At 58.3% G+C, this 56,184-nt stretch carries 55 protein-coding genes (2 of these 55 running past the window's edge); 27 read left to right on the top strand and 28 right to left on the bottom strand.

The window, feature by feature from the left end; translation table 11 throughout:
• The 5 genes from E2L05_RS03035 to E2L05_RS03015 form a co-directional block, all read left to right on the top strand.
• Positions 1-3,116, top strand: partial view of an AsmA-like C-terminal region-containing protein gene (locus E2L05_RS03035; RefSeq protein ID WP_165971672.1) — the 3' portion only. It extends 286 nt beyond the left edge of the window; the window shows 3,116 of its 3,402 coding nt (coding positions 287-3,402); its start codon lies off the left edge, out of view; the stop codon is at positions 3,114-3,116.
• Complete coding sequence (gene queA, locus E2L05_RS03030) at positions 3,113-4,177, top strand: tRNA preQ1(34) S-adenosylmethionine ribosyltransferase-isomerase QueA (protein ID WP_133341414.1); 1,065 nt, start codon at positions 3,113-3,115, stop codon at positions 4,175-4,177. The genes E2L05_RS03035 and queA overlap by 4 nt, the downstream gene beginning before the upstream one ends.
• A gap of 112 nt (positions 4,178-4,289) precedes the next feature.
• Positions 4,290-5,600 (top strand): MFS transporter, encoded by a 1,311-nt coding sequence (locus tag E2L05_RS03025; protein ID WP_133341413.1) that lies wholly within the window; start codon positions 4,290-4,292, stop codon positions 5,598-5,600.
• A 61-nt stretch (positions 5,601-5,661) separates the two neighbouring features.
• Entirely contained in the window at positions 5,662-6,273 is a 612-nt protein-coding gene (locus E2L05_RS03020) for a DUF924 family protein (protein ID WP_133341412.1), read from the top strand.
• Positions 6,274-6,395: 122 nt separating this feature from the next.
• Positions 6,396-6,926, top strand: coding sequence for a GNAT family N-acetyltransferase (locus tag E2L05_RS03015; RefSeq protein WP_133341411.1), 531 nt, complete (start codon positions 6,396-6,398; stop codon positions 6,924-6,926).
• A gap of 10 nt (positions 6,927-6,936) precedes the next feature.
• Here the strand turns inward: E2L05_RS03015 and trmFO are convergent, their stop codons facing one another.
• The 4 genes from trmFO to E2L05_RS21240 form a co-directional block, all read right to left on the bottom strand.
• Positions 6,937-8,295: a methylenetetrahydrofolate--tRNA-(uracil(54)-C(5))-methyltransferase (FADH(2)-oxidizing) TrmFO gene (gene trmFO / locus E2L05_RS03010; RefSeq protein ID WP_133341410.1), complete on the bottom strand. Its 1,359-nt coding sequence runs from the start codon at positions 8,293-8,295 to the stop codon at positions 6,937-6,939.
• A gap of 61 nt (positions 8,296-8,356) precedes the next feature.
• Positions 8,357-9,289 (bottom strand): site-specific tyrosine recombinase XerD, encoded by a 933-nt coding sequence (locus E2L05_RS03005; protein ID WP_133341409.1) that lies wholly within the window; start codon positions 9,287-9,289, stop codon positions 8,357-8,359.
• Entirely contained in the window at positions 9,286-10,821 is a 1,536-nt protein-coding gene (locus E2L05_RS03000; protein ID WP_133341408.1) for a hypothetical protein, read from the bottom strand. Before E2L05_RS03000 ends, E2L05_RS03005 begins: the two co-directional genes overlap by 4 nt.
• Complete coding sequence (locus tag E2L05_RS21240; protein WP_279512624.1) at positions 10,811-10,942, bottom strand: hypothetical protein; 132 nt, start codon at positions 10,940-10,942, stop codon at positions 10,811-10,813. Before E2L05_RS21240 ends, E2L05_RS03000 begins: the two co-directional genes overlap by 11 nt.
• Positions 10,943-11,069: 127 nt before the next feature.
• Here E2L05_RS21240 and E2L05_RS02995 point away from each other — a divergent pair, with 127 nt between their 5' ends.
• Complete coding sequence (locus E2L05_RS02995; protein ID WP_133341407.1) at positions 11,070-11,642, top strand: shikimate kinase; 573 nt, start codon at positions 11,070-11,072, stop codon at positions 11,640-11,642.
• Positions 11,629-12,759, top strand: coding sequence for a 3-dehydroquinate synthase (aroB, locus tag E2L05_RS02990; protein WP_133341406.1), 1,131 nt, complete (start codon positions 11,629-11,631; stop codon positions 12,757-12,759). Before E2L05_RS02995 ends, aroB begins: the two co-directional genes overlap by 14 nt.
• A gap of 11 nt (positions 12,760-12,770) precedes the next feature.
• Here the strand turns inward: aroB and E2L05_RS02985 are convergent, their stop codons facing one another.
• The 7 genes from E2L05_RS02985 to E2L05_RS02955 all read right to left on the bottom strand — a co-directional run bounded on the left by E2L05_RS02985 (position 12,771) and on the right by E2L05_RS02955 (position 18,682).
• Positions 12,771-13,463 carry a M48 family metallopeptidase gene (locus tag E2L05_RS02985; protein ID WP_133341405.1) on the bottom strand — a complete coding sequence of 231 codons (693 nt, stop codon included), beginning with the start codon at positions 13,461-13,463 and terminating at the stop codon, positions 12,771-12,773.
• A gap of 130 nt (positions 13,464-13,593) precedes the next feature.
• On the bottom strand, positions 13,594-14,232 hold the full coding sequence (locus E2L05_RS02980) for a VPLPA-CTERM sorting domain-containing protein (protein WP_133341404.1): 639 nt from the start codon (positions 14,230-14,232) through the stop codon (positions 13,594-13,596).
• A gap of 373 nt (positions 14,233-14,605) precedes the next feature.
• A complete protein-coding gene (locus E2L05_RS02975) occupies positions 14,606-15,790 on the bottom strand; it encodes a vWA domain-containing protein (RefSeq protein WP_133341403.1) in 1,185 nt (394 codons plus the stop codon).
• Positions 15,791-15,880: 90 nt separating this feature from the next.
• Positions 15,881-16,042, bottom strand: a complete 162-nt coding sequence (locus tag E2L05_RS02970; protein WP_133341402.1) for an apolipoprotein acyltransferase — start codon at positions 16,040-16,042, stop codon at positions 15,881-15,883.
• The gene (locus E2L05_RS02965; RefSeq protein ID WP_243721843.1) at positions 16,039-17,397 is read right to left on the bottom strand and encodes a DUF2927 domain-containing protein; all 1,359 of its coding nucleotides are present in this window, start codon (positions 17,395-17,397) and stop codon (positions 16,039-16,041) included. Before E2L05_RS02965 ends, E2L05_RS02970 begins: the two co-directional genes overlap by 4 nt.
• A 2-nt stretch (positions 17,398-17,399) precedes the next feature.
• Positions 17,400-17,843, bottom strand: a complete 444-nt coding sequence (locus E2L05_RS02960) for a GNAT family N-acetyltransferase (protein WP_133341401.1) — start codon at positions 17,841-17,843, stop codon at positions 17,400-17,402.
• The gene (locus tag E2L05_RS02955) at positions 17,840-18,682 is read right to left on the bottom strand and encodes an AAA family ATPase (protein ID WP_133341400.1); all 843 of its coding nucleotides are present in this window, start codon (positions 18,680-18,682) and stop codon (positions 17,840-17,842) included. Before E2L05_RS02955 ends, E2L05_RS02960 begins: the two co-directional genes overlap by 4 nt.
• 213 nt (positions 18,683-18,895) lie before the next feature.
• Here E2L05_RS02955 and dksA point away from each other — a divergent pair, with 213 nt between their 5' ends.
• The gene (gene dksA, locus E2L05_RS02950) at positions 18,896-19,321 is read left to right on the top strand and encodes an RNA polymerase-binding protein DksA (protein WP_133341443.1); all 426 of its coding nucleotides are present in this window, start codon (positions 18,896-18,898) and stop codon (positions 19,319-19,321) included.
• A gap of 24 nt (positions 19,322-19,345) precedes the next feature.
• Complete coding sequence (locus tag E2L05_RS02945) at positions 19,346-20,575, top strand: FAD-dependent monooxygenase (protein ID WP_279512623.1); 1,230 nt, start codon at positions 19,346-19,348, stop codon at positions 20,573-20,575.
• Positions 20,576-20,583: 8 nt separating this feature from the next.
• Here E2L05_RS02945 and xth read toward each other — a convergent pair whose 3' ends face one another.
• Complete coding sequence (xth, locus tag E2L05_RS02940; protein WP_133341399.1) at positions 20,584-21,381, bottom strand: exodeoxyribonuclease III; 798 nt, start codon at positions 21,379-21,381, stop codon at positions 20,584-20,586.
• 172 nt (positions 21,382-21,553) lie between these two features.
• Between xth and E2L05_RS02935 the strand changes: the two genes are divergently transcribed.
• The 3 genes from E2L05_RS02935 (at position 21,554) to E2L05_RS02925 (ending at position 23,613) form a co-directional block, all read left to right on the top strand.
• Positions 21,554-22,141 (top strand): hypothetical protein, encoded by a 588-nt coding sequence (locus E2L05_RS02935; protein WP_133341398.1) that lies wholly within the window; start codon positions 21,554-21,556, stop codon positions 22,139-22,141.
• Positions 22,135-23,064, top strand: a complete 930-nt coding sequence (locus tag E2L05_RS02930; protein ID WP_165971671.1) for a hypothetical protein — start codon at positions 22,135-22,137, stop codon at positions 23,062-23,064. Before E2L05_RS02935 ends, E2L05_RS02930 begins: the two co-directional genes overlap by 7 nt.
• A gap of 120 nt (positions 23,065-23,184) precedes the next feature.
• On the top strand, positions 23,185-23,613 hold the full coding sequence (locus E2L05_RS02925; protein ID WP_133341396.1) for an FKBP-type peptidyl-prolyl cis-trans isomerase: 429 nt from the start codon (positions 23,185-23,187) through the stop codon (positions 23,611-23,613).
• A gap of 90 nt (positions 23,614-23,703) precedes the next feature.
• Here E2L05_RS02925 and E2L05_RS02920 read toward each other — a convergent pair whose 3' ends face one another.
• Positions 23,704-24,030, bottom strand: coding sequence for a HesB/IscA family protein (locus tag E2L05_RS02920; protein ID WP_133341441.1), 327 nt, complete (start codon positions 24,028-24,030; stop codon positions 23,704-23,706).
• Positions 24,031-24,116: 86 nt separating this feature from the next.
• Between E2L05_RS02920 and E2L05_RS02915 the strand changes: the two genes are divergently transcribed.
• The 6 genes from E2L05_RS02915 to scpB all read left to right on the top strand — a co-directional run bounded on the left by E2L05_RS02915 (position 24,117) and on the right by scpB (position 30,551).
• Positions 24,117-25,307, top strand: coding sequence for a deoxyguanosinetriphosphate triphosphohydrolase (locus E2L05_RS02915; RefSeq protein WP_133341395.1), 1,191 nt, complete (start codon positions 24,117-24,119; stop codon positions 25,305-25,307).
• Between the two features lie 56 nt (positions 25,308-25,363).
• Complete coding sequence (argS, locus tag E2L05_RS02910; protein ID WP_133341394.1) at positions 25,364-27,106, top strand: arginine--tRNA ligase; 1,743 nt, start codon at positions 25,364-25,366, stop codon at positions 27,104-27,106.
• A 79-nt stretch (positions 27,107-27,185) separates the two neighbouring features.
• Entirely contained in the window at positions 27,186-28,034 is an 849-nt protein-coding gene (locus E2L05_RS02905) for an SPOR domain-containing protein (RefSeq protein WP_133341393.1), read from the top strand.
• A 72-nt stretch (positions 28,035-28,106) separates the two neighbouring features.
• Positions 28,107-29,105: a glycoside hydrolase family 3 N-terminal domain-containing protein gene (locus tag E2L05_RS02900; RefSeq protein ID WP_133341392.1), complete on the top strand. Its 999-nt coding sequence runs from the start codon at positions 28,107-28,109 to the stop codon at positions 29,103-29,105.
• Positions 29,098-29,895 (top strand): segregation and condensation protein A, encoded by a 798-nt coding sequence (locus tag E2L05_RS02895; RefSeq protein ID WP_133341391.1) that lies wholly within the window; start codon positions 29,098-29,100, stop codon positions 29,893-29,895. Before E2L05_RS02900 ends, E2L05_RS02895 begins: the two co-directional genes overlap by 8 nt.
• On the top strand, positions 29,892-30,551 hold the full coding sequence (gene scpB, locus E2L05_RS02890) for an SMC-Scp complex subunit ScpB (RefSeq protein ID WP_133341390.1): 660 nt from the start codon (positions 29,892-29,894) through the stop codon (positions 30,549-30,551). Before E2L05_RS02895 ends, scpB begins: the two co-directional genes overlap by 4 nt.
• Before the next feature lie 18 nt (positions 30,552-30,569).
• Here scpB and bluB read toward each other — a convergent pair whose 3' ends face one another.
• From bluB to E2L05_RS02870, 4 genes are read right to left on the bottom strand one after another with little or no spacing between them, the layout of a single operon-like run.
• Complete coding sequence (gene bluB, locus E2L05_RS02885; protein WP_133341389.1) at positions 30,570-31,205, bottom strand: 5,6-dimethylbenzimidazole synthase; 636 nt, start codon at positions 31,203-31,205, stop codon at positions 30,570-30,572.
• A 7-nt stretch (positions 31,206-31,212) separates the two neighbouring features.
• Complete coding sequence (locus E2L05_RS02880; RefSeq protein WP_133341388.1) at positions 31,213-32,148, bottom strand: glucokinase; 936 nt, start codon at positions 32,146-32,148, stop codon at positions 31,213-31,215.
• A gap of 43 nt (positions 32,149-32,191) precedes the next feature.
• Entirely contained in the window at positions 32,192-33,517 is a 1,326-nt protein-coding gene (locus tag E2L05_RS02875; protein ID WP_133341387.1) for a GH1 family beta-glucosidase, read from the bottom strand.
• A 21-nt stretch (positions 33,518-33,538) separates the two neighbouring features.
• Positions 33,539-34,579, bottom strand: a complete 1,041-nt coding sequence (locus E2L05_RS02870; protein ID WP_133341386.1) for a LacI family DNA-binding transcriptional regulator — start codon at positions 34,577-34,579, stop codon at positions 33,539-33,541.
• Between the two features lie 266 nt (positions 34,580-34,845).
• Between E2L05_RS02870 and E2L05_RS02865 the strand changes: the two genes are divergently transcribed.
• From E2L05_RS02865 to E2L05_RS02845, 5 genes are all read left to right on the top strand, one after another.
• Positions 34,846-36,198 (top strand): ABC transporter substrate-binding protein, encoded by a 1,353-nt coding sequence (locus E2L05_RS02865; RefSeq protein WP_133341385.1) that lies wholly within the window; start codon positions 34,846-34,848, stop codon positions 36,196-36,198.
• Positions 36,199-36,282: 84 nt separating this feature from the next.
• A complete protein-coding gene (locus E2L05_RS02860; RefSeq protein ID WP_133341384.1) occupies positions 36,283-37,263 on the top strand; it encodes a carbohydrate ABC transporter permease in 981 nt (326 codons plus the stop codon).
• 12 nt (positions 37,264-37,275) lie between these two features.
• Positions 37,276-38,427, top strand: a complete 1,152-nt coding sequence (locus E2L05_RS02855) for a carbohydrate ABC transporter permease (protein WP_133341383.1) — start codon at positions 37,276-37,278, stop codon at positions 38,425-38,427.
• Between the two features lie 21 nt (positions 38,428-38,448).
• Positions 38,449-40,119 carry an alpha-amylase family glycosyl hydrolase gene (locus tag E2L05_RS02850; RefSeq protein WP_133341382.1) on the top strand — a complete coding sequence of 557 codons (1,671 nt, stop codon included), beginning with the start codon at positions 38,449-38,451 and terminating at the stop codon, positions 40,117-40,119.
• A 14-nt stretch (positions 40,120-40,133) separates the two neighbouring features.
• Positions 40,134-41,222 (top strand): ABC transporter ATP-binding protein, encoded by a 1,089-nt coding sequence (locus tag E2L05_RS02845; protein ID WP_133341381.1) that lies wholly within the window; start codon positions 40,134-40,136, stop codon positions 41,220-41,222.
• A 12-nt stretch (positions 41,223-41,234) separates the two neighbouring features.
• On the opposite strand, the gene speB is transcribed toward E2L05_RS02845, so the two are convergent.
• A complete protein-coding gene (gene speB / locus E2L05_RS02840) occupies positions 41,235-42,200 on the bottom strand; it encodes an agmatinase (protein ID WP_133341380.1) in 966 nt (321 codons plus the stop codon).
• Positions 42,201-42,319: 119 nt separating this feature from the next.
• Here speB and guaB point away from each other — a divergent pair, with 119 nt between their 5' ends.
• A complete protein-coding gene (gene guaB / locus E2L05_RS02835; RefSeq protein WP_133341379.1) occupies positions 42,320-43,771 on the top strand; it encodes an IMP dehydrogenase in 1,452 nt (483 codons plus the stop codon).
• A gap of 97 nt (positions 43,772-43,868) precedes the next feature.
• Here the strand turns inward: guaB and E2L05_RS02830 are convergent, their stop codons facing one another.
• The 5 genes from E2L05_RS02830 to E2L05_RS02810 all read right to left on the bottom strand — a co-directional run bounded on the left by E2L05_RS02830 (position 43,869) and on the right by E2L05_RS02810 (position 47,078).
• Positions 43,869-44,480 (bottom strand): ferric reductase-like transmembrane domain-containing protein, encoded by a 612-nt coding sequence (locus E2L05_RS02830; protein WP_133341378.1) that lies wholly within the window; start codon positions 44,478-44,480, stop codon positions 43,869-43,871.
• A gap of 5 nt (positions 44,481-44,485) precedes the next feature.
• Complete coding sequence (locus E2L05_RS02825) at positions 44,486-44,974, bottom strand: twin-arginine translocation pathway signal (protein ID WP_133341377.1); 489 nt, start codon at positions 44,972-44,974, stop codon at positions 44,486-44,488.
• Positions 44,975-45,197: 223 nt separating this feature from the next.
• The gene (locus tag E2L05_RS02820; RefSeq protein WP_133341376.1) at positions 45,198-46,187 is read right to left on the bottom strand and encodes a YHYH protein; all 990 of its coding nucleotides are present in this window, start codon (positions 46,185-46,187) and stop codon (positions 45,198-45,200) included.
• 135 nt (positions 46,188-46,322) lie between these two features.
• Positions 46,323-46,517 (bottom strand): hypothetical protein, encoded by a 195-nt coding sequence (locus E2L05_RS02815; protein WP_133341375.1) that lies wholly within the window; start codon positions 46,515-46,517, stop codon positions 46,323-46,325.
• Between the two features lie 9 nt (positions 46,518-46,526).
• Positions 46,527-47,078, bottom strand: coding sequence for a hypothetical protein (locus tag E2L05_RS02810; RefSeq protein WP_133341374.1), 552 nt, complete (start codon positions 47,076-47,078; stop codon positions 46,527-46,529).
• Positions 47,079-47,344: 266 nt separating this feature from the next.
• Between E2L05_RS02810 and ade the strand changes: the two genes are divergently transcribed.
• Complete coding sequence (gene ade, locus E2L05_RS02805) at positions 47,345-49,033, top strand: adenine deaminase (protein WP_133341373.1); 1,689 nt, start codon at positions 47,345-47,347, stop codon at positions 49,031-49,033.
• A 4-nt stretch (positions 49,034-49,037) separates the two neighbouring features.
• Here ade and E2L05_RS02800 read toward each other — a convergent pair whose 3' ends face one another.
• Both E2L05_RS02800 and tkt read right to left on the bottom strand, forming a co-directional pair.
• Positions 49,038-51,578, bottom strand: coding sequence for a cation:proton antiporter (locus tag E2L05_RS02800; RefSeq protein WP_133341372.1), 2,541 nt, complete (start codon positions 51,576-51,578; stop codon positions 49,038-49,040).
• Between the two features lie 83 nt (positions 51,579-51,661).
• A complete protein-coding gene (gene tkt, locus E2L05_RS02795) occupies positions 51,662-53,683 on the bottom strand; it encodes a transketolase (protein ID WP_133341371.1) in 2,022 nt (673 codons plus the stop codon).
• Positions 53,684-53,916: 233 nt separating this feature from the next.
• Between tkt and E2L05_RS02790 the strand changes: the two genes are divergently transcribed.
• Both E2L05_RS02790 and E2L05_RS02785 read left to right on the top strand, forming a co-directional pair.
• A complete protein-coding gene (locus tag E2L05_RS02790) occupies positions 53,917-54,513 on the top strand; it encodes a hypothetical protein (RefSeq protein WP_133341370.1) in 597 nt (198 codons plus the stop codon).
• Complete coding sequence (locus tag E2L05_RS02785; protein WP_133341369.1) at positions 54,506-54,892, top strand: cell division protein ZapA; 387 nt, start codon at positions 54,506-54,508, stop codon at positions 54,890-54,892. Before E2L05_RS02790 ends, E2L05_RS02785 begins: the two co-directional genes overlap by 8 nt.
• A 56-nt stretch (positions 54,893-54,948) precedes the next feature.
• Here the strand turns inward: E2L05_RS02785 and grxD are convergent, their stop codons facing one another.
• From grxD to purL, 3 genes are all read right to left on the bottom strand, one after another.
• A complete protein-coding gene (gene grxD / locus E2L05_RS02780) occupies positions 54,949-55,308 on the bottom strand; it encodes a Grx4 family monothiol glutaredoxin (protein WP_133341368.1) in 360 nt (119 codons plus the stop codon).
• Between the two features lie 210 nt (positions 55,309-55,518).
• Positions 55,519-55,761: a BolA/IbaG family iron-sulfur metabolism protein gene (locus E2L05_RS02775; protein ID WP_133341367.1), complete on the bottom strand. Its 243-nt coding sequence runs from the start codon at positions 55,759-55,761 to the stop codon at positions 55,519-55,521.
• A gap of 199 nt (positions 55,762-55,960) precedes the next feature.
• A protein-coding gene (purL, locus tag E2L05_RS02770; protein WP_133341366.1) for a phosphoribosylformylglycinamidine synthase subunit PurL crosses the window boundary here: on the bottom strand, positions 55,961-56,184 show its 3' portion. 1,936 nt of this gene lie beyond the right edge of the window; 224 of the gene's 2,160 nt are visible here — the last part of the coding sequence; its start codon lies beyond the right edge, outside the window — the gene reads right to left on this strand; it ends in the stop codon at positions 55,961-55,963.

The raw sequence follows: 56,184 nt of genomic DNA, 5'->3' as shown, positions 1-56,184 counted from the left end.
TGGCGGCGCGGGTGGTGCCAAAGGCCGTTCTCGCCAGCGGTGTCGCAATTTCACTGTCGCGCGATGCGCAAGGTCGGCTGACACTTCAACTGGGCGATGCGACAGTCGTTCAGGATGCAGCAAGCCCTGCGCAGGCACTGGAACGATTACAGGTGCTGTTGGCGTCGCCATGGCTTGCGGGGCTGACGACGCTTGGGGTGGACGAGCTTGGCATCACGCTGGATGACGGGCGTGATGGCCGCCGCATATCCAGCCGTAACGGGGCCCTTCGCATCCTTCGGGACAAATTCGGTGCACTGACCCTTGATGCGGATATGGGTGAATTCGATGACGGTGCCACGCTGAATTCGGGCAGGATCGCGGTGCATCTGAGCAGTCCCACACATAGCGCACCGGGTGAGCTAAGGTTGACTTTGCGCGGTCTCAGTCCGGCGCGCGTGCGCGGCGTCGTGGGGGCGGGCCCGCTGAGCGAGTTGCTGTCGCGGCTGGATGCGCCGGTGTCTCTCGATCTCAATGGGGCCATTGACGCCGACGGGACACCGCATCCCTTGATCGGCAATCTGAATGTCGGGGCTGGGCAGATCGTTTCGCCGGGGGCGGCTGAGTCTATTGATCTGGATGGTCTGCGCGCGCATTTGGCGCTGTCGGCAGACCGGTCATATCTTTCGATCACGGACATGAGCCTGCGCAGTGGCTTGGTCACCATGAGCGGTCGAGCCGATTTAAGGCGCGCCACCGCTGCGACGCTGACCGGGCAGGTGGCATTCACGGATGTGCGCACAAAACTGAAAAAGCGTGACGGCGGGGATTTGGAGCTGGCCGCAGACCGGCTGTGGTCTGATATGCGCTTCAACCGATCGACGGGCTTTCTGGAAATAGGGGCTGTGACACTAGAACTGGGCGGTGTCCGTCTGGTCGGCAGCGGGGTCGTGGATCGCAAAGGGCAGGGTGGTGCCCCGCGTCTCGCGCTTGATCTGGCCGCGGCGGAGCTGGACCGGGAAAGTCTGCTTGCTATCTGGCCCGCGGCAATTGCAACCGGCACGCGTGCTTGGCTCGAGCGGGAATTGATCGAAGCCGACGTGCAGGGCGTTCATCTGGCAATGCGTCATGACTTTGGGGCACCGCGCAAGGACGGACGCGGCGGTTTGCAGCATCTTGCGCTGGATTTCGGGTTTGATGGAACGCAGATTTCGTTGGTCAAAGGGCTGCCACAGCTCGAGCAGGCGCGCGGCTTTGGCAGTTTGGCACGCCATCAATTCGGGCTGCGAGCATCTTCGGGCAAGATGCCCGTATCGGCAACCGGCCATGTGACCCTTGTTGGTGCAACTGCGGGCATCGAATGGCTTGGTCCAAAAGGGGCGCGCAGCGATGGTGTCCACGCCCCTTTGCTCGTCAGCCTGTCGGCCGAAGGCACGCTGCCCAATGCGATTGCGCTTTTGGGACAGCCACTGTTTCAGCCAAAAGACCGCGCCATAGACGCCGAAGCAGCGCCCAGTCCATTAATGGCAGAAGGCGCAGTTGATGGGCGGGTTCGCACAGATGTTGACCTGTCGATACCGGTCGGCCCGGATCGGAAGGGCAAAAAGCCGGTCTTTCAAGTTGGCGGGGAAGTGTATGACGCCCGCAGCGAGACGCTCGTGGCCGGGCACGTTCTGGCGTCAGACCGGCTTGAGTTTACGGCAACGTGCAAAGAGGTGACGGTTGACGGCCCCGCCGAGTTTGATGGTCTGCCCATTCATATCGGTTATTCTCGCCGTCTCGAACAGCCATCCAGCCCGACTATTGGTGATCCGTGGCGACCGGTTCAGCGGCCCGCCCCCACACGCGCGCCCGGATATGGCACGCTGGTTGCTGATTTGCCGGTCACTGCTGAGCTGTTTGAAAAATTCGGGGCAAGGCTGCCAAAGGGGGCGTTGCGCGGCGAAACACTGGCGCGGATGACTTTGGATCTGGCGCAGTCCGGGCCGCATAAAGTTCAAGTCAACGCTGATTTGAAGGGTCTTGCGGTCTCTGTTCCTGCCCTTGGCGTGTACAAGTCGCAAGCCGCGGATGGTCAGTTTGATCTGGTTGGCCAAATCGGTCCGCAGCCGGCCATCGACAGTGTCAACCTGCGCATGCCCGGACTTAGGCTCGATGCATCCGCACGCATGCGCGATCCCAGCGGCGGCAGCACTGGCGGTACGGGGCTTGCCGAGCTGACCGTGAACCGGCTGGCGCTGGGAAAATGGCTTGACGCAAGGGGACGCTATGCGCCCGGTGGCCGTTTGTCGCTGACGGGGGGCACGCTGGACCTGAGGTTTTTGCCGCCGCAGAACGGAAGCGGCCGTGGCCGCACTGGGCCTGGGATGGATGTTGCTCTTGATACAGTTCGGTTGGCGGAAAAACTGGCCCTTACGGATGTGCGCGGAACACTGTCGTCACGGATGCACGGTGTGTTGGAAGGCCGGGTAAATGGCGATGCCCCCATCCGTGCGCGTCTTGCGGCGGGCAAGGATAGTGGCGGTCTTTCCCTTCATCTTACCGGCGACGACGCGGGGAGCGTGCTGCGCTCTGCCGGGCTCATTCCGTTCCTCAAGGGAGGCGCACTTGATGTGCGTCTGGTACCACGCGGGGCGCCGGGAACCTATCGCGGGCAGATGCGCATTGCTGATATTGCGATCCATGGCGGCCCCAAGGCTGCAGCATTTCTATCGGCGATCAGCGTCGTGGGGGCGTTAGAGCAGGCGGCTGGCAAAGGGATCACCTTTGATGATGTCCGGGCGGAATTTACATTGTCGCCCGGTCAAATCACCTTGATGGCCAGCAGCGCCACAGGCCCCTCCATTGGTATGTCGCTGGATGGAACCGTTGATCTGGCCAGACGCACCCTCAATCTTCAAGGCGTCGTTTCCCCGATCTATTTCTTGAACCGCATTGGAAGCTTCATGACCCGGCGCGGGGAAGGGCTTTTTGGTCTACATTATACTGTGCGTGGCGACATGAGCGCACCAAGGCTTGCAGCCAATCCATTGTCGGTGCTAACGCCCGGTTTCCTGCGGGAAGTGTTCCGCGGCCAGAATGAACAGGTCGGAACACAAGGTGCGCAAGGCACAGCAACAAAAGGCTCGAACCAGTGACGCTTGACGATTTTGATTTTGATTTGCCCGAAGATCTGATCGCGACACGCCCGGCGCAACCGCGCAGTTCTGCCCGGCTGTTGGTCGCGCATGGCGAAGATGTCATCGATGCGAACGTTGGCGACCTTCCCGGCTTTTTGCGTCCCGGCGATCGCTTGGTGCTGAACGACACGCGCGTTTTACCGGTCCGTTTGACGGGGATACGCAGCCGCGAAACCGTCAGCGGCAGCGGTGAAGCGCGAATTGAAGTCACGCTGCTAGAACCTCAGGCAGACAGCAGTTGGACAGCGCTGGTCAAGCCGCTTCGCAAGTTGCGTGATGGCGAACGGATCGTGTTCACGGATGACCTGAGCGCGGTCATGCTGGGCCGAACCGAGGATGGCGCGGCCCGGCTGGATCTCACTTTGACCGGTGACGCGCTGGAGGCCGAATTGGCCGAGGCCGGCGCGATGCCGCTTCCGCCTTACATCGCCGCGAAACGGCCCGCAGACGCGCAAGATTTAGTGGATTATCAGTCGGTCTTTGCTCGGCGCACCGGTGCCGTGGCCGCGCCAACAGCGTCCCTGCATTTTGACGAAGCGCTCTTGTCGAGCATTGAAGCGGCCGGCGTGGATTTTACCCATGTTACGCTGCATGTGGGCGCAGGCACGTTTCTGCCGGTCAAGGTTGACGACCCGGCCGAGCACAAGATGCATGCCGAGTGGGGCGAGATTACACCGGCCGCCGCCGCAGAGATTGAAGCCACACGTGCTGCCGGGGGCAGGATTATTCCTGTTGGGACAACGGCCTTGCGGCTTTTGGAAACCGCTGCACGCAAAACTGGCCGGGTTGAGCCCATGGCGGAACCGACAGACATTTTCATCTACCCCGGTTTTGAATTTCGGGCCGCAGACGGGCTGATGACAAACTTTCATCTGCCGAAATCAACCTTGATGATGCTCGTATCCGCGCTGATGGGAACAGACCGGATGCGCAATGTCTATGCCCATGCCATTGCGCAACGGTATCGGTTTTTCAGTTACGGCGATGCATCTTTGTTGTTACCGCGAGGACCAGTTTAAGGCGTTCCACTTTATAGTGGGGCATTACAATTCGCCGGTCTCATTGGGGCGTATTTTTCCCTCGGTGCGGCGCAACCGACCAAACAGACGTTCAGTCAGATAGGCTATTGCAATGATCGAAACTCTTTCCCGTTCTTGGGCTCTGTTGCTCGGCGTTATGCTGTTGATGGTCGGAAACGGAATTCAGGGCACGCTTCTGGGTATTCGCGGCACGATCGAAAATTTTTCGACCTTCGATATGTCGTTGGTAATGTCCGCCTATTTCCTTGGGTTTTTGGGTGGCTCCTATTTTGCGCCCAAGCTGATCCAGCGCGTCGGACACGTTCGGGTATTTGCCGCGCTTGGCTCTTTCATTTCGGCCATTTTGATCATGTTTCCGACCATGACAGAGCCGTGGGTCTGGATTGTCTTGCGCGTGGCCATGGGGTTTTGTTTCTCGGGCGTCTACGTGACGGCTGAAAGCTGGCTGAATAACGCTGCCAGTAACGAAAACCGGGGCAAGGCACTGTCTTTGTACATGATCGTGCAGATGCTTGGCGTTGTGTCGGCACAGGGGCTGCTCAACTTGGGCGATCCGTCCGGGTTTGTATTGTTCATCGTGCCATCGGTTTTGGTTTCCATCGCCTTTGCGCCCATTCTGCTTAGTGTCGTTCCGACTCCGGCTTATGAAACGGCCAAGGCGATGAGCACGCTTGAATTGTTCCGCCTTGCACCGCTGAGTTGCGTGAGCAGCTTCCTTCTGGGTGGCGTCTATTCCGCACTGTTCGGGATGGCGTCGGTATTTGGGGGGCAAGCGGGGCTGACCGTTCCACAAATCTCAGCGTTCGTTGCAGCCATCTATGTGGGTGGACTGATCCTTCAATTTCCCATCGGATACTTGTCGGATCGGATGGACAGGCGGCGCTTGATCCTGATGGTTGTCGGGATCGGCATCATTGGCGGTATGCTTGGGATATTGCAGGGCGGGTTTTATCCGCTGCTCGTCTCTGCCTTTATCATCGGCGGGGCTGCCAACCCGCTTTACGGTTTGGTGATTGCGTATGCCAATGACTACCTTGACCATGATGATATGGCGTCTGCCTCTGGGCGATTGATCTTTCTGAATGGTGTCGGTGCAATCGGTGGCCCGCTTTTGACAGGTTGGATGATGGGCGTATTCGGGCCGCGTGGGTTCTTTATTTTCATTGTCGCAATCATGGCCACATTGCTTGTCTATGGCATCTATCGGTCGTTCCGCCGCGCTGCGCCCGCTGTGCAGGACACAGCTGCCTTCGCACCCATCACGCTGTCGTCCACATCCATCGCCGTCAATGCGGCGGTGGAATACAACCCCGAGTATGAAGATGTGGCTGACCCTGACGACGAGGGCGAGGATGAAGACATAGAGGAATACCAGCCCTTGCCAGACGTGGGGCGAAGCTAAGCTTGCGGACTTGCAACCGATTTGTAACAGTCGCTTAAATTGATGGCATCGGATGAACACCATGGGACAGACGACCCCACACAAAGATCGAGCGAACGGAATAACCCCGCGGGATGTTTTGACGTTCTGGGTGGACGACACCGGACCAAAAGGCTGGTACGCGACCGACGATGCCCTAGATGCGGAAATCCGCGCGCGGTTCCTTCCGCTTTGGGAAGCGAGCAAGGAAGACGGCTGCATAGGCTGGGCCCCATCGCCCGAAACAGCGCTTGCGACGATCATTGTGTTCGACCAGTTCCCACGCAATATGTTTCGCCGTGACGGACGTGCGTTTTCAAGCGATGCCGTGGCCCGTGCCAAAGCCAAGCACGCTTTGGATCTGGATTGGGATTTGCGCATTCAGGGGCCGTCCCGGCAGTTTTTCTATCTGCCCTTGATGCACTCTGAATGCCTTGCGGATCAGGAACGCTGTGTCCGGCTGTTCATGGAGCGTATGCCAGAGGCGCGTGATAATCTGACCCACGCCAAAGCCCACCGTGAGGTGATCCGCAAGTTTGGGCGTTTTCCGACCCGCAATGGGGACTTGGCGCGCGTCTCAACGTCTGCGGAACGCGGGTACCTGGAAAACGGCGGCTATGGCGCAATTGTAAACGCGGTTCGCGCAGCGGCTTGACCTTCCCAACCACTGCAAGAATTCGGAAAACTGGTTCACACGCGCCTGCATAGCAGGTAGGGGCTGTCGCGCGAACGGCCATTTTTCGGGCCGCAGTCAACGGGGCGCGAAGGACGGCAGACGTGTTTCATCTAAGCCGGGAAACCGACAACGATTATTGGGAGGTCGAGGGCCTTTACGATTTGTGTTTCGCGCCCGGCCGCGAAGCGTTGTCGTCGTATCGTTTGCGCGATGGTGTGTCCCCAGTCGCCGATTTGTCGATCATCGCACGTGATGCTGAAGGTATTCTGGCCGGAGCAATCCGTCACTGGCCTGTTGATATTGGCGGAGCGGCGGCGCTTTTGTTGGGGCCTGTGGCTGTGCACCCGACGCGTCAGGGCGAGGGTCTTGGCGCGCTTTTGATCCAAGACAGTTTGGAACGGGCGGCCGCATTGGGCTGGTCACGCGTCATGCTTGTTGGTGATGCGCCATATTACAAACGGTTCGGCTTCGTGCGTTTGGACGGGGTGCAGATGCCGCCCCCCACCAACCCTGATCGTGTGCTTGGAAACGCATTATTGCCCGGCGCTTGGGATGGCGTGAAGGGCAATGTCACGCGCCCGGACTTTTCTGATCCAGACGCGCTGAGCCAAACAGCGGCGCGCGGCGCATGACCTTTTCGGGCTACTGCGCGGCTTCAACTGTTTCGAATTGTTCCAGCCAACTTTGCCACCCTAATTTCGCCCGGTCGGTATAAGCTTTGTATCGTGCGGGGCGATTGCGGCGACCACCTTTCAGGTCCACGGGTGGGAATAGGCCAAAGTTCACGTTCATCGGCTGAAAGGTTTTTGCCTCGGCGCCGCCCGTGATGTGCGTCACAAGTGCGCCAGTCGCTGTTTCAGGCGGCGGTGCGGCCACGGTGCGGCCCAAAATCTCGCTCGCGGCCAAACGCCCTGCCAGTAGTCCCATCGCGGCACTTTCGACATAGCCTTCGACGCCAGTAATCTGACCCGCGAAGCGAATATTCGGACGGCTGCGCAGACGCATTTCGCCGTCAAGAAGCGTGGGCGAATTGATAAACGTATTGCGATGAATGCCGCCAAGGCGGGCAAACCGGGCCTGTTCCAAGCCGGGGATCATGCGCAGAACTTCGGTTTGGGCACCGTATTTCATCTTTGTCTGAAAGCCGACAATGTTGAACAGCGTGCCAAGCGCGTTGTCGCGTCGCAATTGCACAATGGCATGGGCTTTGACGTCCGGTTGGTGCGGGTTGGTCAGCCCGACGGGCTTCATCGGGCCGTGACGAAGCGTTTCGCGGCCCCGCTCTGCCATCACTTCGATGGGTAAACACCCGTCAAAATAGCCGGCGGTTTCGCCCGGCTTGAATTCAGCTTTGTCGGCGCTGAGCAGCGCATCAATGAACGCGTCATACGTCTCTTTGTCCATTGGACAGTTCAGATACGCGGTGCGCTGTTCTTCAGTGTCGCCTTTGTCATAGCGGGACTGGAACCAGGCTTTGCTCAGATCGATACTGTCGAAATGGATGATCGGTGCGATGGCGTCGAAAAAGGCGAGGGCCTCTTTGCCTGTCTCAGCAGCAATCGCGTCTGCCAGTGCCCCGGACGTTAGCGGGCCAGTTGCGATGATCCAATGACCTTCGCCGGGAAGGGCGGTGATTTCTTCGTCTTCCACGGTCACCAACGGGTGCGCGCGCAAACGTGCCGTCACAGTTTCTGCAAACGGATCGCGATCCACGGCCAACGCACCGCCCGCTGGAAGGGAATGCTTGTCAGCAGTTTGCATGATCAGGCCATTGGCGGCGCGCATTTCCCAATGCAAAAGCCCGACGGCGTTCTGTTCGTCATCGTCCGACCGGAACGAATTGGAACACACCATTTCTGCCAGGCTGCCGGTGCGATGGGCAAATGTTCCAACCTTGGGGCGCATTTCATGGATGACAACGGGTACGCCCATATTGGCGGCTTGCCATGCGGCCTCTGCGCCGGCCATGCCGCCGCCGATGATATGAAGTTTATCTGTCATGGGAGTGACATAGACCTGCATGGGGCGGTTGAAAAGCCCGGTGTTGCGCGGCGGCGCAGGGTTAGTCCAATGGCTCTTCGGCCAAGGGGTGGTGGGTCAGAACCAACTCCTTGAGGCGCGTTTCTACGACATGGGTGTAGATTTCTGTCGTGGACAGATCGGCATGACCCAACAGCAATTGGATGGCGCGCAGGTCTGCGCCGTGTTCCAACAGGTGGGTGGCAAACGCGTGGCGCAGCGTGTGCGGTGTCACGCGGCCCGGATCAATCCCTGCCTCACGTGCCAATGCCTTTATGGTCAAAAAGAACGACTGGCGCGTGATGTGCCCAGCTTTCGCCCGGCTGGGAAACAAGAACGCAGAAGCGCGATGCCCGCTATCGACTTTGGCAATGTCCGCTGCGTCGCGGTGGACCAACCAAGCAGTCAATGCCGTTCGAGCCGGTCCTGAAAGAGGCACGAGCCGCTCCTTGCGACCTTTTCCCCGGACCAAAAGCACCTCTGGTTTGCCGCGTGCCGCCGAAATGGGCAATGTAACCAATTCGCTGACGCGCAGCCCTGTTGCATAAAGGATTTCTATCATTGCCGTAGTTCGGGCACGATCTGCTTCGGTTCGGCCATGTTCTTGGGCGCAGGTCAGCATTGCACTGACTTCGTCTTCTGTAAGGGTGCCGGGCAAGCTGCGTTGTCGGCCAGGCCCGCGAATGCGCAGCGCGGGATTGTCCCCGCGCAGGCCTTCTTCGAATGCAAAGCGATAGAGTTGCCGGATCGATGCAAGCCGCCGCGCCCGAGTGGCTCGTGCCAACCCCTGTTCGTCGCAATGCACGAGATAGGCTTCGATGGTTTCGCGTTCGGCGGTGTCAAACCCGAAACCTTGCGCAGTGATCCAGTCGTGAAAGTCCTTCAGATCGCGACCATAGGCGAGTTGCGTGTTTTGCGCCGCATCTAATTCGGCGGCCTGCGCCTCAAGGAACCGGGCGATCCATTGGCGGCTCATGGGGTCGGGTCCAGAAGCAAGATTTGGACGGCGGCTTGGCGCGCCAGATCATCCAGCCCCACTTGCGCCATCAACGCGATGGCATCACCGGCGTCTTGCGGGTCGGTCAGCGCCCCCGTCGACAGAGTGTCAAGCGCGCGCAACAAGGCTTCGCCCCACCGCTTTCGGGCCACCAACGGGGCATAACGCTCTGGTACATCGTCGCGCATCAACCCGTCACGAAGTGCCGCGCCAAGAACACCACCACCCGCGCCTTGAGGGTTTTCACCTCGGGCAAGGGCGGTCGCAAAAGCCAGGCGCGTGGGCAGGGCGTTGATCGGCAGGCGGGTTGGTGCTTGGGCAATCAATGCCATCGCATGGGCAATCTGCGCGCTTTGAGGCGGCAGGTCGAGACGTGCCAGTCTAGCGCCAAAGAGGTCATCCAGAACCGCCTCAAGCCCGGCTGCGCGCATTGCTTCGATTGCAGCGGGAAGACGGGCGGCGACCACATCGGGGTGCCCTGCCGTGATGGCGATATCCAGCGCTTGAACAGCGGCGACCCGGTCCCAGACACCGCCTGACGCCGCAGGCTGGCGTGCAGTATAGATGCCAAGCAGCCGGTTTGTGGCCAATGCGCCGGACCGGGTCAAACGCTCTGCCGCTTCGATTTGCGATTTCCAACCGATGATGTGTCGCAGATCAGTTTGGGCAAAAGCCAATGGCAACCGCGATGTGGGAACCGGTTCACCCACGGCTTCGAGTAACCTGAAATCAAGCGGGGTGATTGGGTCGGGCAAGGGCGGCATCGGCTCGCCTTCGAAAATGTCCGGATCGAGAAAACGCGCCAGACGGTCGCGCATGTCAGGGGTCACACGTCCCAGCGCCGTGGCGGTTTCCAGCGTAAGGGCCGCTGTGTGCCACCGCCCGCTACGCGCGAGGCAAAACACCCGCGTCTCATAATTCGGGGAAAGTTCCGGCTTGGCAGCCAGTGTCGCGCAAGCGCGGTCTTCGGTGCCTGACAGCAAAAGTATGTCAAACCACCGTCGAAACAGATCCGGGGTATCTGGCCCCGCGCGTTCCAGCAGTGCCTGCGCCGGTTCCAGAGCGCCGCGAATCAAAAGCGCATCGATCCGCGCCAGCAAAAGGGCGTCGCGCGCGCCCTTGGGCGGGGCAGCCTCTGTCAAAATCAACCGAGAAAAGGCTTCTTGAAGGGCGGGCTGGCTGTGCACCGGCATCGACCTGAGCAGATTTGCGAGGTCGGTTGGGTCTGTCCCTTGCCAAAGATCACTGGGTAGACCCGCGCGCTGTGCCGAGATCAGCCCGGTTGCAGCCCTGTCGGGTGCGCCAAGGGGGACAACAGTGATTCCATCTCGATCAGGCAGCGGCGTGACCGCCACCGGTGCAGATGGTGCCGCCGCAACCGGGTCGGTCCGATCAAGCGTTTCGGAAAGCCAGGGAATCACCGATAAGGGGGCAGTCCCGTCTTGAGCCCAAGCGCTGCCTGCGCAGAGCGCGCCTGCCAAGAACAGACCCCAACTTGCCTTATGACCCATCCAAATCAACCGGAATGCGGATTTCGGTTCGCTGCGGTGACAAATCGCCGAGATAGGCAAAGCCCACCATCCCTGCGCCCGCGATCAGCAGCAGAAACACCACTAGTTTCAACATACGCACGCTGTTTCGCCTCTCTGCTCGTTTGCTCGAAGGCCATTTTGACCCTGTTTGCGATATCCTATATGGGATCGCAGAAGAATTCACGTCATAGAGACATAATAATTCGAAACTTGGGAGCCATCTTGCAGTGCCACACGAATTGAAGAAGACAGTGGTGCTTGTTGGAATGATGGGCGCGGGAAAAACGGCCGTTGGAACGGTTCTTGCACGAAAACTGGGCGTGGATTTTGTCGACCAGGATGACGAAATTCAAAAGGCTGCAAACCGCAGCATTGCCGAAATTTTCAAAGAAAATGGCGAGGCGTTCTTCCGTGAAAAGGAAACGCGCGTTCTTGAAAGGCTTCTGGCGGGACCGCCATGCATTTTGTCGACGGGCGGCGGCGCGTTCTTGTCGGAACGCAATCGCGATCTGATTGCAGCGCAGGGCGTTGCTGTGTGGCTCAAGGCCGAACTGAACCTTCTATGGGCGCGCGTTCGCTACCGTGGGACGCGCCCACTTTTGATGACGGATAACCCGTTCGAGACCCTTAAATCGCTCTACGACGCGCGCGGTCCGGTCTATGCTTTGGCCCCGATTCATGTGCAGGTATTCTCTAATTACAGCATCGACGATACCGCGCAGGCGGTGCTGGAAACGTTGGGGACTCACCCCGGCATTCTTGCGGATGATACGGAGATTACGTCCCATGCTCGCAGTTGAAACTGTTCACGTTCCTCTTGGCGAGCGGGCCTATGATGTGCGCGTTGGCGATGGGCTGATCGCGGGTGCGGGTGCCCAAATCGCCCCATTTTTGACCCGGCCGCGTGTTGCGGTTGTCAGCGATGAAACTGTGGGGGCGCTGCATCTTGAAGCTTTGCGTGCGGGACTGGCCGACGCGGGGATCGACATGACGGCGCTTTGCTTGCCAGCCGGCGAATCGACAAAGGGATGGCCGCAATTCACCCGCACGGTTGAATGGTTGTTGGAGCAAAAGATTGAACGGCGCGATGTAGTCATCGCACTTGGCGGCGGCGTCATTGGCGATTTGGTTGGCTTTGCGGCGGCAGTTTTGCGGCGCGGCGTCCGGTTTGTGCAGATCCCGACAAGCCTGCTCGCTCAAGTTGACAGCTCGGTTGGCGGCAAGACAGGCATTAACGCACCTCAAGGTAAAAACCTGATTGGTGCGTTTCATCAACCCACGCTCGTGTTGGCAGATATCGGCGCGCTGGACACGCTCGCACCGCGCGATGTTCTGGCCGGGTATGGCGAAGTTGTGAAATACGGTCTTTTGGGGGATGCGGCATTCTTTGATTGGCTAGAGTCGAAAGGTCCCGCCCTGGCGGCTGGTGACCGCGAAGCGCGTGCCGCCGCGGTAAAACGCTCGGTCGAAATGAAGGCGGACATCGTGGTCCGTGATGAGACAGAGCAGGGCGACCGTGCGCTTTTGAACCTTGGCCACACGTTTTGCCATGCATTGGAAGCGGCAACCGGCTATTCTAACCGGCTTTTGCACGGGGAAGGCGTGGCCATCGGCTGTGCCATGGCGTTTGATCTGTCCGCGCGTTTGGGGCTGTGCCCGCAAGAAGACCCGTCGCGCGTGGCGGCGCATCTTCATGCCATGGGGATGAAACGCGGGCTTGCTGACATTCCCGGTGATCTGCCAGATGCCGATGCTCTGATCACGCTGATGGGGCAGGATAAAAAGGTCATGGATGGCAAATTGCGGTTCATCCTTGCGCGCGGTATTGGCGACGCTTTTGTGACGGACGATGTTCCTGCGGACACGTTGCGGGCTGTGCTGAGCGACGCTTTGGCCGCCAAACACGCCGCAGCATGAAGCCGTCAGTGTCAGGTCGGCGTGCGAAGCCAGCGGGCTTCGTTTGCTTCAATAGCGGCAATGCGCCGGTGTGTTTTAGGGTGGCTTAAGAACCAGGCAGGCATTCCGGCAGCACTGGTTTTTGTCAGCGCATCAAGCTTGAGAAACAGGCTTTTCTGCGGCTCCGACCCAATCCCGGCTTTGATGAGCAGAGCAGTCGCGTAGGCGTCTGCCTCGAACTCGTCATCTCGGGACATCCGTGCGGCAAGCAGGCTTGCCAACCCGTTTGCGATCACCACACCAACGCCCGGAAGGAACCGCGAAAAGAACACCGCAAGCGCCGTGCGCAACGCATTCTGGCCTGAAAAATCGATCATCCGTTTGCGAGCATGGCCCAACGCGACGTGCCCAAGCTCATGGGCGATGACACTCGCCATTTCCGGACCCGTCACATCACCGGCGCGGTAGCGGTTGTAGAACCCGCGCGTGATGAAAATCCGCCCGTCAGGGGCCGCCAAGCCATTCACCGGGTCAATTTCATAAAGCTGAACCTTGATCCGCGGCAAATCCAAGGCGCTGGCCAGCTTGTTTACTTCGCGCATCAAACCGGGATCGACCAAATCGGTTGATTTTGCGTCCAACTCGCGCTTGGTCCGGAACGCCGAAACGCCGTACATCGCCATTGCATAGAGGATCGCCAGAAGGATCGGGGTAAGCTTGAGCATGCTCAGAATATGGGGCGCCTTGTGCGCGCGGGCAAGGGTGGGGCGTTCGTCGTGTTCGCGCAATCGTCTATGCGCATAGAAAAGCCGCCGGGTCGGAAAACCCGGCGGCGTCCTACGTCAGACGTACTGCTTACGCGCGGCGGCGGATCAGGCCGAATGCGCCCAGACCGGCCAGCAGCATTGGCAATGCAGCGGGAACAGGGACTGCCGCAGGCTGCGCTGCCGCCATGGCAGAGGTTACAACCGTGTCGTTGATCTGGAACTCGACGCCGGTGTTGCCGTAGTTTTCGTAGTAGATCAGCTCAAAGGTTGTTGCGCCGGTGAACTCATAGCTGCCGATGGTGTAGGAAAACGCACGCGGTGCCGAGTGGCGCAGGACTTCGACGCCATCGAGTTTCAGAGCGAACCCATCGTCAGAGCCAATCTTCAAGGACTGGGTGCCGATCAGGTCCAATGTGCCCGAAAAGCTGAAGACCGACTTGTCGAGCTTGTTTGTGAACGCGCCGGACAGCGTGCTTCCGTCCGCGCCGAGAAAAGTCTGCAGCGTGGTGTTGTCAGTGATCGACCCGCCAGCGTTGGGGTAGTCGATGGCCGTGGACAAGAATGTCGCTGTGGCGGCGTTGTTTTCGGTATAGGCGATGGCCTGATCAACGGTGCTGAATGCGTTCGAGTCCCAGTAAGCGCCATTGAAGCTGGAGGCGATGGAAGGGCCGGCAACCAGAGCAAGGGCGGTCGCGGCGACGGTGAGGAGGGAGTTGAATTTGATCATTGGAGCGTCCTTAAATCCGTGTTGCTGTCTGTCATTAACTTAAAGCTCTCGACCGGGAAAAAGGACCCCCTCCTAGGAGTAGTCACGCGCGCAATAGGGTAGTGAGTTCTCAAGAGGATAGTGCGCGATGCACGATCGCGGTTAACCTGAAAGGAGCGGAGGGGGGGGCAGGTGCGATGGTGTGATGCGTGTGCCCGCACAGGGGCGATGTGCGCCGAGCACTGGGGTTGGCGCGTCAACCTCAGGTCAGCATCGATGGCGACCAGCAAAGGTTGCGGCGCGGGGGCGCGGACTTCGGCGCAGGCTGAGTCGCCATTCAGGCATAAGCACCTCGAGTTGGAGGCTGAACGACATCCCGCCAGACAGACGTCGATCAACGACCGAGCAGGCGCATCCCGCGATCTATCCCGTCGAGTGTCATGGGGACCATGCGATTTTCAAAAACCTGCCCGATCAGGCCAATGCTCTGAGTATATCCCCAGTGCTTTTCGGGCACCGGATTGATCCATAGATGATCTGGCCACTGCTCGCAGGCACGGCGCAGCCAGGTATCCCCGGTTTCTTCATTCCAATGCTCGTTCGCGCCGCCACGATACAGCACCTCATAGGGGCTCATAGACGCATCCCCCACGAACACGCACTTGTAATCGGGGCCATAGGTGTGAAGCACGTCCCATGTGGGGATTTGCTCGGTCCAGCGGCGGGCGTTGTCCTTCCATACGCCTTCGTAGAGGCAGTTATGGAAGTAGTAGTGCTCTAGATGTTTGAACTCAGACTTGGCGGCGGAAAACAATTCTTCGACCACCTTGATGTGATCATCCATCGACCCGCCAATATCCAGAAACAGCACAACTTTGACCGCGTTACGCCGTTCTGGCCGGGTCTTTACATCCAAATACCCATGTTCTGCCGTGGCGCGGATCGTGCCATCAAGATCCAGTTCGTCATGGGCCCCGTTGCGCGCCCAACTGCGCAGCCGTTTCAACGCAACCTTGATGTTGCGGGTGCCCAACTCAACGCTGTCGTCAAGATTGCGGAACGTGCGTTTGTCCCAGACCTTTACCGCGCGGCGGTGGCGGCTTTCGTCTTGGCCGATGCGCACGCCCTCGGGGTTATAGCCGTATGCACCGAACGGCGAGGTTCCCGCCGTCCCGATCCATTTCGACCCGCCCTGATGGCGGCCTTGCTGTTCCTTGAGCCGCTCCTTGAGCGTTTCCATCAGCTTTTCAAATCCGCCAAGCGCGTCGATCTGGGCCTTTTCCTCTTCGCTCAGGTGCTTTTCGGCAAGCTTCTCCAACCATTCGCTTGGCAAATCTGCGCGTTCGACAAGTTGCGACAGGTCAGCGTGTTCGAGCCCTTTGAACGTTTCTGCAAAAGCTTGGTCAAAGCGATCAAGGTGCCTTTCGTCTTTGACCATCGCGACGCGCGCGAGGTAGTAGAAACCATCGACGTCAAAATCGACAAGCCCGGCCTGCATCCCTTCAAGAAACGCAAGGTATTCGCGAAGCGACACGGGCACCTTGAAGGCGCGCAGAGTTTCGAAAAATCGCAGAAACATGGCTTGTCCCCAAACTTGGTTTCGTGCGCGTTCAGCACATTTACGAAATGTAAGGCGCACCGGATCGTGACATCCCCGCGCCCTCCTGTCTCAGACCCGGTTCAACAGTACCACGGCGAACAGGCCGACGATGGCGAAGGCTAGCCCGTATCCGGCAGCATATTGGGCGATATCGGCCGGTTTGCCTTTGCGGCGTTTGGCGAGCAGGCCGCCATAAACTGCGCCGATCAATCCCACGACGATGACGATCATGTTCCCTCCTGAGTGCTGGGCGCAAGCGCGTCGATTTCAGCGGCGCGGCGCAAGACGTCTGTATCAGAGCGTAGCCCATATCGTGCCCAGCCAAAGCCGTCACCCCTGATTTCTGCGGCTTTCGCAGTCTGGCCTGTCGCCTTTAGCGCGGCAGCCCGAACCAACAGCAAATCCCCAAGAAGGGCGGCGTTTTCGGCGCGGCGTGCGGCCGGAATGTGTTTTTCAGTCAATTCCAGCACAACGTCAAAATCGCCAGCCACCAAGGCAAAGGCTGCGATCTGGATGCCGACATTGGCGGCATGTACGGCGGTTGCTGGCCGCGCGCCATAAACGCGCCCAGCCTTGAAAAAGGTTTCCAAGGCAAACACACCATCCCGGCCTGATGACAATCGCCCAGCCGTCAGAAGCGACAGACCAAGGCGCGTATCCTGCCATCCCTCGCTTTGCGCGATGTCCAATGCGTCAAGCGATGCATGCCTGCGCTGGCCGATGGGGCGGCCTGGGCTTAGGGCGGCGGTAATCGCGCTGCGCCATGATCGCGGGCTAGGCGACAAACCCCGTGCGCGTATGCTGCGCCCTGAGGGATTCAAGCGCGCCAGAATTCCCGGAATACGCTGGGCAACCTCGTCGCGGGTCATCCCGCTTTCCAACGAGGGGTCATAGGCCGCGCGTAGCATGAGCATGTCAAAGCCGGTCAACACACTGTGCATATTGTCGTCATTGAAGATGGAATCTTCGAGCCGATAAAGATCATTTACAGGCCCAAGAGCTTGCGCGGTTTCCTCGTGCAGGCAGTCGCGGATTTCCTGCGGACTGATATCTGCGGGTATGAAAATCGTCGCGGCAACCCGTGTCGTCAGATCGGCCCAATCAAGCCCGGTTTGGCGGGCGTTTGACTGAAACTCATCCCAAGTGATGGCCCGAGGCAGAACGAAACACGCCGCTGATGGGACAACCCGGTCAAGGTCAGCGCGGCGGACCGCTTCCACGGTAATAGCCGCGCCGGGTTTGTCTGTCCGGCGTATGTTTATGTTCGCCTCGCTGCGGATGCGAGACACAAGCCGATCAAGTTCGGTGTCGAATACGGGCGTGACCGCCCCTGTCAGGCCGATCGAGACCGGCTCGTTGAAACGGGTAAAAACGGGAAGTTCGGCACCACTTTCCAAGTTCATGGTCAGATCGATGAAATCTGCGGCCATTTCAGAATTCGCGCGGCGGGGCCGCTGCGGAGTGGGTGGGCCAAACTCGCGCATCGGCGGCAGCGCTCGTGTGATGGTCGTTTCCGGAGCGGGAACGGGCTCCAGAGCCGCGCAGCCGCTCAGGACAATTAAGAGGGCTGCAAGGGGTGCCCTCACGCTCAGGTCCGCGCGTATTTTACGAAGGGCGTCAGCATGCCCACGTTGTCGTAGAGTTTTCGGGCCGTAGTGTTGAAGTCTTGTGTGGTCCAATACGTTCCCTGCGCACCCAGTCGGTCGGCCAACGCATAAACTGCATGCATGAGCGCACGTCCTGCGCCGACGCCTCGGGTTGCCGGTGCGACATACAGATCTTGCAGATAGGCTGTCGGTTCAGGTTGCCACCCGTGCGGATGCAACAGAACATGAGCCAGACCAACAGGCGTTCCTTCGTAAACGGCGAGTAACCCATGCCATTCCGTCACGTTTGGGTCAGTCAACCGTTCAAAGTGCAGATCAAACTGCGCGTCGGGCCGGGTGGTCTCGTAAAACGCCAAGTAACCGCGCCAGAGGTCGCCCCAAACCTCTCGGTCTGCTCGTTGAAGCGGTCTGATCATTACACTCATCTGCGACCGCTTCTTGCCATGAAGGCAAGCCGTTCAAACAGATGTACGTCCTGTTCGTTTTTCAGCAAAGCACCATGCATGCGAGGCAAGGCATCCGTTGCATCGCCTTTGAGGTCTTCCGGTGACAGATCCTCTGCGAGAAGGAGCTTGAGCCAATCCAGCACTTCCGATGTCGACGGCTTCTTTTTAAGGCCGGGTGTCTCGCGCAATTCATAGAACTGTTCCAACGCTGTGGATAACAGCCGCTGTTTTATGCCCGGATAATGCACTTCGACGATCTTCTTCATCGTTTCCATGTCCGGAAACTGAATGTAGTGAAAAAAACAGCGGCGCAAAAATGCGTCGGGAAGCTCTTTTTCATTGTTCGACGTGATGATGACAATGGGTCGTTGCCGCGCCGCGATTGTTTGGCCGGTTTCGTAGACAAAGAACTCCATCCGGTCGAGTTCTTGCAGCAGATCATTTGGAAATTCGATATCAGCCTTGTCGATCTCGTCGATCAAAAGAACAACCCGGCCGGGCGCATCGAATGCCTGCCAGAGTTTGCCCTTTCGAATGTAGTTTGCCACGTCGTTCACACGCTCATCGCCAAGCTGGCTGTCGCGCAAGCGGCTGACGGCGTCGTATTCGTACAAACCTTGTTGGGCTTTCGTGGTCGATTTGATTGACCATTCGATCATCGGCAGGTCCAAAGCAGTGGAAATTTGCCGTGCCAACTCTGTCTTACCGGTTCCGGGTTCGCCTTTAACCAACAATGGACGCTGAAGCGTTACGGCGGCGTTGACTGCGACGGTCAGGTCATCTGTCGCAACGTAACTCTCGGTGCCTTTGAATTTCATACTTTTACACACACCTTTTGCACTTATCTCGATGAACGTAGCATACTGCCCGACCGCCGCAAGCGGCCTTCATTTTTAGGGCTGAATATGCGTGACACGCGTCCGAGCTTGCGCTATTCGGACGCCACAGGAGGTTGCGGGATGTTGAACAAAAAAGTTGACCAGTCGACAGGCGATTCACACTCGGCAACCGGGTCGGACAGGGAAGCAGAAATGAAGGTCGAGGTATTTTTACCTGAAGATTATCGTCCCGCAGAGGACGAACCGTTCATGAATGAACGCCAACTCGAATACTTCCGCCGCAAGCTGAACGCTTGGAAAAACGATATCCTCACTGAAAGCCGCGATACCATCGAAGGGCTTCAGGACAGTGGTAGCCGAAACATCCCTGATGTTGCGGACCGCGCGTCCGAGGAAACCGATCGCGCCCTAGAATTGCGGACCCGGGATCGCCAGCGCAAGCTTGTGTCAAAAATTGATGCGGCTCTGCGCCGGATCGAAAGCGGTGAGTTTGGCTATTGCGAGTCAACAGGCGAGCCGATTTCGCTAAAGCGTTTGGATGCGCGTCCAATTGCGGTGATGTCGCTTGAAGCACAGGAACGGCACGAGCGTCGCGAGAAAGTTCATCGCGACGATTAGGATTTCGCTTTGACGGGATGAAAATTGATCACCCGGGATAGGCCGGGTGGTCGGCTTAGCTGGGATTTGGATCATCACATTCTGATTGGCCAGGACATAACTATTGTCGGCGCCGGCATCGGTGGCCTTGCAGCTGCCATCGCTCTTGCGCGGCGCGGTGCGAATGTGCGCGTGCTGGAACGCGCAAACGCACTGCAAGAAGTCGGCGCAGGTATCCAGATCAGCCCAAATGGGATGGCGGTGTTAGTAGCGCTCGGCGTTGATTTTGGGTTAATTCCCCGCAGCGTCATCGGCAAAAAAGTGTCGCTTCTTGACGGGCGAACCGGGCGCTTGGCGCTATCGCTGGACTTGAACGCGATCAAGACACCCCACCCATGGCTGTTCGCGCATCGGGCCGATCTTCTTGATTGCCTGACAGCAGCGGCGCGCGATGCGGGCGTGGTCATTGAAACTGGCGTACCGGTTGCGGCGGTTGATTTGGTCGATGGCGGTGTCGATCTGGAATTTTGGGACAATACGAATCTCACCACCCGCGTAGTCATTGGTGCCGATGGTGTGCACTCGGTGGCACGCCAAGCTGTTGATCGTGTTTCGAAGCCCCGGTTCACGGGGCAGGTCGCATGGCGCGCCTTGGTTCCCGGCGATGGAACAGCTGCTCCGGAAGCACGCGTTTACATGGGGTCGGGCCGGCACCTTGTGACCTATCCTTTGCGGGGCGGTCACCTGACGAACATTGTTGCCGTTCAGGAACGCCAAGCTTGGACAGAAGACGGCTGGCATCATCAAGATGATCCCAACAACCTGCGTCACGCTTTTAAGGACTTCGGACCCGAGGTTCGCGATCTTCTGGACCAAGTGGACGAAACCCACCTTTGGGGCCTGTTCCGGCACGCGGTCGCCCCAAATTGGCACAAAGGCCCGGTCACGTTGGTGGGGGATGCAGTCCACCCGACGCTGCCATTCATGGCCCAAGGGGCCTGTATGGCGTTAGAAGATGCTTGGGCGCTTGCCGCATCTATGTCTTTGCACAACACCCCCGAAATGGCTTTTGCCGCATATCAGGCCAGCAGGCGCGCGCGCTGCGTCAAGATTGTCGCGGCGGCCAATACAAATGCCCGCGCCTATCATTTTGGAAATGTGCTTCGACCCTTGGCGCATACGGCAATGCGGATGTCCCAAGCGATTGCCCCTAATGCCCCGCTGCGGCGCCTTGCGTGGCTTTACGAGTATGACGTCACCCGGGCCATGGGCTGATCAAAGGGTCACGCTGCCAATTCTACCCAAACCGGCACATGATCTGACGGCTTCTCGCGGCCGCGAACGTCTGTGTCGATCTCACAAACCTGTAAAAGATCTGCCGCCTGCGGGCTGAGCAACAAATGATCAATCCGAATGCCGTCATTCTTGTTCCATGCGCCAGCTTGATAGTCCCAGAAGCTGAAATTCTGCGGCGATGGAGCTGGCGGCATGTGCGGGTGCGTCGCACGGAATGCATCGGTCAGGCCCAATGCGAGAATACGCCGGTAAGCTGCGCGCGATTGGGGGAGAAACAATGCGTCCTTCAGCCATGCCTTGGGCCGCGCGGCGTCTTCGGATTGCGGTATGATATTGTAATCACCGCAAACCACCAAAGGTTCCTCTAGTTTCAGGGCGTCCTCGACATGCGACTCAAGCCGGGCCATCCATGCCAGTTTGTAGTCGTATTTTGGCCCGGGAACCGGGTTTCCGTTCGGCAAGTAAAGCCCGAAGATACGCACAGCCACATCGCCCATAACAGTCGCTTCGATGAACCGCGCTTGTTCGTCTGTGTCGTCGCCGGGCAAACCGCGCCGCACATCTTCGAGCGGGAGTTTTGACAGAATCGCGACGCCGTTGAATGATTTTTGGCCATGTGTTTCCACACGGTAGCCCATGTCCTCGAAATGCTCGCGCGGAAAATTCTCGTCCACAGATTTGATTTCCTGCAACACCGCGACATCCGGTTGGGCGTCGTTCAGCCAATCTGTCAGAGCGGTGAACCGCGCTTTGATCCCGTTGATGTTGAAGGTGGCAATCTTCATGGCACAGTTTCCTTGCTTGCGTACGCCTTGCTAGGGCAGGGCGACGTGCAAGGTCCAGCAGTTTTCCTTTCCGGGGTGGACGTGCTGGAAATCCTGACCGCGCGCCGGGTTGCTTTTGCACGAATTAGGATGATGATGACCTAAGGTAATCAAGCGAAAGGTGCGGCGTAGGATGCCTACAACTGACCTCATCGTCTTTTTCCGTATTGGCGAACGGCTGACACTCACCCTTGTTGTGCTGGTGGTCTCAACAATTGTGATGATCGGGTTTTGGCGCACAGTGCAACGCGTGAACTTGACCGAAGGTGGCAAGCTGGGTGTGGCTGGGTCCTTTGCGTTCAGCACACCGGTATTTGTTCTGCTGACGATCGTTGGCTATGCTTACGTATCTCTCTCTGCCCCAATCAGCGTATCGACAGGGGCAGAACGCCCCCAGACCGAGCTTGCAGGGACGTCCGCAAGCAGTTTCGTCGGGGCCAGTCCTGCCGCCACAATCCCGGCCCCACCAGTTGATCTGGGATATTCCAGCGCATTGGCAGAGCGAAAGATACGCAGCTTGAACTGCATGGCGCGCGGGCGCGAGCTAACAGCCCGTCAACAAGATGACCTTGCGCTGATCAAGCTGGACCTCATGATCCCGGTTTGGGCGGCGGATTGGGGCGACCCTGATCGTTTCCGCGCTTGGGCTTCCGGGATTGATCCTGCGGCTCCGAATGCCCGCGCCGAAATCGTGTTCGAGGGTGTGCATCCCACATGTTGATCCGCGCGGCGACAGTTTTGGCGTTTTTACTGGCGCAAACTGCGGCTGCGCAAATGTATACTGACGCTGACCGCGCACGTGTCATGGCTCGCGCTGCGCCTAACCTTCAATCAGTTTTGCAAGATGATATCATCGGCAACTTGCCGCGCGCGCAACGCCCGGATGCTGCGGGCATCCGGATGGTGTTTCCACCCCACGGCCCATCACCACTTGCATTTTACGCGGACCCGCGCAGCCAGACGATCTATTTCCCGCAAGACAGCATTCGCTTTCTGGATGACATCGCGACGCTCTTTGCGTGGTTTCAAAGCAAAGAGTGTGAGCCTGGTATGATCCAGACATATCTTTGGGCCTTGCTTCGTGATCGACAAAACTTGGCGTCACCACTGCGGGCCTTTCACATCGACCGCGACATCGCACTGGCAGATGAATTCACGAACAATGTGTCTGCCAAGATCTATAGTTCCGCGTTGCAATTTATTCTGGCGCACGAAGTTGGACATATCTTGTTGCAGCATCGTGGCGGGTTGCAGGGAGCGGCAAGTCAGTCTCAGGAGATTGCCGCCGATCGTTTTGCGTTGGACCATTTCGCGCGGCTTGGCGCAATGCCGTTGGGCATCTCGTTCTATTATGTGGCGGCGTGGTGGCAGGACCCTTTGGGCGCCGCGGTTGCGGACAGTTCACACCCGGTTTCGCCTGATCGCATCGCGGCGATTGCCGATGGGTTCGCCGCGAATCCCATGGATTTCGCCCATTCGGAACCCGATCCTGCACAGGGGGCGATCATGGTCGAAAGCGTTGCCAAGGATTTAGCAAACATCGCACAACTGGCGGCGTCAGATGGAATGTTAAGCCTTCTTCCCATGGGGTTAGAACGCGATTTTCCAGTATCACGCTTTGCCACTGCCTGCCCAACGCCTTGAGTTTGGGCGCTGGGTTTACATCAGAACGTGGCGTGATAGCTTGCTGCCGCACACCCGGCCCTCAACCATTTTGGCCATCAATCATAACCCCTCACAATCAATGACAGAACGGAGATAGCCATGGCAGAGGTCAAGGCGGGCGATACAGTCCATATTCACTACACCGGAACCCTGAACGACGGGACCACCTTTGACAGCTCTGAAGGGCGCGACCCGTTGTCCTTTGAAGTTGGCTCGGGCGAGATCATCGCGGGCCTCGACAGCGCGCTTCCGGGCATGAGCGAAGGCGACAAGAAAACGGTGAATATTCCGGCCGATCAAGCCTATGGTCCGGTGAATCCAGAGGCGCGCCAACCCGTGCCACGTGCAGAAATTCCGGATCATATTCCGCTGGACCTTGGAACGCAGCTTCAGGTGGAAACAGCGCAAGGCCAGACCATGCCGGTCACGATCACGGAAGTGACGGAAGACACCGTTGTTCTGGATGCGAACCACCCACTGGCCGGTCAGGACCTCAACTTTGATATTGAGTTGGTCAAAGTGGGCTGATCATGTCACGCAGCATGTCGGTCCGACATGTCGGCTGAAACGGAAAAGGCACGCCAGACTGGGCGCGCCTTTTTTCGTTTCATGACGTTTTCACATCGCGAAGCTGATGCCGCATCCGCAACTAGAGGCGGCATTCGGGTTTTCGATGGTGAATCGTGCGCCAATCAATTCTTCGCTGAAATCGATTACGGCGTTTTCAAGAAAGGGCAGGGACGTCGCATCAACCACAACGCGCTGTCCATCGCCTTCCAATACCAGATCGTCCGTCGCAGGATCGTCGAGCTTGATGTCATATTGAAAGCCAGAGCATCCGCCGCCTTCGACAGCAACGCGCAGGGCCTTTGGGGTGTCGGCCCCATCGTTGATTTCAGCCAAGCGGGCGAAGGCACGCGCGGTGACTTTGGGCGGAAGGGTCAGTTCCATCGTGGCCTCCTGATCGTTTGTGTTTGTCCTGACAGGAATATAAGCAGAGCAGGTGCGCGCAACAAGTCAAAGGCGATGCAATGCAAAAGCCCTATGCCTGTGATCCGGCCAAAAGTCGTGGCAGGCTTTATCCGGAAGAGGAAAGCACCTTTCGAAGTGCCTTTCAGCGGGACCGTGACAGGATCATCCACGCAAGCGCGTTTCGTCGGCTCAAGCACAAGACGCAGGTGTTCATTGAGCATGAAGGCGATTATTTTCGCACGCGTCTGACCCATTCTATCGAGGTGGCGCAGGTTGCGCGGACCATCTCGGGTGTGCTCGGCCTGAACGAGCCGCTGACCGAAGCGGTGGCATTGGCTCATGATCTGGGGCACCCGCCCTTCGGGCACACCGGCGAAGATGCGTTGAACGTTCTGATGTCGCCCTATGGGGGGTTTGATCACAACGCGCAGGCGCTTCGCATTGTCACGTCATTGGAACGTCACTATGCAGATTTTGACGGCCTGAACCTGACTTGGGAAACGCTTGAAGGGTTGGCCAAGCACAACGGCCCGCTCTTGGCCCCGGATGGATCGGGCGATCTGCACTATGCGCTGGCCGAATACGATGCGCGACATGATCTTGAACTGAACACTCATGCCAGTGCCGAAGCCCAGGTCGCGGCCTTGTCTGATGACATTGCCTATAACAGTCATGATTTGCATGACGGCTTGCGGGCCGAGTTGTTTTCCACCGATGAGTTGGCAGAATTGCCCATTCTGGATGGGTGTTTCGCGGCCATCGACAAGAAATACACGGGCCTAAATTATTATCGCCGTCGCCACGAGGCGCTGCGCCGGTTCTTTGGTTTGCTGGTCGAGGACGTGATTGATCAGGCGCAGGTGCGGCTTGCCGAGCTTAACCCCCGCTCCGTTGAAGATATCCGTTTGGCCGGGCACCCCATCGTTCGCTTTTCCGACCATATCTGGACCGATTTGAAAGTGATCCGCACGTTCCTGTTTCATCGCATGTACCGTGCACCGGACGTGGTAAAAATGCGAACAGAGGTGACGCGCGTGGTGATGGAGCTGTTTCCACTGTTGATGGAACGGCCCGACTTGATGCCAAAGCAATGGCGCAAGGATGTGGCTGAGGCGGACACAGAAACCGCATTGGCCCGGATCGTGGCAGATTACATCGCCGGTATGACTGATCGGTTCGCAATTCAAAGCCACGCGCGGCTGACAGGCAGCACAATCGCGGGCGGCACAGCCACGCACGGCATCGGCTAGCCGTTGCGCCCCGCGTCCAGCGTGCTAAACCGCGCGCAAATGACCGGGGACACACCATGAACCTTTTCGACGATATAAAAGCGCTGGTACTGGACGCGCTCGCTTCCATGACCGCGAACGGGGCGCTGCCCGAAGGCTTGGATTTCGGCAACGTGAATGTCGAGCCGCCCCGCGATCCGGCTCATGGCGATATGGCAACCAATGCCGCGATGGTGCTTGCCAAGCCAGCAAAGCTAAAGCCACGCGACATTGCGCAAACGCTGGTTGAACTTCTGGCCGCTGATCCAAGAATTGCGTTGGCCGAGGTGGCCGGGCCGGGCTTCATCAATCTGCGCCTGAGTGATGGTGTTTGGCAGGGGCTTGTCAGCCGTGTTCTGGAAACTGGCACCGAATATGGCCGGTCGCAAATGGGGCAGGGCCGAAAGGTAAATATTGAGTATGTGTCGGCAAATCCGACTGGACCGATGCATGTTGGCCACACTCGCGGCGCGGTGTTCGGCGATGCGTTGGCGAACCTGCTCGCCTATGCCGGGCATACCGTGACCCGCGAATATTACATCAATGACGGCGGTGCGCAGGTCGATGTGCTCGCGCGGTCGGTCTATTTGCGCTATCTTGAGGCGCACGGTCAGGAGGTCGCGTTCGAAGACGGCACGTACCCCGGCGACTACCTGATTGAGGTTGGGCAGGCGCTCAAGGCCAAGGTCGGCGACGCCTATGTCGGGCAGCCAGAATCCGTTTGGCTGACAGAAGTGCGCGAGTTCTCGACCGAGGCGATGATGGAACTCATCCGTGCGGATCTTGAAGCGCTCGGCGTGAAAATGGACAGTTTCTTTTCCGAAAAATCGCTTTATGGCACCGGAAAAATCGAAGCAGCGCTGGCCGATCTGGAAAGCAAGGGGCTGATCTATCAGGGCGTCCTTGAGCCGCCAAAGGGCAAGACCCTTGAGGATTGGGAGCCGCGCGAACAGACCTTGTTCCGGTCCACCGCGCATGGCGATGATGTGGACCGGCCGGTCAAGAAATCCGATGGTGGTTGGACCTATTTTGCACCGGACATCGCATATCATTTTGATAAGGTTTCTCGTGGCTTCGACGCACTTGTTGATGTGTTCGGGGCGGACCATGGTGGCTATGTCAAGCGTATGAAAGCGGCCGTATCGGCGCTGTCAGATGGGCGTGTTCCGCTTGATGTTAAGCTGATCCAACTTGTAAAACTGACCCGCAATGGCGAGCCGATGAAAATGTCGAAGCGGGCCGGCACCTTTGTGACCCTGCGCGACGTTGTGGATCAGGTGGGGGCCGATGTGACCCGCTTCGTCATGCTGACGCGGAAGAACGACGCGCCCCTTGATTTTGATTTTGACAAGGTGTTGGAGCAGTCCAAGGACAACCCGGTTTTCTATGTCCAATACGCCCATGCGCGGGTGTGTTCCGTGCTGCGCAAGGCCGAGGCTGCGGGCATCGCGGTCGATGATGCCGCATTGATGGCGACGGACCTGTCCGGATTGGATCATCCCTCAGAATTGGCTGTGGCCCGCAAACTTGCAGAGTGGCCCCGCCTTGTGGAAATCGCCGCCCAAACCGGCGAGCCGCACAGAGTCGCGTTCTACCTTTATGATCTGGCAAGCGACTTTCACGGCTTGTGGAACCGGGGCAATGATACGCCTTCGCTGCGGTTCCTTCCCGATGATCCAGCGGAAGGGGCGGCGAAAATTGTCTTGCCGCGCGCTGTCGCCGTTGTCATTTCAGCCGGACTTGGTATTCTTGGCGTCAAACCCTTGGAAGAGATGCGTTAAATAAATCGTGCCTCCAAGGGTCGAGCAGGCATAGATGCACGGCCATCCTCCGGATGCGTCGGCGGAAATTGGGGCATAAATGGCGTATCCAGAGGCTTTCGGGACTGACCCGAACGTGCACGGGGCGGTGTCGATCACCGGCTCGCGTGTGATGGGGTGGCTTGGCGCATTGTCGTCGGTTGCATTGTTGGCAGGACTTGGGATGTGGGTTCAGGATCTGGTGACGCGTGATGCGCGCACGGTTCCCGTTGTTCGTGCCATGGAAGGTCCAGCCCGTGTGCAGCCCGAAAACCCAGGCGGGTTCAAAGCCGCCCATCAAGGGTTCGCAGTGAACACGGTTGCATCCGACACGCCATCGACCCCAGTCGGAGAGCGCGTTGTGCTTGCCCCAGAGCCGGTTGGCCCAGCGCCCGAGGATATGGCCGAACCTGTTGCAGCAGCCGCACCTGCCGATCCCGCGACAAGTTTGCGTAACGCTATCGATGGCGCACTCAGCGAAGTTCTGGGAACGCAAATCGCCCCCGCGCCCTCGGGAGAGGACGCGCCTGCGCAGGCCCAGGAAAAGCCCCGCCCGCAGAAACGCCCTGACCTGGATATCGTGACGCGGGCGTCGCCATCGCAAGACTTGCCCGGCATCGCATCGCGGCCCGTCTCGATTGATCCAGCGATGATCCCGGTTGGGACAAGGTTGGTTCAATTGGGGTCGTTCGATACCGAGCCTGCGGCCATCGCCGAATGGCAGAGCCTTTCGGTACGCTTTTCCGACTACATGGACCCAAAATCGCGCGTGATTGAACCCGTGGACCTCGGTGGGCAGACCGTGTATCGCCTTCAGGCTTATGGATTTGAGGGCCTTGGCGACGCACGCAGCTTTTGCGCGGTCCTTCTTGCTGAAAAAGCCGACTGTATCCCGTCATTGGCGCGTTGAACGCACTATTGGGTTTTCAGGCGCGACCCCGCCACCTAGGATAGCAGGCGGAGCACTTTTCAGGGGGATGCCATGACCCAAGGCGCCGCGATCTTCGGATGCGCCGGGACGCACTTGTCTCAAGCGGAAGCCGCGTTTTTCCGAGACGCCGACCCGTGGGGGTTCATCCTGTTTGCCCGCAACGTTGCCGACCCTGCCCAGTTGGCGGGGCTATGTGCTGATTTGCGCGACGCGGTGGGGTGGGATGCGCCGATCCTTGTCGATCAGGAAGGCGGCCGCGTGCAGCGATTGCGCCCACCATTTTGGCGCGAATGGCCGCCCGCGTTGGAGCAAGCTCAACAAGCTGGGCCTCGGGGTATGTATTTGCGCGCGCGGATCATGGCCAGTGAATTGCGCGGAGTCGGGATCGACTGCAACTGCGCCCCACTGGCGGACATTGCAGGCCCCGACACGCATCCGTTTTTGCGAAATCGCTGCTATGGCACAACTTTGAACGCTGTGACTGACGCGGCGCGCGCCACGGCCGATGGGCTTTTGGCGGGCGGTGTCCTTCCAGTTCTAAAACATGTGCCCGGTCATGGGCGCGGCACGGTGGACAGTCATTTGGATCTGCCGCGCGTGAGTGCGGAATTGGAGGACCTTGAAAACACCGATTTCGCAGCGTTTCGGGCCTTGTCGGACCTGCCTATGGGGATGACGGCGCATATCGTCTTTGACGCATTGGACGCAGACGCGCCCGCCACGCAATCTGCGACTGCGATGGCCTATGTTCGCAATGAAATTCGATTTGACGGACTGATCATGACTGACGATTTGTCCATGCAAGCCCTGAAGGGAAGCATTTCTGACCGGGCCGAGGCTTCGATTGCGGCTGGATGCGATGTGGTGCTGCACTGCAACGGAGATTTCGACGAAATGAAAGCCGTCGCTGCCGCATCGGGGGGCTTGAGCGACGCTGCAAAGGTGCGCGCAGCACGTGCCATTGAGGCGCGTCATGCGCCGCAGGACACGGACATTGAGGCGCTTCTGGCCGAGTTGGCCGAACTGTCGAGGCCGGATGCCCATGCCTGAAACCCCCGACCCGCAGAGCAACAACGTAGAGGATATCTCAGCCCGCCGGGCCGCCGAAGCGTTGATCGTGGATGTGGATGGGTTTGAGGGGCCGCTTGATCTTTTGCTGATGCTCTCGCGCACACAAAAGGTTGATCTAAGGCGCGTTTCGGTTTTGGCCCTTGCAGAGCAGTACTTGAGCTTCGTGGACAAAGCCAAGGCGCTGCGCATCGAACTGGCCGCTGACTATCTCGTGATGGCCGCGTGGCTGGCGTTTTTGAAATCCCGGCTTCTGCTGCCGCCCGATCCCGAAGACGAAGGCCCGTCTGGCGAAGATCTTGCCGCACATCTCGCGTTTCAGCTTGAGCGCCTTGAGGCGATGCGCGACGCCGCAGCACGGTTGATGGCGCGTGACAGGTTGGGGCGTGACGTCTTTTCGCGTGGGCAGCCGGAAACCGTTGGCCGGGTACGGCGCACGCAATTCACCGCGTCTTTGCTCGATCTGATGCAAGCCTATGCGCGATTGCGAACCAAAGATGAATTTCGCCCCTTTGTCATGGATCGAAAAGCGATCCTGACGATGGAAGAGGCATTGGCGCGCATGCGTCCGTTGATCGGCTTTGCCGGGGACTGGACTGACTTGTCAAGCTATCTGCCAGAGGGTTGGCAAGTTGACCCGGCCAAACGCCGCTCCGCAACTGCCGCTACGTTTGCGGCTGTTCTGGAATTGGCCAAGGCAGGAAAAGTCGAGCTGCGGCAGACAGAGACATTCGCACCGATCAGTCTGCGCAAGCGGTCGGAGGAGAGATGAGCAACACCCCGCAAGATGTTGATAATGAACTAGACCCGAGTCTTTTCGAAGCCCCACCAATGGGCGAACAAGAGCGGATGGTCGAAGCCGTCTTGTTTGCTTCTGCTGAGCCGGTCACGATCAAGGAACTTACCGCGCGTCTGCCGCATGGAAGCGAGCCGGCTGTGGCGCTTGTCCATCTGGAAAAGCGCTATGAGGGGCGCGGGGTAAGGCTGACCCGTATCGGCGATGCGTTTGCCTTTCGAACCGCGCCGGACATGTCTTTTTTAATGCGGCGTGAAACGGTCGAGACGCGCAAGCTCAGCCGTGCCGCGATCGAAACCTTGGCTATCATCGCCTATCACCAGCCTGTCACTCGGGCCGAGATTGAAGAAATCAGGGGGGTGGGTGTCAGCCGCGGAACCATTGACCAGCTTCTTGAGATGGAGTGGATCCGCATTGGTCGCCGCCGGATGACCCCGGGACGGCCTGTCACCTTTGTTGTAACAGAGGGCTTCCTTGACCACTTCAGCCTGGAGTCGGCACGGGACTTGCCGGGTCTGAAAGAACTTCGCGCGGCGGGGCTTTTGGACAATCGACCTCCACCAGAGGCGCAGACGGCAGAGCCAGAGGGGCGCTCAGAGGGCGATCTTTTCGAAGACGGCGACGAGGCTTAACTCAGCGGTCTGATCTGGTCAGACTTCGGCCCAGGGTGTTGGCGTGTTTTCCTGCCAACCGGTTCGATGCAAAAGCGGTGTGTCATCGGTGAATTGGGGCTGACCAAGGCAAAGATAAGCCGTGAACCGCCAATGCTCTGGCACCTCGAAAATCTGAGTGATTTTTTTCGGATCAAGTATGGATACCCATCCGACGCCAAGATTCTCAACGCGAGCTGCCAGCCATAGGGTATGAATGGCGGTCACGGTCGAATAGGCCAGCATTTCAGGCATGGTTTGACGGCCAAGACCGCGGCCTTCGACTGGATCGGTGTCTGTGAAAACAGCGATATGTTCCGGCGCATCGCGCAAACCTGCCAGCTTTAGGGCGATGTATTCGTCGCGATCGGCATTGTTGTAGGCTTTGGCGGCTCTTGAGTTTTCTTTTTCGAAAGTCGCCGCAACCGCGGCACGGCGTGCGGGATTGCGTACGCTGAGGAATTTCCAGGGACGCGCATTTCCAACAGAGGGTGCAAGGTCCACCGCCGCCCGGAGGCGAGTCATGACCTGTGCGGGGATCGGGTCCGGCTTGAAGTGACGGACGTCACGTCGCCAGCGCAGCACATCATGCAGCACTTCGGCGTCGTTTGGGCTGAAATGACGGGGGTCTTGCATGGGTCCATCAGGCATGGCGCAGGGCGTACCGGGCGCAACCGGTCAAGGCCGAATAATCATCTTCCACGATATACAGACTGAAATCGCGCATGAACGACGTAAAGCGTCCTTTCTCGGCAAATTCTTGTGGCAAACCGTGGCTATCAAAATAGGGTGCCATCGCGCGCGCCAGACCGCCGATCAGGAAAATACCGCCCCATGGAAGATGGATTAGCGCCAGATCCCCCAGAACACGGCCCAAGATACGGCAAAATAGATCGGCTGTTGCGTGATCCTGAGCATTCGGTGCGCCAACCAATGCCGACATCAGGTCTTGAGTCGTCGCGTGCGCACGGTCGTTCGCCACATACGCGTTCACCGCCAATAAGCCGCGCCCGGACAGAGCTTCTTCAACGGACGCAAATCCGTGCCGGTCTGACAATGCGCGGGACAGGGCCGCTGTGTTCTCATCCCAAACGGGCAGGGTGATGTGACCGCACTCTGAGGGCACTACATGCACCTGCGTTTGTCCTTTGACTGCATGAACCGGGGCCGCATTAAAGCCAGTGCCAAGCCCCACCACAAGCCGCGCGCCATCACGGCTGTCGGTGCCTGCGCCCATCAAAAGCCGGGTTTGGACATCGTCAAGCGCATGACCCTGAGCTTCGAGATCGTTGATGACAAAGCACCGTTCGGCCCCGGTGGCCGCTTGCAGACTGGGACCATCCATTGTCCAAGCAAGATTGGTCATTCTGCCCACGCCATCGCGCACGGGGCCGGCCACGGCAACACAGGCCTGGGATATTTCAATCTTACCCAGCCCATCCAAATAGTGCCGTAGCACGGCATCAAGAGACTCGAATTCGGCATTGCGAAAACGGGAAATCTCACGCGGGGAATCTGGCGTTTCGCAGAGTGCGACACGCGTATTTGTGCCGCCAATATCGGCCACAAGTGTGGTCATATGGTACGTCCTGTTCTTAGCCCGGTCGCCGCTGTGAGCGGTATCATGCCTTTACAAGCATGTCCCGCAGGGCATGCCAAGACGCTTTTGGAGTCCGTTCCAGTGACTCGAAGTCGACATGCACAATTCCAAAGCGCTGATCATAGCCGCGGGACCACTCGTAATTGTCCATCAAAGACCAGACGTAATATCCTTTTACCGGTGCGCCGTCAGCCAATGCGCGCCGTACGCTGTCTAAATGTGCGTTCAGATAGTCAATACGCGGTTGATCGTCGATTTTTCCATTCTTGATTACGTCCGGGTTCGCCATGCCGTTTTCCGTAACATAAAGCGGCAAATCGCCTGTGTACTCTGCGGCGGTACGTGTCAGGAACTGATACAGTCCTTCGGGATAAATCTCCCATCCCATTTGGGTGTGCGGCTTTGGTCCATCGACTTCCTTCAGCGATGGCCAAGGGCCGTCATCATGGGCAATGCGTTTGCAGGTATAATAATTTAGCCCAAGCCAGTCGAGCGGCGCTTGGATCGTCGGAAAATCGTGTTGCCATCCCGCAGGCAGATGCGGTTCCAACCCTTCCAGAACGTTGTCCGGGTATCGACCATGGAACAGTCCGGACAAAAAGACGCGATTGTAAAACCCATCATACCGATCCGCCGCAGCGATATCGTCAGGGCTTTGGCTGAACGGATGCGGATATTCAAAATTACACACAGCACCAAGGTTTTTCATTCCGAAGCTGCGCATCACGTTTATCGCTGTACCATGGGACTTGAGCACATGGTGGATCGCGCGGGCGGTGGCGCGGATATCGCGAAGACCGGGCGCATGTATCCCCATGAAATGCGATAGCCACGCAACGCACCAAGGCTCGTTTATCGGTGCGACAGACCAAAGCCTGTCGCCAAACTTCTGGGCCACCAACTCTGTCATGTCGCCGAACCACGCAGGCATGTCCGCATTCCGCCAACCGCCCATATCGGCCAGCGCCTGTGGCAACTCCCAGTGATAGAGCGTCGCAGCCGGTTTCAGGTTTCGTTCCAACATCCCGTCAATCAGACGGTCATAGAAATCCAGCCCTTCGGCGTTGGGGGTGCCGAGCCCTTCGGGCAAAAGCCGTGCCCATGACAGGGAAAACCGATAGCTGTCGAAGCCGGCATCGCGGATCAGGTCAAGATCGGCTGGCCAGCGATTCAGGTGGTCGCAGGCCAGATCCCCGTTTTCAGCGCGTTCGACGTTGCCCGGCGTTGCTGCAAAGCTATCCCAATGGGTTTGTCCGGCACCGCCATGGGCGTGACCTTCGATTTGATAAGCCGAAGTCGCAGTGCCAAAAATGAAGTCGTCTGGAAAATCGCTGCGAGCGTGGTTCATGGTCTGCCTTCTTTCCCGAAGTCATCGATAAATGGTGCCATTAGGCCGCGCCGGTCCGGTAGAACGGCCGACAATCAATTCCGCTTCCATCATGCGCTGGCGCGGAATGTCCGGTTCATTAATGAGGTCGATCAGCATTTCGGCGGCACACCGTCCAGCCGTTCTGACCGATGAGCGTAGGGCGGTGAAAATCATCTCGTCGTCGCCATTCTTGAAATACGACAGGTCGTCATCATAGGTGATCAGCGAAATGTCTTGTCCCAGCCGCAATCCTGCCTCATCTGCTGCCCGCCGCATGCCAAAGGCAATAATGGCGGACGAGCATATAAACGCGGTGGGCGGATGTGCAAGCGACAAAAGCGTCCGCATGGCCGAGTACCCGTAACCTTCAGTCATCTCGTCGCTGAGCATCAGCGCCGGATCCGGTGTAAGCCCGCGTGCCTTTAATCCGGCGATAAACCCGGCCTTGCGGCGATTTGCAAACCCCAGACTTTCGCGACCGTTGATCAGTGCGATGCGGGCATGCCCCAGATCCACCAAAAATTCTGTTCCGCGTTGAAAGGCGCGTTTGTTGTTCACATCAATGTATGAATAATCGTCGGGCAGGTCGGCGGCGCGACCATGAACAACAAAAGGCAAACCCACCTTTTTCAACAGGGCAATCCGTGGATCATCTGCCGTGGGCGACTGAACAATGACGCCGTCCACCATCCGCTTTGCCGCCATATCAAGATAGACGCGCGCTTCGTCCTCGTTCTTGGTCACGGACAGAACGATGTCATACCCATTGCTCATATAGGTTTCAGAGGCGCCTGCGATGAAATCAGCGAACACTGGGTTCACCATTTCTGTTTGAGCGGCAAGCGGGATCACATGGCCGATGGCCATCGCGCGACCCGTCGCAAGGGCCTTGGCACGGGTATTGGGTTTGTAGTTATGCCGCCGTGCAGCGTCACTGACGCGCTGGCGCGTTGCCTCGGCCACTTCTGGGTACCCGTTCAAAGCGCGGCTCACCGTTGTTTGCGATAGCCCTAATTCAAGGGCCAAATCCCTGAGATTCATCGGTATTCTAGTTCCAAAGCGCTTTTAATTCGGTTGCAAGCTAGGACTTATCCGCCTTTTCGTCAACAACTTCCAATTCTGCGGCGCAGCATGGTTGGACCCTAAATCGCATTGGAAACAAAGAACTTACAAATATTTTGATTGACAGCACCGCATCAGACGGTAATGGTCACGCCATTCAAAGCGCTTTGAAGGCTGCTTTGACTTTGCGGTCGGTGCGGGGTATCAAAAACTCGCAAAAACGTTAGAGGAACTGGGAGGTTCGTATGGCCAAACGGCTTTATGCCGGCGCTGCCGTGCTTGCGCTTGTCGCGGGCAGCGCTGCTGCGCAGGATTTGAAATTTCCAATCGGCGAGGGCGAGTTCAATTGGGGCAGTCTGGAAGAGTTTGCAGCCGCAAATGACTTTAGTGGAGAGACCGTAACACTGACTGGCCCGTGGACGGGCGCGGATGGTGACTTGGTGAATTCTGTCTTGGCATATTTCGCTGAAGCCACGGGGGCAGAGGTGAATTACTCCGGCTCCGAGAGCTTTGAGCAGGATATCGTCATTTCCATTCAGGCGGGCTCTGCGCCGAATATTGCGGCCTTCCCGCAGCCTGGCCTTGCGGCCGACCTTGCCGCGCGCGGTGCGTTGACCCCGCTTGCGGATGGTACTGACCAATGGGTTCTGGACAACTACGCTGCAGGACAGTCTTGGCTGGACCTTGGCTCCTTTGGTGGTTCGGGCGGCGAGGACGATTTGTTCGGCTTCTTCTACAAGGTCGATCTGAAATCCCTTGTTTGGTACGTGCCGGAAATCTTCGAAGAGTTCGGATACGACGTGCCCGAAACGATGGAAGAGTTGAAGGCGTTGACCGAACAAGTCGTGGAAGATGGCGGCACGCCATGGTGTGTTGGCTTGGGGTCCGGTGCGGCGACTGGATGGCCGGCGACCGATTGGGTCGAAGATATGATGCTCCGCACGCAGCCGCCGTCGGTCTATGACCTGTGGGTTGCGAACGAGATTCCTTTTGATGATCCCGCCGTTGTGGGTGCCATCGAAGAATACGGCTGGTTCGTGCGCAACGATGCCTTTGTCAGTGGTGGCAGCACTGCCGTCGCCACGACCGATTTCCGTGACAGCCCAACCGGCTTGTTCAACTTTCCGCCTGACTGCCTGATGCATAAACAGGCCACGTTTATTCCGACGTTCTTCCCGGAAGGTACAGAACTGGGCGAAGATGTGGATTTCTTCTACTTCCCGGCCTATGCCGAGAAGGATCTGGGTCAGCCGGTGTTGGGCGCAGGCACCTTGTTCGCCATCACCAACGATGCACCTGTTGCACATGGTCTGATTGATTTCCTGAAGACGCCTATCGCGCATGAAATCTGGATGGCCCAATCAGGTTTCCTGACGCCGTTCAAGTCGGCAAACACGGATGTCTTTGCATCCGACACCCAAAGATCGCTGAACGACATTCTGACCAACGCGACCACGTTCCGCTTTGATGGGTCTGACCTGATGCCCGGCGAGATCGGTGCAGGCGCATTCTGGACAGGGATGGTGGATTATACCACTGGCGCAGATGCCGCGACTGTTGGCGCGGACATTCAGGCACGGTGGGACTCGATCCGCTAATCCGATCTGAAGTTAGAAGTTCTTGCAGGTGCGCGTCTTACGTTGCGCGCGCCTGTCCTTGACCACAGCCAGAGGGAGAGAAGGATGCACCCGTTCCTGAGTGGGATCATCACGATCATCGTCGGTGTCGGAAGTTGCGTTGGATATTTCTATTTTTCCAACCTGATCCTCGACAAGGTGATCTTCCCCGCACGGGGGCCAAACACAGGGCGCAATATCAACCGCGCCAATCAGTGGCGGCCCTGGCTGTTCGTGTTTCCGGCAGTTTTCGTTCTGGGCCTTTACCTCGTCTATCCGGTGATCGGGTCTTTCATCCGCTCGCTGTATAATCGGTCCGGTCAAGAATTTATCGGCCTTGGAAATTACGCCACGCTTCTGGGCGCAGCCGAATTTCGCACTGCCTTTCTGAACAATGTGCTTTGGGCAATCTTCGTTCCCGCACTGACCACTTTTTTCGGTCTGGTCGCGGCACAACTGACAGATAAACTCTCTTGGGGAAACATCGCCAAGTCTTTGATCTTCATGCCAATGGCAATCAGCTTTGTCGGGGCCTCGCTGATCTGGAAATTTGTTTACGCCGTGGACGCGGATATTGGGTTGATCAATGCGATCCGGGCGGGCCTTTTTGGGTCAGAGCCGGTCGATGTGCTTCAGATCCCGTTCTGGAACAATTTCTTCCTGATGTTCATTCTTGTGTGGATACAGACCGGGTTCGCCATGGTGATCTTGTCTGCCGCCCTGCGCGGTATCCCCGAAGAAACAATTGAGGCAGCCGTGATTGACGGGGCCAACCCGTTCCAGATCTTCTTCAAGATCAAGGTACCGCAAATCATGCCGACCATCGTGGTTGTCTGGACGACCATCACCGTGCTGGTGCTCAAGGTGTTTGACATCGTCTATGCAATGACTGGCGGAAATTTCGGAACCGATATTCTGCCCAGCTACATGATGAGTTTCATGTTCCGCGATGACGGGCGCGCGACCGCAGTCGCCTTTGTCATCATGATCGTGGTTCTGCCAGTGATGATTTCGAACATCGTGCAGGCCCGCAAGGAAATGCGCTGAGGAGGCACCGAGATGGGTACGATTGCAGGACAAAAATCCGGCCTGAGCATCGCCACCAACGTTGCTGTGGTCGCCATGGTGCTGATCTGGCTGATCCCGACCGTTGGATTGTTGGTATCGTCGTTTCGCGACCGCGACCAGATTTCCGTTTCTGGCTGGTGGCAGGCGCCGTTCTCGGTTGAATTGACGTTCCGCGCGCGCGCCGGAGTGGACGGCGTGAAAGACGGTGATGATTGGGTCGTGACCGGCAACATCTTTGAAGCCCCAGAAGTGCAAGAGGCGTTTGGCACTGGTGCCGGCCGTGTCACCGGCTTTTCCACATCGGCCCGCACACCCGGGGAATTTCCGGTCGGCTCGCCCGCTGATCTGGGCGACGGTGAAAGTCTGATCGTGAACGCAGACGGCACATACGAATTCCGCAGCCCGGAAGAGCCGGGAAATCGGGGGCAAAGAGTCTATTTCGCGGCTGATACCCCGCCGCAATTCACGCTGGCCAATTATCGGCAGGTGTTGACGGCTGACAATATGGATCGCGCGTTCATCAACACACTGACTGTAACGGTGCCAGCGACCATCATCCCGATCCTGATTGCGGCTTTCGCGGCATACGCGCTGGCGTGGATGGATTTTGCAGGGCGTGGCTGGCTGATTGCGGCGGTTGTTGGGCTGCTCGTGGTGCCATTGCAATTGGCGCTGGTTCCCATGCTGAATTTTCACAACAAAGTCGGGATCGGGCAGAGCTTTCTTGGCATATGGTTTGCGCATACGGCGTTTGGGATGCCGCTGGCCGTCTACCTTTTGCGCAATTACATGGTCGGGCTTCCGCGCGACATCATCGAATCTGCAAAGGTCGATGGTGCCACGGACTTTCAGGTTTTCACCAAGATCGTTCTGCCGCTCAGTCTGCCAGCATTGGCCGCATTTTCGATCTTCCAGTTTCTGTGGACCTGGAATGATCTGCTGGTCGCGAAGGTGTTTTTGCCGTCGAACGCGGAATCCAAAGTAATGACCGTCAAGATTGCGGATGATCTTCTGGGCTCACGCGGCGGCGATTGGGGAATTCTGGCAACCGCAGCGTTCGTGTCCATCGCCGTCCCGCTTGTCGTGTTCTTCACGATGCAACGGTTTTTGGTGCGCGGCCTGCTGGCCGGCTCAGTAAAGTAATCGCAAGGAAAGAGAAACGATATGGCGTATCTGGACCCACGATCGGACGAGGCTCCGATCTTGGCAAAGGCGGATCCGGACTGGTGGCGCGGTGCCGCGATCTATCAGATCTATCCGCGATCCTTTCAGGACAGCAACGATGACGGGATCGGCGATCTGGGGGGGATCATCCAGCGACTGGAGCACATTGCCCGGCTTGGGGTCGATGCAATATGGATTTCACCCTTCTTCCGGTCGCCCATGTTGGATTTCGGATATGATGTCAGTGACTACCGCGACGTGGACCCGATGTTCGGCAGCCTTGGGGATTTTGATGCGCTCATAGAGCGTGCTCATGAACTGAATTTGAAAGTGCTGATCGATCTAGTGATGAGCCATACCAGCGACCAGCATGCATGGTTTCGCGAAAGTCGTTCGAGCCGCGAAAACCCGCGGTCAGACTGGTATGTCTGGGCCGACGCCAAGCCAGACGGCAGCCCACCAAACAACTGGCTGTCCATCTTCGGCGGCTCGGCTTGGGAGTGGGATGGCGAGCGGATGCAGTATTACCTGCACAACTTCCTGACCTCGCAGCCCGACCTGAATTTTCATTGCGCGGACGTGCAGGAAGAGTTGCTAAGCGTAGCCCGCTACTGGATGGAACGCGGTGTCGACGGATTCCGGCTCGACACTGTGAATTTCTATTTCCATGATGCTCAGCTTCGGGATAATCCGCCGCTCGCCCCAGAGGATCGCAACGAAAATACGGCCCCTGCGGTGAACCCCTACAATTTTCAGGATCATCTTTACGACAAAACTCAGCCTGAAAATATTGCCTTTTTGCGCCGTCTGCGCGCGGTTCTTGATGATTACCCCGGTTCGACGACGGTGGGCGAAGTGGGCGAAAGCCAGCGCGGCACGCAGGTTCAGGCCGATTACACGGCCGGGGATGATCTGCTGCACATGTGTTATGACTTTGACTTTTTGTCGAACGTCTATCCCACAGGCACACAGGTGGCCCGTGTATTGGACCGTTTTCAGCGGATCGTGACCGAAGGTTGGGCCTGTTGGGCTTATTCAAACCACGACGTGGTCCGGCATCCCACCCGCTGGTCCCTGACCGACCCGGCAGCGCGGGCCTATGCCGGGCTTATGATGTGCATGCGCGGATCAATTTGCATTTATCAGGGCGAAGAATTGGGCCTGACCGAATCCTATGTCGCCTATGAGGATTTGCAGGATCCTTACGGAAAACGGTTTTGGCCGAAATTCAAAGGGCGCGATGGGTGCCGAACCCCGATGCCTTGGCTTTCAGATGCCCACAATGGTGGGTTTTCCGACGGGCATCCATGGCTGCCGGTGGCGAAGGAACACCTGCGACTTGCTGTATCCGAACAGGAACGCGATCCCGACTCCATGCTGAATTTCTATCGCCAGATGTTAGGCTTCAGGCGGGCTCATCCCGCACTACGCAAGGGTAGCCTGAAGGTGATTGAAGCGCGGGACACGTTCCTTGCCTTTACGCGCAGCTTTGATGGCGTGGAAATCTACTGCGCTTTCAACCTGTCTGATGCGGGCATGGATGTTGACCTGCCCGAAGGTGATTGGTCGGTGGACCATGGCGCCCCGTTCACAACGACACCAACAGAGCGCGGCTTGCACATGCCGCCATGGCAGGCCTGTTTTGCCCTGCGCCAGCTAGAGCAAACCTGAGGGGGACCGACACGATGGCCGAACTGAACTTGAAGGACGTTGCGAAAGCCTATGGCGAGGTGCAGGTGCTCAGCAACATCAACCTCGACATTAAGACCGGCGAGTTGATCGTCTTTGTGGGCCCCTCGGGATGTGGTAAATCCACACTGCTCAGGATGATAGCGGGGCTTGAAAAGATCACCAGCGGAACGCTGACCATTGACGGTGAGCGGATGAATGACATGCCGCCTGCGCAGCGCGGTATCGCGATGGTGTTTCAGTCCTATGCTTTGTACCCGCACATGACGGTGCGCGATAACATGACCTTTGCCTTGAAGATCGCCAAGAAATCCAAGGACGAAATCGAGGAGGCCGTCGCCAAGGCCGCGCGGATCTTGCAGCTTGAGCCGTACCTTGACCGTCTTCCAAAGGCGCTGTCAGGCGGTCAACGCCAGCGGGTGGCGATCGGCCGGTCCATCGTGCGGGACCCGAAGGTGTACCTGTTCGACGAGCCGCTTTCCAACCTTGATGCAGCCTTGCGAGTGGCCACACGGATCGAGATTGCGCAACTTAAGGAGTCGATGCCCGATAGCACGATGATTTACGTGACCCACGATCAAGTGGAAGCGATGACACTGGCCAGCCGGATCGTTGTTCTCGCGGGCGGCGGTATCAGCCAAGTGGGAACGCCGCTTGAATTGTATGAGCGACCCGAAAATACGTTTGTAGCGCAGTTCATTGGCTCACCTGCGATGAACCTGATGAAGGGGACGGTGACAGGGGCGGGGGCGCACACGACCGTGCGCACTGCTGGGGGCGAGGTCACGGTGCATGCGCCATCTGCCGACAGCCTGGTGGGCGAGACGGTGGAACTGGGGGTGCGCCCCGAAGACCTGACAATTGCCGATGACGGTGTTGTTGGTTTCGTGCCCTTCGAAGTCGAAATTTCGGAACGGTTGGGCGATGTCACGGTGGTGTATTCACGTGCGGATGAAGGCGGATCGCAAATGGTCGCGAAGCTGCCCGGCATCATTCACACCAAGCGCGGGGATAAATTGAACCTTACCGCCTTACCCGAAAAGCTGCACGCGTTTCATGGCGGGACGTCGCTGCACTATCTTTAGCGGTGCCGCCGCTCACTCAGCACGTTGAGAGCGAGCGTGAAAGATGAAGCCCAGAAAATTCAGCAGCACCTGCGCCGCAAGAATGCCGGTGCTGCCCGTAGGGTCATAATCCGGCGCGACCTCTACCAGATCGACGCCTGCAATGTCGTGCCGTTGCGCGATGCCTTGCAGCAATTCCAACACCTCGTAATACAGAAAGCCACCATGGCTGGGCGTGCCTGTGCCCGGCGCGATGGACGGGCAGAACCCGTCGATATCCAGCGTCAGATACACGGTCGCGCCCGCTGGAATCCTGTCCAGAACCGCTTGCGTACCCAGTTTGCGCACTTGGCGGACAGATAGAATGTCGGATCCCATGGCGCGCGCCGCGTCATACCCGTCTTTGGCTGTTGACGAGACATTCCGGATGCCAAGTTGGGTCAGACCGGTGACGTGATCCTGCTCTGCCGCCCGGCGCATGGGGTTGCCATGTCCGTGTTTCACGCCATGGCGCACATCCACAAAATCCAGATGTGCGTCGATCTGAACAATGTGAATTGGCCCGTGTCCCGCAAAGGCGCGGATACACGGAATGTTCACTGAATGGTCGCCGCCTATGACAACGGGCAGGGCACCCGCGGCAAGCGCAGCCGCCACGCCGGTTTGAATGTTTGCGTGGCTCGTTTCGGTATCCGTGTGGATGATATCGGCATCGCCCATATCCACAATTCGCACGTCCGGCCCCAGATACGTTGCATCATCTTCAAAGTCGTATGCCCCCGCATGGCCAAAGCTGAACAGTGTCGACGCCTCGCGCACAGCACGGGGGCCAAACCGCGCACCGGGCCTGTATTGCGTGCCAAAATCAAACGGCGCCCCCAAAACCGCAATATCCGCATCCAAGGTGGACCAATCGGGCGCGTAGGGTGATTTCGCGAAGGTCGCGATGCCGGTGAAGGGCAGGTTGAGCCGCCCGTTGTCGTATCCATGCTGTGCCATGGGCGAATGCTGACACAAAATATCGCAAACGCAAGGCCATCTATGGTTTTGGGGCTTTCGCACCTGCCGCATCCATGCGATAGCGACGCGCCAACCGAAGCATCCCGCAGGAGACCCCGATGGAGATTCGCGAGGCACTAACCTTTGACGATGTATTGCTACTTCCGGCCGCGTCCTCTGTGATGCCATCGCAGGCTGATACATCCACGCAGGTGACAAAGTCGATCCGGCTTAATATCCCTCTTCTCAGTTCTGCCATGGACACTGTGACCGAAAGCCGGATGGCAATCGCGGTCGCACAGGTGGGCGGTATGGGCGTGATTCACCGAAATCTGACCGTGGCCGAACAAGCCGATGAGGTGCGCAGGGTCAAACGTTTCGAAAGCGGGATCGTCTATAACCCGGTGACCCTGCGGCCGGAACAGACACTGGCGGATGCCAAGGCTCTGCAAGCGCGCTACAAGATCACCGGCTTTCCGGTTGTCGATGGCGACGGACGTGTTGTTGGGATCGTCACAAACCGGGACATGCGGTTTGCCATCGATGATGCAACGCCCGTCCGTGTGATGATGACAAGCGACAACCTTGCCATGCTGCGCGAACCTGCGGAGTTGGAAGAAGCCAAGGATCTGATGAAATCGCGCCGCATCGAGAAGCTTTTGGTTGTCGATGCTTCCGGCAAGCTGACAGGTCTGTTGACCTTGAAGGATACCGAGCAGGCGGTGCTGAACCCAGCGGCCTGCAAAGATGATCTCGGCCGTCTTCGCGTGGCAGCGGCAACAACTGTCGGCGATGCCGGTTTTGAGCGTGCCGAGGCGTTGATCGATGCAGGCATTGACATGGTCGTTGTTGACACGGCCCACGGCCACTCGGCCGCCGTTGCGGACGTGGTCCGGCGTATCAAGATGGCCTCTAACGCTGTTCAGGTCGTTGCCGGTAATGTGGCAACCGGCGACGCCACGCGCGCGTTGATCGACGCGGGCGCGGATGCTGTGAAGGTCGGGATCGGGCCGGGCTCAATCTGTACCACGCGGATGGTTGCCGGTGTCGGGGTGCCCCAACTGACGGCGATCATGGACTGTGCCCGCGCCGCAAAAGAAACGGGTGTGCCGATCATCGCCGATGGCGGCATCAAGTTTTCGGGGGACTTTGCCAAGGCCATCGCCGCAGGGGCGAACTGTGCCATGATCGGGTCAATGATCGCGGGCACCGATGAAAGCCCGGGTGAGGTGATCTTGTATCAGGGCCGCCAGTTCAAATCCTACCGCGGCATGGGCAGTCTTGGTGCCATGGCGCGCGGGTCTGCTGACAGGTATTTCCAGAAAGATGCCGCGAGTGACAAGCTGGTGCCTGAAGGGATTGAAGGGCAGGTGCCTTACAAGGGCCCGGCTGGTGCGGTGATCCATCAGCTCGTTGGTGGGTTGCGTGCAGCGATGGGGTATACCGGCGCGGCGACTGTGGATGAAATGCGCAGCAATTGCCAGTTTGTCCGCATCACCGGCGCGGGCCTAAAGGAAAGTCACGTTCATGACGTGCAGATTACACGCGAGTCGCCAAATTATTCTGCTTAGTAACAGTAATTTACGCGGTTGAGTTGATCTGAAATGCGACCCTTGCACGTCGGTGTGGGGGTCGTTTTACTTTGCCACAAGGGGCCGCCCAAAGCTGTTAACGGTGCTTGCGGGCATTGGGGAGCAACCGCCAGACGCGAAGGTCTGACAAGACTTTCACCGTCGCCGCGACAGCCAAGGCGCAAATTACGGCTTTGGTCATAAAGCCCATCGTTCCATCGATCAGCCATGCATGACCCACGCCTGTCAACACAGCAACGGTGACACAGATCGAATGGCCAAGGCGCCATCGTTTCGGCGATACCTTCCGGCGCAGCGCAGCAAGGCACGCGGCCCCGATGACCGCCCACATCGCGATGACGCCGAGATATGAGAAGGCTGCAGGCGCGCGAAAGGCCAGCGCATCAATGACGTCTGGCGGACTTGTGATCCACAGTCCCCCCACATGCAGCAAGACAGCGCAAACAAGTGCCGCACCAGTGACAGCGTGAACGCGTCTGCCCGTACGGGGCGGAAGACCCGGCAAGTACCCACCCGCCAAAAGCGGCTGTATCAGCATCAGCGCCATGGAAATTATGCCAGCAAACCCAGCCGCGATGTAGATGGGCGCACGCCATTCCAGCAGCGGGCTTTGCGCCGCCACAAAAATCGGAAGGCCAATGACAAGCCCAAGACCCAACCAGATCAGGATTGATCTTTGGCTAGGCATCGCAATCACACGGGCTGAAGAACAAAGTCGGCGGTCAAGCTGGTATCGCGCGGGCTGTTCATGACCGGGCGCAGGAACACGGTTTCAAAGCCGTCGCCCTCAAATGCCAAATGCCCATGGGCTTGGCCGAATGCGGGCACGATCTGTGGCATTTCCAATCGAAAGGCGCCATTTGCATCAGTCAGGGTGGCCCCATGGCTTTTCGGGTCGCGCTCGTGACCTTCGGTTGTGTGTGCCCAAATCTGAATGCGTTGACCCTTCAATGGGGCGCCATCGCCCGCACGGCGCACGGTGCCGCTCATCCAAAAACCGCCCCCGCCTATACGTTCGACGACGGGCGCGCCGGGCCTATAATTGTTCGATCCACCCCGCATGGAGCGTGTGGGGGCAATGCCTTGAGCGCGGGCAGGAGCCAAAAGGCCCGTTGCCCCAAGGACAGCCGCGGAGCCGGCTGCCGCAAGAAGGGTACGGCGGGAAGACAATGATGACGCCATTTCTATCACTCCTGATATCATCGGCTACGCAGCGGGTTGGTTTCAGTGGGCTGCGCAGCATACCCTTTCAAACATAGTGGCTTTGGACCAACAGGCGAAGCATGCCCACGGCTTTGTGAAACCTTGATGGCCTTAAATGCCTGATCTCGGCAATATCGACAGGCCAGATCGGCCACCATTTGCCACGACATCCCGCTTGCGTGGCAAATGGGTCTGCGCGGTCTTATGGGCGTGGTGGGCGAGCCGAAGCATCACAGGTGTTTCCGTGACCTTCAAGTACGCACCCGGCCTGCGCCGAAAGGCACCCGAGGATCTGGTTCGAGCCTGCTGCGCCCGCATGGTAATGGTATGCCCCGGTCTCATCCTTGTGTCCGTTGCAGCTATCGAGGTCTGTAAAGGCCGCGCCGCTGGCGTCGGTATGCGGCAAGATCGGGTATCCATCCATCGCAATCCCAATTTGGCCACCATGCCCGTCGCCACTATCAGCGTCAGCCGCCCCATCAAGACAATCAGTGACGGCGTGATAGTGATAGCCGACGTGGGTATTGACGTGCCCACCGCAATCATCAAAGGGCGCTATCGTGTACGCACCGAGTATCGCATTGACAGGTGCGGGGCCATCAAGCCGGACACCATTGAATGCCACGCCCGACCCTGTCTGGTTCGTTTGAGTTGGCCGTTCTGAAGCCACTGGGTCTAGCGGGATGACATAGGTGATGGCAGAGCCATCCGCCACGTAAGCAATCTGGCATTGAACGCAGTGGTTTTGATACGCCGGATCCACATCGGGGCGCGCCGCAGCTTCGCAGGCTTCCAATGTTCCGGTGTACTGGATCTCGCCTGTTTCGGGATCAAAAAGCTGCCATTCGGCGTCACCGTAGAATTCCGCCAGCTTGGAAATGAATGCGCCGTCCACATCATAGACTTCGCCGTCCTGCAGCCAAATGCCGCCCGCCTCTGGGCCATCGGAAATATTGGTGGGGCGCCACGGGCCGGGAGTAGAGTTCTTGGGCGCGACTGTTGTTGAGACGGTGATGGAAAAACACGTGGTTTGCGCCCCTTCCGACAAGGTACAATCCACGATTTCGGGTCCGGAAATTACGTTTGCGCTTTCGAAAAAATGGCTGAGTTGGTCGATTGGGCTTTCAGAATGAGCAGCAGCCATTGTGGCTGTGCTGGCCAAAAGCATGGCGGTGATCATGGGGCGGGGCATTGGGCTCTCCTGTTAATTTGTTTGTTCAGAATAGGGTGCCAAGATATCAAGTTCGGGCAGGGGGGAAGTCTGCCCCTGTCTTGCCTGCCAATCCTGCCTACCTATGCTGTGTCGGGGACTCCAGCGCGATCGTTTTCAAGTCTTAGCCGCTTGGTCGATAAACACCGCAACGGCGGTCACATCTTGAACCATGGCGCTGACGGTGCTGGTGATCTCTGATCCGGTCAGACCGAACACGTTGGCCATATCCGGATCGACAGTGAATTCGAACTGCGCCTCAACCGTATCGTTTGACAGTTGAGGGTTCACAAAGGCGGTGCCGTTCGCCATGGCGGCCATCTAAGTATCTACTGCTTTGGTCATCTCATCATTGTTCGTGCCTGTGACCGCGACTTGCAGACCACGACCCGCGCCGCGAATGTTCAGGCTGTTGGTTGACCGGGCGCTGGCTTGAACGCCGGGCACATCTGAAATCTCACCCGTATCAGGATAAGGGGTTGGGATGTCTTTGATCAACGCAACTTGAGTGTCGATAAGCGCATTGAACAGCCAAGGCGTTGCGGTATCGCGCGCTTGTTGCAGTTCTGCCTCTGCTGTTTCTAGGTGCAGTGCTTCTGCGCGAGAGCCGAACCGCACCGAACCCTCGCCTGCCTGTACGGTGCCATCGGCAGGTAGGTTTGTCTCAATGACGGTCCCTGAACTTTGGGACACGACACTCACACTGCGTAGCGCAGATGCAGTTAGGATCGCGCTTGGGACACTGTCGTAGGCGCGCAGTTCCAACGCTGTTGTCACAACCGATGTTGTAGATGACCGACCAGCAGGCCCGCCGGGCGTTTGGCCGCCGGGCGCCTGCGATTGGCCGAAGTCGAGTATCGTAAACTCTGGCATACAAGGCGGTACGCCGAAGAACAGAAGCTAGGCGGCAAGTATACCGACCGAGGCAGCCATCGTGAAGGATTTGCGCATAGCTAAAGACACCTTGTACAATCGCATTTGTACTCCAACGGATCGGCCTGCGATTTCCGTCGCCAAAAAAGTCATGGCTTGAAAAAAGTTTCGGCACCGGGGCAAGCTGGGCGGCTGAAGGGCTCCTGTCCCTTGTGATTGGCCACTGATTGGCCGATCTATCAAGAAGAGCATCAAAAGGAACGTGCATGGAACTTGAACGCCGTATTGCGCAGGGGCGCGGGGACGAAATCGCTGATGTCGTGCTTCGGGGGGGCGAAGTTCTGTGCCTTGTAACCGGTGACCGCATCTCTGGAGATGTTGCAATTTGCGGTGATACAATCGTTGGCATCGGCGCTGACTATGACGCAGAAAAAGTCATCGATGTATCTGGCGCAACGTTGGTGCCGGGGTTTATCGACACGCACCTGCACATCGAAAGCAGTTGCATCACGCCTTTTGAATTCGACAGATGCGTCGCGCCGCGCGGTGTCACGACGGCCATTTGCGACCCGCACGAGATTGCGAATGTCGCCGGTCTGCCCGGCATCCGGTATTTCCTCGAAGCCTCTGATTGCACGTTGATGGATATTCGGGTGAACCTGTCATCCTGCGTGCCGTCTACCCACATGGAAACGGCCGGTGCGCAGTTGGATATGGGGGAATTGGTGCCACTGATGGATCATCCCCGTGTGATCGGGTTGGCAGAGTTCATGAATTACCCGGGTGTGATCTATCGCGACCCTGGCTGCATGGCCAAGTTGGCGGCGTTTCAAGGTCGGCACATCGACGGACACGCCCCGCTGTTGTCAGGCCGTGATCTGAACGCCTATTGCGCGGCGGGCATCCGCACGGAACATGAAGCCACAACCGCCGAAGAGGCGCGCGAGAAATTGCAAAAGGGCCTGCGTATCCTCATCCGCGAAGGATCGGTCAGCAAAGATATGATGGCGCTTGCGCCTTTGCTGACACCGCTGACCGCACCTTACATGTGCCTGTGCACCGATGATCGCAATCCTTTGGATATTGGAGAGCATGGTCATTTGGATTACATGATCCGAAGCCTGATTTCAGCGGGGTGTGACCCGTTGGCTGTCTATCGCGCGGCCTCGCTTTCTGGTGCCGAAGCCTTTGGACTTAAGGATCGCGGCCAGATCGCACCGGGCAAGCGGGCTGATATCGTCGTGTTGGACGATCTTGCCGAATGCCGTGCGCGCATGGTCGTTTGCGGCGGTGTGGTGGCCAATGAGGCTGGCTTCTCGACCCGTCGCACCATCGACCCGGTGGCCCGGCAAAGCGTGATGGCGCCGTCTGTGACGGGACAGGATTTTCGGTATGAAACCGACGCCGATGAGGTTCCGGTTATCGGTATCTGGCCCGGCAAGATCCTGACCGAACACCGCACCGCCAATATCCCGGATGAAGGCGGCGACCGTCGGCCAGATGCGTCCCGTGATCTTGCCCGTATTGCGGTCATCGAAAGGCACGGCGTGAATGGAAATATCGCGACTGGCTTTGTGCAGGGCTTTGGTATTCGGCACGGTGCCATTGCCTCAACCGTATGTCACGATCACCACAACATTGCCGTGGTCGGGATGGACTATGACGACATGGCGCTTGCCGCGACACGGCTTGGTCAGATCGAAGGTGGCTTTGTCGTTGTCAGGGACGGTCAGGTATTGGCAGAACTTGCGTTGCCCGTAGCCGGTTTGATGAGCCTTGAGCCCTTTGAAACCGTCCGCGCGGCCCTGACCGACCTGCGCGCCGCCGCGACCGGTCTTGGTGTCACGTTGGAAGAGCCGTTCTTGCAGTTGGCGTTTCTATGCCTGCCTGTCATTCCACACTTGAAAATAACCGATCACGGCATGGTGGATGTAGACAAGTTTGCCGTGATCTGACGTTTCAGGCGGGTGCGCTGGACGCGCTTTTTGGCTTCGGGGCGTCCAGCCCATCAAACAGTTGCGACGGATCGATCCCGCGCGCCGATGCGCTGTCGCGGACGCCCTGTTGCAGACGCGGAGACCGGCGCAGAAGTCGCATGAAGCGCGCTTCGTCCAGTATCAGCAAAGTCGTGGGGGCGATGGCGCGGACCTCGGCACGTCGCGGGCTTTTGAGCAGTATCGCAATCTGCCCGAACATTTCACCACGGCCCAAACGCTTTGGCCCGCCGGGAAGGTCCATTTCTACCGCGCCTGAGGCGATGAAGAAGACACTGCGCGCCTTGCTGTCCCGTCGAATGATCCGGTCCCCATCTGCGGTGTAGCGGGTGATCAACGCGCGGGCGAGACGGCGAATACTGGCATCGTCAAGATCAGCGAACAGGGGCGATTGCCTGATTAGTTCAGTCTTGCGGGGGCGCAGGTCCAGCTTGGGCCTTTGTTCAGCCATGGCGCGTCTCTGGCCAATGTCCTGGATCAGGGTCTGGTACAATTCGGACCCGATCAACCCGTCTTCACGCATCGACGTATATTCCCCTTCTTCAAACCGAAGCGCGGTGCGTCGGATGAAGCGGCGTTCAAGCTGTTCGGCATATCCCGGATATTGCAGCCGCTGCCCGTCCAGAGTTTGTTCCAGTTCCTCTGTCCGCCGATCAAGCAAATCATGCAAAAGGTCCGCGACCCGGCGGCCATGAATGCGCCGGATTCGATTGTCTATAAAGCTGTGCAGGTCGCTGAGGATCAGGCGCTGTGCGAGCAGCATTTCGAACCTGTCGGCGGTAAGCCGTGCAAGCGGGCGCGACACCCGCAACCGGTTGTGCAGAAAGAGCGCGGCCCGAAGGTTCGTACCGCCCGCGACGCTGGCCCGCGCCCCGCGCAAATACCCCAATCGCCCGCCATTCCGGGTCGATTCAATCAAGCGATCCGCGTGGGACAAAATCCGATCTGCCAGCCGCGATGACACCGCGCGTTCGCGGAACCGCTCAAGGATCAGGTCGCGCTCGGCCCCCGCAAGGGCGATCAGGCCAAGTGTCACGCGGTCCCGGTCCAGAATTTCTTCACTGGCTTCGGCCGACGTGACTGCGCTGTCCAGTCTTTCCGCAAATTTCTTGGCTTCACCGCGCACGGTATCGCGGGTCAAACCGTACTGTTCCGCAACGGAGGCCATATCTTCGCGCACTTGTTGCAGCGCGACGGCCACCACCTGCTGCGACAATGCAGCGTCCAGTGGCCCGAGCTTGTCCAGCCCCAAACGCTTGATCACCCAGCGTAGCGTCGTCCCTTGCACCATGAGTGTGAACAGGGTGAACCCCGTCGCAAGGATACCGACAAGGTGCTTTACCTCGTCCGGAACGCGGAAACTTTCGGTCACAGCCAGCGCCAGAGCCAAGGTAACCGCTCCGCGCAGTCCGCCCCAAAGGATTGCCACGCGATACGGGCGGTCGACACGCGGCGAGAGCCGCAGACGCGTCAGCACGGGCAAAAGGCCAAATAGAATGACCACACGTGCGGCGATGGCGGCCAGCGTGACCACAGCAATCAATCCAAGGTCAGCAACATTGAGCCCATCCAAAAGACGCGGGATCAAAAGCGCGGCGAGAATAAAGATCAACGCCCCCGACCAATGGGCCAGCAAGTCCCAAACGTCGCGCAAGCTGGTCCAAGACTGGGGGGGCAGGCGGCCCGGGCCCATCAGGTTCAGGGTCAGGCCCGCACCCAGAACCGCGATCACGCCTGACACGCCGACAATCTGTTCAGCGACGATATAAGAGATATACGGCAGGGACACTGAAATAGAGATCAGCGCGAGTTCAAACCGTGCGACCAGCGCCATGACCCAAACGGCAACCCGTGCGATGGCAATGCCGACAAGTGCCCCCCCAACCATCAGCATCGGAAACCGAAGAACGGCTCCCTCAAGGCTGGGGTCGGGCACGCCGGCCATGACATACCCCATGAACAAGCCAAAAAGGGCAATGGCAGCGGCATCATTCATCAGGCTTTCGCCTTCAATGATGCGGCTCAGGCGCTTGGGCGCAGCAATGGATCGAAAGATGCTCACAACCGCTGACGGGTCGGTGGTCGAAACAATGGCGCCGACGAGCAGACAGGCCGCCAGCGGAAGACCACTGACATAAAACAGCGCATATCCGACAAAGAACGTTGCCACGATCACAGCAACCACAGCAAGCACGAGGATCGGCACCCAATCATCAAGCATGCGTCGCAAGTTCATCCCAAGCGTGACTTGGAATAACAAAGTAGGCAGGAAAACGTACAAAAAGACGTTGGAGCGGATCGGCAGATTGAGAATGGCCAACGCAATCGGGTTCAGCGCATCCGTGAGGTTCGTGCTCCAGAAAAACGCTGCACCGCCGCCGATAAGGATGCCGACCACGGCCAGAATAACACTGAACGGCAGCCGCATCCGCGCAGCCAAGGGCTCTGCCAAGCCAATGACAAGGAAAAGCCCTGCAAGGATGGAGGTGATGACGACGATGTCCATGTGTTCAGGTTACCGTCGTCACCAAAGAAAGAAAGGGCCAGAAAAGCAAAGGGAAGGAATGCCCCGTCGGGGACATCCGGTTATTAGCGACCCAAAAGGGCCTTCGCTTTTTCGGCGACGGCTTCGGCGGTGATCCCAAACTCTTGATACAGCCGTTCTGCCGGGGCTGACGCACCGAAATCGTGCATACCGACGAAGCCCGATTTTTCGCGCTTGCCGCGCTCGCCAAAGAGCCACCGATCCCAGCCAAAGCGGATGGCAGCTTCGACCGCGACGCGCACTGGCCCCGCTGGAAGAACCTTGCGGCGGTAAGCTTCGGGTTGCTCTTCGAACAATTCCCAGCACGGCATGGAAACGACGCGCGTGCCGATACCTTCGGCTTGCAGCAGATCACGCGCTGCCATCGCGATCGAAACTTCGGACCCGGTCGCCATCAACAGCGCTTCGCGTTTGCCCTCGGCATCTGCAATGACATAGGCACCTTGCGCAGTCAGGTTCTTGGTCTTGAATTCGGTACGCAGCGCGGGAAGGTTCTGACGCGACAGGGCCAGAACGGTCGGGGCCGTTTTGGTTTGGATGGCGACTTCCCATGCTTCAGCGGTTTCCGTCGCATCGGCCGGACGGATCACAAGCGTGTTCGGTGTCGCGCGAAGCATCGCAAGATGTTCCACGGGCTGGTGCGTCGGGCCGTCTTCGCCCAGACCGATACTGTCATGGCTCATCACATAGGTGACAGGCTGCTTCATCAAGGCCGACAGGCGCATCGCGCCGCGGGCATAATCGGTGAAACACATGAACGTGCCGCCATAAGGCCGAATTCCGCCGTGCAAGGCCATGCCGTTCATCGCGGCGGCCATACCGTGCTCGCGGATGCCGTAATGCAAATACCGGCCTTCGCGGGTCTCGGGCAAGTGAACGCCCTGATCGCCGGTCTTGGTGTTGTTCGATCCGGTCAAATCTGCCGATCCACCCACATGCTCGGGCATGATCGCGTTGATGACCTTCAGCGTGTTCTCAGAGGCTTTGCGCGTTGCAACGTTGGGTTGGGTTTCTGCAAGTTCGCGTTTGAAGGCCTTGATTGCGGCGGAAAGTTTGGCAGGGGCTTCGCCCGCCATGACCCGAGTGAATTCTTTTTGCTTGGCGCCTGACAGGCCGCCCAGACGCTTTTCCCATGCTGCACGGTCCGCGCTGCCGCGTGCGCCGATCTCTTCCCATTGGGATTTGATTTCGGCGGGCACGTGATATGCAGCCCAATCGACGCCATAGGCAGCTTTGGTCGCAGACACCACCGCAGGGTCCGTCAGTGCGCCGTGGCCTTTGGGGGTGTCCTGTGCGCTTGAGCCGATCGCGATGTGCGTTTTGCACGCAACGAGCGATGGCTTGGAGGTCTTCTTGGCCGCGTTGATTGCATCGTCAATATCGGCGGGATTGTGGCCGTCGCATTCATGCACCGACCAGCCCGCAGCACGGAAGCGTGCGATCTGGTCCGTTCTGTCCGCAATATCCACGGTTCCGTCGATGGTGATGTTGTTGTTGTCCCACAGCACGATCAGCTTGGACAGTTCCTGACGCCCGGCAAGGCCGATGGCTTCGTGGCTTACACCTTCCATCAAGCAGCCGTCACCAGCGATGCACCAAGTGTAGTGATCGACGATCTTCTTGCCAAAGCGCGCTCGAAGCATTTCTTCGGCCAAGGCGAACCCAACCGCATTCGAAATCCCCTGACCCAGCGGGCCTGTGGTGGTTTCGATCCCGCGTGCGTGACCAAATTCAGGGTGACCGGCCGTTTTGGCGCCCCACTGGCGGAACGCTTTTATCTCGTCCAGCGTCATATCCGGCGAGCCGGTCAGATAGAGGAGCGAGTAAAGCAGCATGGAGCCGTGACCGGCAGACAGGATGAACCGGTCCCGGTCGGCCCATTCCGGTGCGCTTGCATCGAACTTGAGGTGCTTTTCAAAAAGAACCGTTGCAACATCCGCCATACCCATGGGCATGCCTGAATGGCCTGAATTGGCTCCGGCAATCGCGTCAAGCGTCAGGGTGCGGATGGCACAGGCTTTCAGCCAGTGGTCGGGGTCGCGTTCACGCAGGGCAGTCAGGTTCACGGGCAAGCTCCGGTATAGTGGCAGTTGCGGGCTTGAGCGCCCGTTTGATAGCGTCTTAGCAAGTGATAGCGGAAGTGCAAGGCATCCACAGGGCGGCTGGGGCTTGTTCCCGCCTGAAATGTCTTGTGTGATGACAATAAGAAGATTCGCGGCGCGTTGGGCTGGACCTGTTCACACGGGCTGCCACAAGTAGCGAGGCTGATCTGACTATGGGGCCGCAAGGAGACGACGCAATGCCAGACATTTCAGAGTTGGAGCAACGCCTGATCGGCGCGCTTGCGCGGATGCGCACTGCACATCTCAGATCACGCCAAACTTTAGCGGCCGCCCTTGGCCGAATTGCAGAGCTTGAATCAACACCCGCACCCGCGATGGCCGTTGACCCTGACGCAATTGCACAGGCCAACGCAGAAATCGCCCGTTTGACCGCTGCTCTGGATGCCGAGCGCGAGCAGAGCGCGGCAATCGCCCGTCAGGCAGAGGCCGACCGCAGTGCCTTGGCCGAAGCACAAGCCGTTCGGGAAGCGCAGCGTGCCACCGGTCGGCTTGAAAAGCTACAGCACACCGATACCACCGGGGCGGTGCAGGCGCGCCTGACCGAACTCGAACAGGGGCTTGAACAGCTTCGCGCGGTTAACACGCAATTGCGCCAGAATAACGCCGCACTTCGCAAGGCACACGAGGCGGGCATCTCTGACCCAGAGTTGATAAATGGCGCGCTCCAGACTGAAATCGATGCGCTGCAAGCAGCCCGCAATGCAGACCGAGCCGAAATTGACAGCATTCTTGCCGCGCTGAAACCGCTTGTGGAGGAAACAGAAGATGCCTGAAGTGCACATTGCCATCGGCGGCCGCCAGTTCGAAGTCGCGTGCCAAGAGGGAGAACAGCCGTTTCTGGAATCGGCCGCTGCAATGCTCGATGCAGAAGCGCAAACGATGACCGAACAATTGGGTCGCATCCCAGAATCCCGGATGCTGCTCATGGCTGGTCTATTGCTTGCCGATAAGACAATTTCGATGGAAGACCGCGTTGCCAGTCTGGAAGCGGAAATCACAAAGCTTCAAACACAGCTTTCCGATGCCAGCACGAAACCGGCGCAGCGTATCGAGGTCCCGGTGATCCCGGCGGGACTTTCTGACAGTTTGGCGGAACTCGCTGCACAGGCTGAAGCTCTTGCAGAAGACATGGAACAGGCCGCGCCCGCGTAATGCGGGACTGCGGCCTGTCGTCAACAACATAGGGCGAATGCCCTGTTTTTATGGATCTAGGCGTTCGCTTCGCGGATCTTGTCTGCGGCTTCCTTGTCGTACGTTACGCCGTTCTTTGAAAACAGGTCGTCCAGTTCACCCGACAGGGTCATTTCGGTGACGATATCGCAGCCGCCAACAAATTCGCCCTTGATGTAAAGCTGCGGAATTGTGGGCCAATCCGAATACGTCTTGATGCCTTGGCGCAAGTTTTCGTCCTCAAGCACGTTCACATCAGCAAAATCCACGCCCATGTAGTTCAAGACGCCGGCCACACGGCTGGAAAACCCGCATTGCGGCATGGACTTGGTGCCCTTCATGAACAACACCACGTCGTTGTCGGTTACTGTCTTTTTGATCTGATCTTCGGCGCTCATGATCTATCCTCGTCTTGCGGCATCGTGCGCTGTGCGCCTGTCGCATTTTGTGTTCGGTTACGGCGGTTCGGGGTCGCAAAAGCGAGCCTGCTTATTCTCTGTCCATAAATAGGGTCTGTTTTTACGAACGCAAACCCGTCACTCTGTTGGCAATGAAAACCCTGTCTTGAACATAAGGTCCAACTCGCTCAGGCTTTTCGATATATGAGATCAGTCCGGTGCCTTGGTTGTCAGCGCAAGCGCGTGCAATTCACCGTTCGATCCATCCATCTTTCCTTTCAGGGCCGCATAAACAGCGCGTTGCTGCTGTACACGGTTTTGGCCCCGAAAGCTCTCATCGATAACCTCAGCGGCGTAGTGGTTTCCGTCCCCGGCAAGATCGGTGATCGTGATCTTCGCATCTGGAAAGCTCTGTCTCAGCAGGCTTTCGATGTCCTGCGCTTCGATGGGCATCGGCAAGCTCCTTGTTTATGGCAGAAATGTATGGCGCTGCGCGGGCGGCTGCAACCCGCATCGTATCGCAGATTTTGGGTTGTTTTACATGTCTTCAGCGCAAGGGTGGAGGCGTAGGCGCAGCCCCGTGTGGAAAACTGCCGCCCAGGGGGTACTTCCCCTGAGCGGCAGCCATAAACCTCATCAAATTAGCTCGCGATTACGCAAAGGTCGCTGCAAAGGTTCCACGCCACAGATCACACAAATCTGTGAGAGGCGCCTCGGAAGTACCTATTTTGACTGTGTCACCGCCAAAGCGGCCAACAATCTTGATGGTGACCTCTGCTTTGCTTGCAGCGATCATGAGCGTTTCCGCGCAGTCATAGGAACATGCAAGCAAGTAGCGGGCCTGATCTTCGCCGAACGCCTGCGCAGTGCCGCCGT

This window comes from Meridianimarinicoccus aquatilis (genome assembly GCF_004358675.1).
GTDB classification, from domain to species: domain Bacteria; phylum Pseudomonadota; class Alphaproteobacteria; order Rhodobacterales; family Rhodobacteraceae; genus Meridianimarinicoccus; species Meridianimarinicoccus aquatilis.
The sequence above is the reverse complement of the archived record's forward strand: the minus strand, read 5'-3'. Positions and strand labels throughout refer to the sequence as shown.

Excerpts from the sequence above, each read along its gene's own strand:
- E2L05_RS03025 (WP_133341413.1), top strand. The coding sequence starts at position 4,290 with ATGATCGAAACTCTTTCCCGTTCTTGGGCTCTGTTGCTCGGCGTTATG.
- E2L05_RS03020 (WP_133341412.1), top strand. The coding sequence starts at position 5,662 with ATGGGACAGACGACCCCACACAAAGATCGAGCGAACGGAATAACCCCG.
- trmFO (WP_133341410.1), bottom strand. The coding sequence starts at position 8,295 with ATGACAGATAAACTTCATATCATCGGCGGCGGCATGGCCGGCGCAGAG.
- E2L05_RS03005 (WP_133341409.1), bottom strand. The coding sequence starts at position 9,289 with ATGAGCCGCCAATGGATCGCCCGGTTCCTTGAGGCGCAGGCCGCCGAA.
- E2L05_RS03000 (WP_133341408.1), bottom strand. The coding sequence starts at position 10,821 with ATGGGTCATAAGGCAAGTTGGGGTCTGTTCTTGGCAGGCGCGCTCTGC.
- aroB (WP_133341406.1), top strand. The coding sequence starts at position 11,629 with ATGCTCGCAGTTGAAACTGTTCACGTTCCTCTTGGCGAGCGGGCCTAT.
- E2L05_RS02985 (WP_133341405.1), bottom strand. The coding sequence starts at position 13,463 with ATGCTCAAGCTTACCCCGATCCTTCTGGCGATCCTCTATGCAATGGCG.
- E2L05_RS02980 (WP_133341404.1), bottom strand. The coding sequence starts at position 14,232 with ATGATCAAATTCAACTCCCTCCTCACCGTCGCCGCGACCGCCCTTGCT.
- E2L05_RS02975 (WP_133341403.1), bottom strand. The coding sequence starts at position 15,790 with ATGTTTCTGCGATTTTTCGAAACTCTGCGCGCCTTCAAGGTGCCCGTG.
- E2L05_RS02970 (WP_133341402.1), bottom strand. The coding sequence starts at position 16,042 with ATGATCGTCATCGTCGTGGGATTGATCGGCGCAGTTTATGGCGGCCTG.
- E2L05_RS02960 (WP_133341401.1), bottom strand. The coding sequence starts at position 17,843 with ATGAGTGTAATGATCAGACCGCTTCAACGAGCAGACCGAGAGGTTTGG.
- E2L05_RS02955 (WP_133341400.1), bottom strand. The coding sequence starts at position 18,682 with ATGAAATTCAAAGGCACCGAGAGTTACGTTGCGACAGATGACCTGACC.
- dksA (WP_133341443.1), top strand. The coding sequence starts at position 18,896 with ATGAAGGTCGAGGTATTTTTACCTGAAGATTATCGTCCCGCAGAGGAC.
- xth (WP_133341399.1), bottom strand. The coding sequence starts at position 21,381 with ATGAAGATTGCCACCTTCAACATCAACGGGATCAAAGCGCGGTTCACC.
- E2L05_RS02935 (WP_133341398.1), top strand. The coding sequence starts at position 21,554 with ATGCCTACAACTGACCTCATCGTCTTTTTCCGTATTGGCGAACGGCTG.
- E2L05_RS02930 (WP_165971671.1), top strand. The coding sequence starts at position 22,135 with ATGTTGATCCGCGCGGCGACAGTTTTGGCGTTTTTACTGGCGCAAACT.
- E2L05_RS02925 (WP_133341396.1), top strand. The coding sequence starts at position 23,185 with ATGGCAGAGGTCAAGGCGGGCGATACAGTCCATATTCACTACACCGGA.
- E2L05_RS02915 (WP_133341395.1), top strand. The coding sequence starts at position 24,117 with ATGCAAAAGCCCTATGCCTGTGATCCGGCCAAAAGTCGTGGCAGGCTT.
- argS (WP_133341394.1), top strand. The coding sequence starts at position 25,364 with ATGAACCTTTTCGACGATATAAAAGCGCTGGTACTGGACGCGCTCGCT.
- E2L05_RS02905 (WP_133341393.1), top strand. The coding sequence starts at position 27,186 with ATGGCGTATCCAGAGGCTTTCGGGACTGACCCGAACGTGCACGGGGCG.
- E2L05_RS02900 (WP_133341392.1), top strand. The coding sequence starts at position 28,107 with ATGACCCAAGGCGCCGCGATCTTCGGATGCGCCGGGACGCACTTGTCT.
- E2L05_RS02895 (WP_133341391.1), top strand. The coding sequence starts at position 29,098 with ATGCCTGAAACCCCCGACCCGCAGAGCAACAACGTAGAGGATATCTCA.
- scpB (WP_133341390.1), top strand. The coding sequence starts at position 29,892 with ATGAGCAACACCCCGCAAGATGTTGATAATGAACTAGACCCGAGTCTT.
- bluB (WP_133341389.1), bottom strand. The coding sequence starts at position 31,205 with ATGCAAGACCCCCGTCATTTCAGCCCAAACGACGCCGAAGTGCTGCAT.
- E2L05_RS02880 (WP_133341388.1), bottom strand. The coding sequence starts at position 32,148 with ATGACCACACTTGTGGCCGATATTGGCGGCACAAATACGCGTGTCGCA.
- E2L05_RS02875 (WP_133341387.1), bottom strand. The coding sequence starts at position 33,517 with ATGAACCACGCTCGCAGCGATTTTCCAGACGACTTCATTTTTGGCACT.
- E2L05_RS02870 (WP_133341386.1), bottom strand. The coding sequence starts at position 34,579 with ATGAATCTCAGGGATTTGGCCCTTGAATTAGGGCTATCGCAAACAACG.
- E2L05_RS02865 (WP_133341385.1), top strand. The coding sequence starts at position 34,846 with ATGGCCAAACGGCTTTATGCCGGCGCTGCCGTGCTTGCGCTTGTCGCG.
- E2L05_RS02860 (WP_133341384.1), top strand. The coding sequence starts at position 36,283 with ATGCACCCGTTCCTGAGTGGGATCATCACGATCATCGTCGGTGTCGGA.
- E2L05_RS02855 (WP_133341383.1), top strand. The coding sequence starts at position 37,276 with ATGGGTACGATTGCAGGACAAAAATCCGGCCTGAGCATCGCCACCAAC.
- E2L05_RS02850 (WP_133341382.1), top strand. The coding sequence starts at position 38,449 with ATGGCGTATCTGGACCCACGATCGGACGAGGCTCCGATCTTGGCAAAG.
- E2L05_RS02845 (WP_133341381.1), top strand. The coding sequence starts at position 40,134 with ATGGCCGAACTGAACTTGAAGGACGTTGCGAAAGCCTATGGCGAGGTG.
- speB (WP_133341380.1), bottom strand. The coding sequence starts at position 42,200 with ATGGCACAGCATGGATACGACAACGGGCGGCTCAACCTGCCCTTCACC.
- guaB (WP_133341379.1), top strand. The coding sequence starts at position 42,320 with ATGGAGATTCGCGAGGCACTAACCTTTGACGATGTATTGCTACTTCCG.
- E2L05_RS02830 (WP_133341378.1), bottom strand. The coding sequence starts at position 44,480 with ATGCCTAGCCAAAGATCAATCCTGATCTGGTTGGGTCTTGGGCTTGTC.
- E2L05_RS02825 (WP_133341377.1), bottom strand. The coding sequence starts at position 44,974 with ATGGCGTCATCATTGTCTTCCCGCCGTACCCTTCTTGCGGCAGCCGGC.
- E2L05_RS02820 (WP_133341376.1), bottom strand. The coding sequence starts at position 46,187 with ATGCCCCGCCCCATGATCACCGCCATGCTTTTGGCCAGCACAGCCACA.
- E2L05_RS02815 (WP_133341375.1), bottom strand. The coding sequence starts at position 46,517 with ATGGCGAACGGCACCGCCTTTGTGAACCCTCAACTGTCAAACGATACG.
- E2L05_RS02810 (WP_133341374.1), bottom strand. The coding sequence starts at position 47,078 with ATGCCAGAGTTTACGATACTCGACTTCGGCCAATCGCAGGCGCCCGGC.
- ade (WP_133341373.1), top strand. The coding sequence starts at position 47,345 with ATGGAACTTGAACGCCGTATTGCGCAGGGGCGCGGGGACGAAATCGCT.
- E2L05_RS02800 (WP_133341372.1), bottom strand. The coding sequence starts at position 51,578 with ATGGACATCGTCGTCATCACCTCCATCCTTGCAGGGCTTTTCCTTGTC.
- E2L05_RS02790 (WP_133341370.1), top strand. The coding sequence starts at position 53,917 with ATGCCAGACATTTCAGAGTTGGAGCAACGCCTGATCGGCGCGCTTGCG.
- E2L05_RS02785 (WP_133341369.1), top strand. The coding sequence starts at position 54,506 with ATGCCTGAAGTGCACATTGCCATCGGCGGCCGCCAGTTCGAAGTCGCG.
- grxD (WP_133341368.1), bottom strand. The coding sequence starts at position 55,308 with ATGAGCGCCGAAGATCAGATCAAAAAGACAGTAACCGACAACGACGTG.
- E2L05_RS02775 (WP_133341367.1), bottom strand. The coding sequence starts at position 55,761 with ATGCCCATCGAAGCGCAGGACATCGAAAGCCTGCTGAGACAGAGCTTT.